Here is a 57,671-nt window from a genome sequence, read left to right as displayed (position 1 = left end):
TAACGACAATTATGTTTAAAATTTATCATTATATATTTTAAATTAAAGCACCATTAGTGGAACTCGATATGTATTATTTAACCCAGTTTGCAATATGATTCCTGAAGTATTTGCCGATTTTCTCAACTTCAGCCATTACATGACATATCCCTTCATCAGTTAAAAACCAGTTTTCCTTGGTTATTCCAGTCCTATCAATTACAGGTGAGATGAAGAACTCTGTTTCTTTTGGGAACACCGTTTGATAAGTTAATAAAGCTCGACGAGAGTGGACTGCCATGCAGACCATGATCACTTTTTTAGGTTGAATTCCTGTTTTATGTAAAACTTCCAATGAGAAACGTGCATTTTGAAAAGTATTTTGTGCCCTATTTTCCTTTAAAATTGCTTCTTTAGGCACTCCATTCTCGACACCAACATCTTTTAAGAAATCCCATTCAGTAGTTTCAACACGAGGGTTTGCTCCACCAGAAGGAAGGATGAATGGTGCTAAGCCTTGATGATACAAGAAGGTCGCTTGTTCCATTAGTTGAGGATGGCTCGAACCAGGAATTAGAATCACATCTGCTGGAACAATTTCAGTTTCAACGAAAATAAAATTGGTAAAGCACTCGAATGGATAAGACATAGTTTACTCCCTCCTTTTAAACTGATTCAGTCATTTCTGGAAGTCCAATAAAAGAAAGTTCAATAATTGTAGGTGGATTTTAGAAGGTTCTCCACCACTCACTAATACTTTTGATTTATAAAAATCTCCTTCTTTATCCTACCAAATTATTAGAAAATTTGCGATAATATGAAAGATTAGAATTATAGAGGGAGGAATGAAAGTGCTAGAAATGTTTTTATATAATTGGCAAATAAGAAATGAGTGGTTTGATTGGTGCCAGGAACTATCAATTGAAGAGCTTACAAAAAAACGTATTGGTGGAATGGGTAGTATATTGCATAATCTATTCCATGTAATAGATTGTGAACAGATATGGATTAATCAAATGAATGGAACATCTGTTGTCGAGCATGATATTAACTTAATTACAGATATTCGAGTTGTAATCAATTATTCGAATGAAACCAAAGAAAATACTTATAAATTTATACAAGCTTCGACTTCTAATCTGGAAAATAAAGTTTTAAAAATTACTAATAAAAAAGGTATTACTTATACATTTTCTTACGATAAAATTATTCGTCATATTATTTCACACGAAATTCATCATATAGGACAATTATCTGTTTGGTCTAGGGAAATGGGATTTAAGCCTGTATCTAGCGATATATTATTTAGAGAACCAAACTATTAATAAGGACCTCTTAATTGAAAGAGGTTTTACTCCCCTAAATTTTTCTATTTAGCTTCTGTAAAAATTCTGGCTTCGTTACATATTCCATATAGTTTGTTGTTCCATCAAACTCTAAATAAGCTTGATAACGTGTTCGGATCGCAGGAGCAGTTATTAAATCTAACACTTTGTTTTTTGCCACCCATCCACTTTCTGTAGTTTCATCAGAAGTACATAGTTCTCCACCTACAGCCTTGCATGTAAAATCAACTATCAGTTTAGTGGGAACGTCCGTTTCATTGTCATACCATTTATGAATACCAGTGTTTGAATAAACACCAATCATGTGAGAAACAACTATATCTATACCGCTTTCTTCTTTTATTTCTCGACATAATGCATCCATCAGGTTTTCCCCTATCTCCACTTGACCACCAGGAAAAACCCACCCTCCATGAAGTGTCTTCACTAAAAGAATGTCTCCCTTTTCATTCTCTACTATTCCCCCAACTGCTAATATATGCGTTGGCATCTTCATTATTTTTCCTCCTTCATATAATTTAGTTAAAAAACTGTAGACAATTTTGCCTACAGTTTCGATGTGTTTTCCTTCTCGTTTTTACGAATCAATTGCAGCTTTTCTTTCATCTTATATTGATTCCATTCAATTATATCCTCTGAAATAAATCCATCTTTCTTCCGTTTCGGAATTTTCACATGCCCACTCACTGCCCTTGTATAGCCCTCAATCATGGCAGCAACGGCTAAAATTACAAGTGCGAAACAGATTGCTGGGGCAAGAGGAAGCCATGGAACACCTTGTAAATATCGAAACGAAGAGCCAAAAAGTCCAGCCCATTCATAAGCTATCGATTTTGGTGGGTCACCAAACATGGGATCATAGCTGACATTCGTTCCCCCAATAAATAATTGAAGCAGACCAAGATGCGTAAAAACAACTAAGGTTTCAACCACTTGCTGACCATAAATGACAAATAACTTTTCCCTCATCATTGGAAAGAGATGTCTCAATATTATTCTACGACGACTTGCTCCAAGTGTTCTTGCAGCTAAAATGTATTCCTGCTGATAAAGTAAATTCGCTTCATTCCCAATTAAAGCGGACACAATAGGCACGGTTATAATAGCCATTAACACAACTTGAATCACAATACGTTCCCATACCGTAGTCGAGAACCCTTCCATAGGCTCCCATAATACGGGGAACAACATGAGATAGGAAAAAATGGTCATTGGCACATAATGTAGCGGATCAATAAAACTATTCAATAATGAACGTTTCTTTTGCCAATACGTTCCTATCACAAAACCTAGGGGCACTGCAATAAGCATACGGACAGCAGCAACACCCATTGCAGCAATAATTGTATATTTTGCACCAAGCATAATTTTTGCAAACATATCAAAACCAAACTGGTCTGTCCCAAAAGGATTAGCCCAGCTAGGTGAAAGTGGAGCAGCTTCAATCAATTTACCCTTCTCATAAATAAAAAATGTTTGCTTAGGATCCGGTCCATTAATCCATTCGAATACAAAACTTCCTATTAAAAAGAATGCAAGAATGATAAATCCAAAAACAAAATAAGGTTGCTTCCAAACAAACTTCATCCGATAGCACCTCCCCGATTCAAACGGCGTAAAAAGTACCACTCACCAAAGCTGTAAAGTATGAAAACAGGTAAAAAGAAACTGCAAACTGTAATTAAAAAAAGTTCGCCAGACATATTTTGGCTCAAGTGAAACATAATACCTGGCATATTGAACATTCGTTCTAATATAAATAGATTGGAAAGCATAAACCACATCGTCTTTTTAGACTGGAAAAATATACTAATAATTGCATTTCTAAATATATGTATGATCAAAATAATTAATTTACCATAGCCTAGTGAAATTGCAAGTTCAACATACAGCTTTCGTTCCTCTGCTTCAAAAGTTAGCATGCTTAAACGATACAACTGAACCATTGGTAAAATCATTAGACAAAATACGGGGAGAATATAAATCTTTTCTCCTCCCGTAGCTGCAATGGAAAGAAAAATTCCTGTGTTTTTATGAATCATAATAACAGCTAATTGAACTAATAATATAACTAAAATGTCTGGTATGGATTCCAAAAAGAAAAAGGTTGTCTTAATATGTTGTCTTGTTCTCTCTTTAAACAACATGGTAATTATCGTAAAAATGAGTGCTAAAAAAATTGCCACTAATAAAGCCAAAAATAAAATCTCTAAAGAATAGATAATATATTTCCCTAAATGTGGACTATAGTATTGGTGCATAAAATTGGAAACCGGAAATATTGCAAGTATATGTTGAGTATACTCTTTCCACCTGAATTCCCCTTCTTGAAAACCAGTGATCATTATAGGTAGTCCACTTATCAGTAAAATCCCGATAAAGGCAACTACCAGTTGTACCCCCCACTTTAATAACCCATTCACAAAAAATCCCCCTGCTGTCTGAAAACTAAGATAAAATTATCATAACATAATAGGTTATAAATAAATGACAGATTTAACTAATTTAATAGATTTATCCAATTAAGTATTTCTATTCGTTAAGGGAGGAACATCTGGCTTGAAACTATCCGATTAGTTAGGGTCATTATCCGATTATCACTAGTTATTATCCGATTATATTCATTTATTATCCGATTGTTACTTATTATCATCCGATTGTTAAAATGGAACGACCTAAGTAATTCTTTATCACAAAAAAAACAGGCTAATTTTAGCCTGTCTAATAGAGATTATTAAAATAAACGATTTAAGTTAGCCATTTCAATTGCGGATACTGCAGCATCATAGCCTTTGTTACCAGCTTTAGTACCAGAGCGTTCAATAGCTTGCTCAATTGTTTCTGTTGTCACAATGCCGAACATAACTGGAACTCCTGTTGTTAACCCTACACTTGCAATTCCTTTTGCTGTTTCGTTACATACATAATCGTAATGTGTAGTAGAGCCTCTAATAACAGTTCCCAAACCGATAATAGCATCGTATTTTTTTGTTTCGGCCATTCTTTTCGCTAAAAATGGTACTTCAAATGCTCCAGGTACCCATGCTACATCTACATTATCCAAAGAAACACCGTGACGTTTCAAGCCGTCCATTGCGCCATCTAATAATTTACCATTGATAAACTCATTAAATCTACCAACTACAATACCTATTTTCAAATCTGTTCCGATTAATTGTGCTTCAAATACTTGTCCCATTCTTTATCTCTCCTAAATTTTAAATTTATAAATTAGATAATCCTGTTAATTAAAGTTATTCACCCATCACTAATTTTTCATGTGCATTTCGATAATTTACTAATGCTTCAATAGTGACAAATTTCAATCCATGAAGATTTGCTATTTCTTTTAATTTTGGTACTCTAGCCATTTCACCATTCTCACTCATAATTTCGCAAATGACACCAGCTGGTTTAACTCCGCAAAGTTTTGCAAAATCAACAGCTGCTTCCGTATGACCTGGACGTTCAAGTACACCATTGTCTTTTGCTATTAGAGGGAACACATGACCAGGTCGACGGAAGTCAGAGCCTACCGACTCAGCATTCAAGAGTTGTAATATCGTTTCAGATCGCTCAAATGCACTAATTCCGGTTTCCGTTGTTTTATAATCTATACTAACTGTGAAGGCAGTTTGATGATTATCCGTATTATTTTCGACCATAGGAGATAAATTTAGAGAATCAGCTAAATTCTTCGTAATAGGTGTACATATTAATCCACGACCATACATTGCCATAAAGTTAATATTTTCGGGTGTAGCATAATCTGCCAATACTAGAAAGTCTCCTTCATTTTCTCGACTTTCGTCATCCACTACAATAATGATGTTACCGTTTTTCAAATCATCTATTGCTTCTTCAATTGTATGAAACATTTTAGTAAAAGCCCCCTTTTTTAAAATCCATTTTGTCTTAAGAAATCCATCGTTATTGTTGAGTTCGTTGATTTCTCTTGCTTCTGATTTAATTGTTTAATAACATATTTTCCTAATAGATCATTTTCAATATTTACAATGTCTTGCTCTCTTTTAATACCTAAGATTGTCTCGCTGAATGTAAGAGGAATAAGCGATACTGTTATTTGTGTGGGCTGCACTTCGAAAATAGTTAAACTAATTCCATCGATCGCTACCGAACCTTTTAGCATGCAATACTTACTTAGTTCTCTATCAATTCCGATATCAACGTACACCGCATTTTCCAGTTTTCTTTTTCTTAAGATGACACCCGTTCCATCCACATGACCCGAAACAAAATGTCCACCAAACCTACCATTTGCCGCCATCGCTCTTTCTAAATTGACTACATGGCCAATTTGCAGTGAACGGATATTTGTTGACTTAACGGTTTCTGGCATTATTTCTACAGTGAAATGATTATTAGAAAAAGCAGTAACTGTTAAACAAACACCATTAACAGCAATACTATCACCTAAATGAATGTCTTCAACTATTTTGGAAGATTCCAATGTTAACTGCATACTGTTCGCTCCACTTTTCACGGCCTTAACTTTACCTAAGTCTTCAATAATTCCAGTAAACAACATAAACACCTCTATTCAGAAATAATTTATTAAATTCAGAAAACCTCCTGTCTTGACAACACAATTCTCTGTAAACAAAAGAAAACCCCTTAACTAAACACTAAGGGGTTTTGGGATTATGTAATTAAAGCAATACTTAATAAGCCTATATAAATCAATACATTTATAAGGTTTCTTGCTCTTACATCCTTCTCCCATCCAGACTATACTGTCGGCTTTGGATTCGCACCAAATCCTGCCTTAAAAAAGGCTCACGGGCTTAGAATTACTTCATCACCGTCGATTGGGAATTTCACCCGACCCCGAAGGACTATAATATGAAGTTGTAGCTGGGTTTTCATTTTTTACAAAAAGAAAACCCCATAGAGAATCTCTAGGGGTCGTAGGAAATGTTATTTCATCAACAAATAAACCTATAGAAGAAAAATTTCTCCATAAGTAAAAAAAGTTGCTCAAACGTCCCTCTCCCATCCAGACTATACTGTCGGCTTTGGATTCGCACCAAATCCTGCCTTAAAAAGGCTCACGGGCTTAGAATTTCTTCATCACCGTCGATTGGGAATTTCACCCGACCCCGAAGGACTATTCATCTATGCAGTTATAATACCATGCAAAGAATAATTATACACGTAAATTGTCTTTCCTATATTTGTTAATATATCAGATTCTACAAACAGTCGAGTTATATCAACTTTAATACCAGTAGAGAATAACTCTATAAGTTGTGTTTTAAACAGTTTTTTATGGTCTGTTTAAAGAAGTGATATATTCTTTATTTAAAGAATAATATAGAAGGATTCTGTACTTTCACTTCCTCTTTACTTATTAGTATTAAAGAAATTAATAATAGCAACATTTTGTATCAGATCTTAGAAAGGAGATCTTATGAAAACGTATAAATCTATAAATTTAGAAAAAGTTTTTAATAAAACTATGGTTAATAAGCGCATTCATGATGGAATTGTTTATATGGAAGATACAACAGGTGAATTTTCTTGGAACAAAGGCTATGGCGGTAAGGAATTAGATTCACCAATGCTTATGGCAAGCATAACAAAGCTTTTGACCACTGCTTGTATTTTAATTTTGCAAGAACAAGGTAAGCTATCTTTGAGGAATAAAATATCTGAATTTCTTGACCAAGAACATTTAAGCGGACTGCATATATACAAGTCAAAGGAATATTCATTTGACTTACTTTTATCCGACTTGTTGTTTCAAATTAGCGGATTACCTGATAAATTTGAAGAGAAGAAAAGTTCGACTAAAAGAAAAGTTATTAATCAAGATTTCAGCTTTTCTATTCATGAACTTTTACATTGGGCAAAAGAACTAAAACCACATTTCATCCCCCGCACTAATGGAAAAGCCTATTATTCTGACCTCAACTTTGATTTACTTGGAGAAATTATTGAAAAGGTAAATGGAACGACACTGGCAGAGGCCTACCAGCAATTAATTTTTATCCCATTAGGGCTTAAGAATACTTACCTTCCACAAAGTGAAAATGATTTTATACCACATATTTACTACAAGGATAAAGTATTGAACCGCCCAATGTTTATTTGTAGCTGTCGTGCGAGTGGCGGTGCTGTTACTACTGCGAGAGAAATGATGATATTTATTAAAGCATTTTTTGGCGGTAAGTTGTTTAATAAAATTATATTTGACGAACTAGCTAATTATAACAAGCTTCAAATCACAATGGGACCGATTAGCTATGGGGGAGGATATATGAGAATTACACTTGGTGGATTATTAATGCCGTTTATGAAAAAGGGAGAATTGTTGGGTCACTCAGGCTCAACTGGTTCCTTTGCATTTTACTATCCCCAGAAGGACATTTTTTTTGTCGGGGATGTTAATCAATTTGCTAACCCTAGTCTGCCGATTCGTCTTTCTATAAAGTTAGCACTGGGAGTATAGTAAAATATATCACAAGCACTGTTATGCTTAAACACAAATAAACAGTAGAAACCACTCACAAGAATGTGAGTGGTTTCTACTGTTTTTATTATGCTAAACGCATTTTAGCCTCATTAATTTGTATTTTTACTTGTTCGAAACCTGTTCCACCTAAGGAATTTCTTCTTTTCACAGCAGCAAGAGGTGATAATACATCGTAAATATCAGACTCTATTAGATTGCTTGCTTCTTGTAAATCTTCTAGTGGAAGATCTAATAGGAAATAGCCTCGTTGGATACATAGAAAAACCAATTTCCCTGTCACTTCATGTGCTTCTCGGAATGGAAGCCCTTTTGAAGCAAGATAATCAGCAAGCTCTGTTGCGTTAGAAAAATCTTTATGAACGGTATCGTGAAGTCGGTCAGTATGGATCGTCATTGTACGAACCATACCTTCAAAAATTTTCAACGATCCAACTATTGTATGAACTGTATCGAACATACCTTCCTTGTCTTCTTGCATGTCTTTGTTATAAGCGAGTGGTAATCCTTTAATTACGGTCAGTAAGCCCATAAGATTTCCATATACACGACCTGTTTTTCCACGAATTAATTCGGCCATATCAGGGTTCTTCTTTTGAGGCATAATACTAGAACCGGTAGAGAACGAATCATCAAGTTCTATAAAATTGAATTCTGAACTAGACCAAAGAATAATTTCTTCAGCAAATCTTGAAAGGTGTCCCATCAGCATCGAGGAGTTACTAAGGAATTCCACGATAAAATCTCGGTCACTTACCGCATCCATGCTATTAGCATATACATTTGAAAAGCCTAAATAATCAGCGGCCAATTTTCTGTCGATTGGAAAGGTAGTACCTGCTAGTGCACCTGCCCCAAGCGGAGAGATGTCGATACGTTTAATCGAATCATGAAAACGATCTTTATCGCGTTCTAGCATCCAGAAATACGCCATTAAATGATGTGCAAAAGAAATTGGTTGCGCTCGTTGTAAATGGGTGTAACCTGGTGCAAGAGTCTCCACATGTTTTTCTGCTTGTTCCACAAGTGTTTTTTGAAAAATCTCAATTAACTCAATGATTTCACCTACTCTATTTTTCAAGAATAGATGCATATCAGTAGCTACTTGATCGTTACGGCTACGGCCAGTGTGTAGCTTACCACCAACGGGACCTATTAGATCAATTAACATTTTTTCTAAGTTTAAATGAATATCTTCATTTGCAACAGAAAACACTAAACTGTTTTCTGCTGCACGTATTTTTAACTGTTCAAGACCATCTATTATTTGAAGAACATCTTCAGAAGGCAAGATTTTGCAATCTCCAAGCATTTTCACATGCGCAATACTACCATCTAAGTCTTCCAATACTAGTGTTTGGTCAAAACCAATAGAAGCACCAAATTCATCTACCCATTGCTCGGCTGATTTTTGGAATCTTCCGCCCCACAATTTTGTCATGATTGCACCTTCTCTGCTCCCTTGTTCACTAATGCGTGAACTTTAGTTGGAAGGCCCCAAAGTTCGATAAACCCAACTGCAGAAGCATGGTTAAATTCGTCATCTTTTGTATATGTTGCAAGCTTTTCATTGTAAAGAGAGTTTGGAGACTTACGCCCTTCGACAATTGCATGGCCTTTGAAAAGTTTCACACGAACTGTACCATTTACATATACTTGTGTTTCTTTTAAGAATGCCTCTAAAGCAGTTCTTAGTGGAGAGAACCAAAGACCTTCATAAATAAGCTCTGTTAATTTTTTCTCCATTACTGGTTTGAAGTGTGCTAATTCTTTTACTAGAGTAATATCTTCTAACTCTTTATGAGCAAGTAATAGAGTATGAGCTCCTGGAATTTCATATACCTCACGTGATTTAATACCAACTAAACGGTTTTCAACATGATCAACACGTCCAACACCATGTTTACCAGCTAATTCGTTTAATTTTAGGATTAACTCATATAATTTATATTCCACACCATCAAGCGCAACCGGAACTCCATTTTTAAACTCTATTTCAATAATATCTGGAGTATCAGGTGCATCCTCTAATGCAACAGTTAGATCATATGCATCGACTGGTGGTGCTGCCCATGGATCTTCAAGAATTCCACATTCATTTGAACGGCCCCATAGGTTTTGGTCAATAGAAAATGGACTGTCTAAGTTAATAGGAATAGGAATATTTTTCTTCTTTGCATATTCAATTTCTTCCTCACGACTCCAGCTCCATTCACGAACTGGTGCAATTACCTCTAGATTTGGGTTCAATGCTTTAATCGAAACCTCGAAACGCACTTGGTCATTCCCTTTACCAGTACAGCCATGTGCTACTGCTATTGCTCCTGTTTGTTCTGCAATTTCCACTAATTTTTTTGAAATTAACGGACGAGATAAAGCTGAAACAAGTGGATATTTATTTTCATACCATGTATGAGCTTGAAGAGCTATCAGAGCGTATTCATTTGCAAATTCTTCTCTAGCATCGATCATATAGCTCTCGATTGCTCCAACTTGTAGTGCTTTGTTTTTAATAAATTCTAAGTCTTTTCCTTCCCCAACATCTAGACATACTGCAACAACATCGTATCCTTCATCCTTTAACCATGTAATTGCTACAGAAGTATCCAAACCGCCTGAATAAGCTAAAACGACTTTTTTATTCATTTTACATTCCTCCATTGTATGTTTATACGTAAATTTAGTATTAATATACATAATGTAACATGAGGATTGTATAATTACAACTAATATTTTATGATTATGAGGAATAAATTTCATATTATTATTCTTCTAATATATCCTCAATTATTGGTTCCTCTTATTTGTTCCTTATCATTCCTGAATTTATACTATAATAGTTGTTCTTTTATCAAGATATCTTTCTATTTTGTTAATTGTATTCTTTATAACTTCTACGAGTGCATACAATTTATCATCTCCATGTATAACAAACAATATTGTATTTAGCTTTGTATGCATTCTTTAAATTAGTTTAAATCTTAAAATCTAATGCAAATTTATTAACCATTAGAAAAATATAAGCACATGATTTGATTAGCATTGTATAAACACAGATAATAAATAATATAAAAGGAGTGTGAGGTATGAGTTATTTATTTTCACCTATTACAATTAAAGGATTAGAGATAAAAAATAGAATCGTAATGCCACCTATGTGTCAATATTCTGTTGAAGCTAAAGATGGAGTACCAAATGATTGGCATTACGTTCATTATGTTTCTCGTGCAATTGGAGGGACTGGCCTTATTATAGTAGAAATGACGGATGTGGAACCAGATGGAAGGATTACCGATAATGATTTAGGTTTGTGGTCTGATGAACAGATTCCGGCTTATGAGAGAATTGTTTCGGAAGTACATAAATATGGCTCGAAAATTGGTATCCAAATTGCTCATGCAGGCAGAAAAGCAACTGACGCGAAACAACCTGTTAGTTCATCCGATATTCCAGTAGATAGTAAGTGGAAAAAACCTCGTGCTCTTTCTACTGATGAAGTGAAAGAACTTGTCATTAAATTTAAAGATGCAGCAAAACGTGCAGTAGCAGCTGGTTTCGATACAATCGAGATCCACGGTGCACATGGCTACCTAATCCATCAATTCCATTCACCGGCTATTAACAATAGAACTGATGATTATGGAAAAGACCTATCCAAATTTGGAGTAGAAGTTATTCAAGCAGTTCGGAGTGTTATGCCAGATGGAATGCCGTTAATCATGCGGATATCAGCTATTGAATATATGGATAATGGATATGGCCTAAAGCATTCATTAGAAATTGCTAAAAAATATAAAGAAGCTGGCATTGACATTTTCCATGTTTCAAGTGGCGGAGAAGCACCTCCTGGAAAAGTAAAACCAGCTAACACACCAGGCTATCAAGTTCCATTTGCACGTGCATTCAAACAAGCGCTAGATGTACCAGTAATTGCAGTAGGTATACTTGAAGACGCTACTCTAGCAGAAAAAGTTATTGAAGAAGACGATGCAGAATTAGTAGCAATTGGCCGTGGAATGCTGAAAGATCCCTATTGGGCACTACACGCGGAAGAATCAATTACTGGCAAAGTTGTACCTCCTACACCTTATAAAAGAGGTTTTTGACTAGAATTTTTTATATACTAGTCTAGAACCTCCCCATATTGTTACACGAGGGCACTCAATGGTATCTATTAGCGAGTATGTGACGACATTTCGTTCACATACTCGTTTTTTGTCTGTGCACCGTTAATTTCCATTCATGGAGATTTAGAAATTGTGAAAAAATAAGGCAATTTCTGAAAAAAATAATTGGTCATTTAAAACGAAAGTTTTTCAGTACCACCTAGTTTGACAGGGAAAGTTCATTCAATTAAAATATTATTTTTTTCTCATTAAGTTGCTACCATTTACATCTGTTGAAAATCCCCACTTTTCATAATAAGGAACAAGTCGATCTGGACAATAAAGTTCAACTCTCTCAACGTCTTTGACAAGTGAATGAGTCAATATAGTATTCATTAAAATCTTACCAATTCCACGTTCTCTGTGTTCTTCTTTTGCAATTACATCAAATATAAAAGCACGATAAATTGTATCTGTAATAACTCTAGCAAAACCGACTAATTCATCCGTTTCTTCATTAATAAATCCAATAACTACATTACTATTTTCAACCATTTGTTTTATATCTGAGAGTTGACGATTTTGCGTCCACCATTCATTTTTAAACAAAGCGAGTAAATTATTTAGTTGGTTATCATTTAATTTCTCTATCACTTTATATTTCATCTTTAAGTTTCTCCTCTTTAAGCATTTGAGTCTATGAATAAAAGAATTCCATAGGTTCTTTACAAAGTTTAAATCCATTCTTTTGATAGTAATTTATGCTATCATCACTTGGCCAAACGATAATGAATTCATATTTGTTATTTATAACCCATTCATTTATAGTCCTAATCAATTTACTTCCGATACCTTTGTTTCTGTATTCCTTAATAGTATAGACATTAGTCATATACGCAAATGGATATGTGATTCTTCCAGGGCGAGGAACTTTTTGAATTAGTTCAATATAAATATGAGAAACGATTTTTTCCCCTTCCTCAGCAATCCATATAAACCAAGTGTCACTCCCTATCGCCTTCTCCAAAAAATTTTGACACTCCAATTTAAATGATTCAAACTCACTTTCATGGAATGTTCTGGTGTCGTTGTCTTCAATTGTAAAGTCAAATCTCATTTGAATTAATTGATTAATGTCTATTTTCTCAGCTAGTCTTATCTTCATTTACTCACCTTCCGTAATCTGAACTATTATGCATCTGTAACAATAAAATCGATCAACCATGTTTCATCCTGTCTGATAAATTCAAAATAAATCGTACTATGTCCTTCAAAAAAATATTCTGCGAAGCCGATTGTCATCTTATCTTCTTCTAATTCATAAAATCGATATTCTAAGTTTTCTAAACTATATTCTTTATTACTACTTATCTCGTGACTATTTTTTTGACGTTTAAAAAATAAAATGCTCTCTTTCTCATTCACTTGAACATTTGGGGATGATATGGAAGAGATATACTCAAAATCTTTCTTTTCTAGTGCTGTTAAAAGTTTAAACGTCAAATTCATTGTCGTCCTTAGATCTTCATTTTCTTCCTCTTTATCCTTCTTTAATTCAATTAGTTGGTTTGTTAATCGCTCGTTCTCGATTAAAAGCTGCTTCACCTGTCCTTCTTCACTTTTTGCTGAAGCCACTGGAGATTCATTTTGACACCCAGTTAGTAAGATTAATAAAGAGAGAGGGATAAATAATCTTTTTATCATTTAATATTTCCTCTTTTCTTGACTTCATAATAATGTTCTAGCTTTTCATGAAATTTTTGAAAAAATTCTATATATTGTATTCTACGGTATATGAATAAAACCCTTTTTAAGCAAACTAAAAAGCACTCCATACAAAAATGATAGCAATGATAAAACTTACATTTTAAACGGCATAATTGCTTTTAATACAAAAACAAGGCACTTCCTGTTCAACATTTTGAGCAGAAAATGCCTTATTTCTTTGTCTATTTCTTACTTTTTTCATTCAGTAGTTTCATTATCCTTTTGAGATTAACAGCGAATAGAGGCCATGCTTTTCGAACCGCTAAATATCCTGCTGTAAATACAAATGTTCCGCAGATGTCTTCCTCTTTTCGATTTCCTTCTGATATTGTTGAATTTAGTTTCGCCACAAGAGCAATTTCTTGTCTGGGGATTTCTTTATATTCCAACTAACATTGCCAATATTCCAACTAAACTTGTTTAATTTCCAACTAACCGACCTAAAATTCCAACTAAAGCAATCATTATTCCAACTAACCAATTAACTCCACTTTCTTCATCACTTCTTCAAGCGTTTCTTGCTTCATTGAATTTAAATGATAGTCATGATTTGTAAAAGGTAAATTACTTGTCACTTCATTTGGAACAATCACACATCTAATTCCTGCTTTTTTTGCTGCTGTTAAGCCATTTAATGAATCCTCAAAAGCAATAGCCTCTTTCGGTAATAACCCACAGTCTTTTAATGTTTTTAAATATAACTCAGGATCTGGTTTAACTTTAGTTACATCATCTCTTGTATTGATTACATCAAAATATTCTATAATATGTAGTTGTTCTAAATAGGCAGTAACCCACTCTTTAGATGAGCTAGACGCTAAGCCGATTATTAAGTTGTGGCTTTTTGCTTCCTCTAAATATTCTTTCACACCTTCTCTAAGAACCGGTACTTTCATTTTATCTTTATATTTAATATAAGCATCACGCTCTAATTGTTCGCAGTCTACTGATTGACCAGCCAGCTCACGAAAATATTTATATAAAACATCATTACCAGTCCCAATACAATTAGCGTAACCTGCTAGGCCAAGTTCTACAGCATGCCTATCAAACAAGGTTTCTTTAAATGCCACATACCAGACTGTTTCTGTATCTACAATTAACCCATCAAAATCAAATATAATTCCTTTAATCATTTATAACACCTCTCTTCATATTCCTAAACTGTTCTTTCATTCAAGATTGACTTATACATGTAGAAGGCACTCGCAGTAAAAAGTTGATTAATTTCACCGTTTGAAATCATAGCCTCTATCTGATTGATGTCTACTAATTGCACATCAATATACTCAGTGGTATCCAGTTCTTGTTCAAATGCTTTATATGAATCTTCTAATAAAAATGTTACTACTTTATTTGTTTGTGTAGCTGGATTCACATAAAACTCTCCTATTAAAATTGGCTTTTTCTCTGTAATATACCCTGTCTCTTCTCGGACTTCTCTTAAAATCGCTTTCTCGTATTTTTCATCACCTTCTGGTTTACCTGCGGGAATTTCTAAAAAGAAATCTTCAGCTGCATATCTATATTGTTTTACAAGCACTAGCTTATTCTCTTTTGTAATAACAATGGCATTAACCCAATCAGCATATTCATGGACATAATAATTATTTATTACTTGCCCATCTGGTAATTCGCATTGGTCGTTTCTTAAATTTCCAAATACCGTTTTATATACATAATTTGAAGTTAACTTTTTCCAACTTTTCATTCTGGTCACCTCTAAAGTCTATACGTTCACTTTTAAAAATTGTTTCAAATTAATGTGGAGGATTCCAAAATTTTCTGTTCTTCGACTTTTATTCATGTCAATTGTGACAAATTTATGAACATTCATTATTATTTCACAATACGACAAATTTTTTAAAATCGTTATTGTACAATTTACTAGTTGCTTCCCTACATACTAGAAATACTCGTCAAGAAATGAAGCGAAATATACATTATGGAGGAAGAATTGTGAAAAGTTTGTTGAAAGGTAATACATTATTAGTTCGCATTGAGATAAAAAGAAAAGCTATGTACAAAATGGCGAAGCAGTTCGGATATAGCCATCCACTTGTCGTCTCCTGTAGCCAAGAGCTAGATGTGTTACTTAATAAATATTATGATAAAGTGTCATAAAAACATATATAAAAATAAAGTTTTCATATCTTCCTATTGATAAATTAATAGATCTCAACAATTTTTGATCTTTTCCTTCATTATTTAGTTAATGAAAAAAAGCCTATCATCCCTTAAATAGACGATAGGCTTTCCCTAATTGCGTAACAACTCTTTTTAACTTAACTAAAAATCCATTACTTGCAAACGTAAGTCACAATGTAAGAAGGATTTCACTGGCATTTCTAACAATTTTACTTCATTATTTCTTTTAATTCTGACCACTGATATAAACGTGGTAGATTAACATGTTGATTATACGATTGATTCATAATATAAACTTTCGTCGTTACATCATTTAACGTTTCAAGAACTGCAGGTTTATCGTCAAAATAGTAGTCTAATTCTAAATCATTAATCGTTGCAATCTTTTCATCATCCTGCATCCCACAAAAAAAGTGTTCATCTTCCACTGGAAAACCTTGAGCTTTCATCCATTCACGTGTTTGCATGCAGTACTTTTTTGGGCGAGATGTAATATAAAAAATTTCATGTCCATCTATTTTTAGTTGTTGCAATGTTCGAATTGCTCCTTCAAATGCTGGACAATCAGTAAAATAAATCTCTTCCAATAAGCTAATCCACATAGCATTTCCAGCTTCTTTTTCCATCCCAAAGGCTTCATGGATTTCGACTGTTTTCAATTCATGAAAGACCTCTAAAGCTATATTTTGATTTAATTTTTTGTTGTATAAATGAAAGGCATGTTCCCTTAAATTAATTAAAGTATCGTCAATATCAAAACCAAATTTCACGATATTCCTCCTGTATGTTACGCAAAAACTACAAATTGAGATGCAAATGACTGCTCTTTTTCAATTTGAATCGCTTGAATCTTTTCTACTTCTTTTTTTCTTTGTGTCGCACAACTAATGAAATCGAGTTTGTATATATAATTTTCATCAATAAGAGATGCAAGTAAATCAGCATCTTTTAAAGCACTATTTAAACCAAAAGCCCCGGTAGGTGTCATCGTATGCACAGCGTCACCAATCAACACTACACCTTCTTTTCCCCAATTCTCACTCGTACTACTATACACATCTAATAAGACGAAGTCCTGCCAGGAACGAATGTGTTGACGAACAGTGTCTTTAAGCTGTGGAAATGCCTCAATCAATTGTTCAATAAAAGGTGTAAAAGGCTGCTTTCTAAGTGCAGGAAAGGAACCTTCTTCTATATTCCATCCAATTTGAATAAAGCCTTTTGTTTGTGTGAAGAGTGAGAGTTGTTTATCACCAATAAGTGCCATTTTAATAGATGGCTCCCAACCGTCTGGTGCGGGTATTTTTGCCCAAAGTAAGTCAAAGCCATGCTTTCGAATGGTTGCATCAATCTCTGCTTTTTTACGAACAGTTGAAAAGCGACCATCTGCACCGACAATAAGTTGACTTTCGATCACTATTTCTTCGCCATCGCTCACTGCTTTCAAACCACAAAAACTACCATCTTTATTTTTGAGTAATTCCACTACCTTAGTGTTTAACATACACGTAAAGGCAGGGTATTTCTCCGCAGCCTGCAACAAAACAGTTAACAGATGTGATTGAGGTACATGAATACCGAGGTGGCCTACTTGAGGATCTGGGAGTATCGTTTTAAAACACTTTCCATCTTGCCAATACTCCAGCTGTTCCATTCGAAGTAAGCCTATTTGTTCAATAGCATCAAATAGGCCATGTTCTTTTAAAATATCTTCGCCTTCTTCATTAAGATGCTCTCCTCGGAATGCTTTACCGATCTCTGGAGATCGTTCCAAAAGAATAACCGAAACATTTTTCTTTGCAAGCAAATACGCAAGTAATGCCCCTCCAGGTCCAGCCCCAACGATACAAACATCTACTTTTTTATTCACTTTTGATCACCTTGCTTTGGATACGCTGTAATCCGAATATCTTCACCGTACTTATCGATTTCTTCAAATGACACAAGCATGGCAGCGTCCATCGTATCTATATCTTTTCCTGTAAACGGTGTAATTGAATTTCTGCCACCTAATAATTTCGGTGCAATATAAATTAAGTATTTATCTATTAAATTTGCTCTCAAAAAAGATGCATTTACAGAGCCTCCACCTTCAACAAGTACATCTGTAATACCTAGTTTATAAAGCTTTACTAGCATTTCTTGTAAGTTCAATCCATTATCATCTTGTGACACATAAACGAACGAAACACCTTTTTCTTCATACATTTCGACAATTTCATGATCTGCATCATTTGAAGTGACAATAATAGTTTCCGCCTCAGTTGTTTGTAATACATTAGCATTTAGTGGTGTACGTAATTGACCATCCAATATTATTCGGATAGGATTTTTTCCTTGCCCATTCGGTAATCTAGTCGTTAAGGATGGATTGTCTGCCAATACAGTTCCAACCCCGACTAAAATTGCATCTACTTCATCCCGTAGCTTGTGGACATCCGCACGAGCGGCATCTCCTGTAATCCATTTAGAATGACCTGTATGAGTTGCGAGCTTGCCGTCTAACGTCATTGCAAATTTGGAAATCACAAATGGACGATTCGTAATCATATTATGAATAAAACGTTCATTGAGTCTTTTTGCTTCGTCTTCTAATACGCCGACTTCCACTTCAATTCCTGCGTATCGTAATAACTTGATCCCTCTACCAGCAACATCTGGGTTCGGATCCTGCATTGCTACGACAACACGGCTAACCTCTGATTCTTTAACAAGCTTTGCGCAAGGTGGCGTCTTGCCGTAATGGGAACATGGCTCTAAAGTGACATAGAGTGTTGCTCCTTTAGCATGTTCACCTGCCATATTAAAAGCGTGTACCTCTGCGTGAGGCTCACCAGCTTTACGATGCAATCCTGATCCAACAATGACGCCATTCTTAACAATAACAGCACCAACAATAGGATTAGGATTCGTTTTACCTTTTGCACTTGCAGCTAAATCAAGTGCTAGGCGCATATAATCTTGATCTGAATTCATCACCATGCACTCCTTAAACGTTTAAAGTAGGTTCATCTTTTAGAATATGTCCCGATTTTTGAACTTTTGTTTCCAAATAAAAACGGTTCGTATCCGTTAATCCGCCCCATAAAGGTACATGATGTTCTGCTAACAATCCATGGTCCTTCAATGCTGCAAGCTTCTTAGGATTGTTTGTAATAAGGGTAACTGGTTTTTCTCTTAGAGCTTCTAGCACTCGAATTGCTTCGTCATATGAACGTGTATCATCTTCAAAACCTAGAGCCTCATTTGCTTCCACAGTGTCTAACCCATTCTCTTGTAAAAGGTAAGCTAGCGATTTTGAAAATAGTCCAATTCCACGACCTTCGTGGTCTGCCAAATAAAAAATTGCTCCGCATCCATGATCCACAATCATTTTCATTGACTCGTGAAGCTGGTAGCCACAATCACAGCGTTGACTTCCAAATATATCCCCTGTATGACAAATGCTATGCATACGAATAAGTGCATCATCTGCATTTTCAAAGTCCCCAAATACTAGTACGGATGACTGCTGTCCAAAAGCTAAATTGGATTTCACTAATGAAGCAACAACCTCTTCTTTTGAAAACATAGCGTCGACTTTTTGCCAAGAATACCAATTGAACGTGGTTGAAAAATCACCTTGCTTAATCGGCAATTTTACGGGTCCGACTAAACATATATTCTCCTGTTCTGTTAGTTCAATCAATTCCATTTTATCTTGAATAACCTCTAAAGTTTCTTTTAATATCGTCATTTCATTCTCACCATTCTTTTAAATTAAACAGAAAACATTCTAAAAGTGAAGATCCAGAGTGTTGACAGCTGTCTACATTCAGAATACATTCCTCTGAGAATCATCTGCTTTATTATTGTTTTTAATACCTTTTATTCACCGGCACTTACCTATCGTAACCAAGTATATAATTACAAGTGAAAAGAGTCAAATATTAGATATCATATGCTAAATGCAAACAAAATTAAAGGCGTAACGAATAAAGGAATTCGATACGCCTTTGTTCTTCATTTCATTTTACATCATGTCTTGTACTATTTTAAATAAAATTGTCCTTTTGCCATTGTAATCTGTATAGCTAAGGGAAAGCACATCTTTCGATGAATAATCCAATACTAATGATTCATCAATCATTGTTGTCTTAAAAACTAATTTGTTCTTTTCTTGACTAATAGGGATAAGTCCGAATTTATATAATACCCCATAATCTTTTGGAACAGAAAGGAAATACCCATTTTCTTCTGTTATGCACAAAAATAATTGTCCATTTTCACTTTGATACTCACCACATAAGAAATCCATATTATATATGTTCATTTGGTTTAAGAATAGAGGAAGTTCAATCGGTTGTTCAAAAAAGATTTTAGCAATATCTCTTGTCAGCTTTTTAACAGGAACAACGTTCATATTACATAGAAAGATAATTGTGAGTTCTTCTTTAAAACACAGCATCTCATTGACATAACCACTTATATCACCAAAATGATGGTAGCATTCTCTTTCTAAAACTGGATTAACATACCAACCACAAGCATAGTAATCTTGATTTGCTTTAAGCATGATTTGTGTAGATTCTTCCGAAATCAATTTAAATGAACGTATTGCACTATCCCATATTAATAAGTCACCAGTAGTCGAATAAAGTCCATAGGCACCTAAAGGAAAAGAAAGATCAGCATATGGTGCATGAACTGGTTTACCATTATAAGAATACCCAGATGCAAGCTTAGTTATGATATCTTTACCGTTATCACAACCTGTATCATTCATACCGAGTGGAAGGAAAATATGTTCTTTTAAATATTCATCATACTTCATACCGGAAACTCTTTCTATTATCGCGGTTAAAAGTATGTATCCAGAATTGCTGTAGTCAAATTGTTTTCCCGGTTCAAATTCTAATGGCTCATTTTTAAAAGAATTAATTATATCTTCTAAGCTCGAAGGAAGTCGCATCGTAGTGCTCCAAAAATCAGGAAAGTTTGTGAAATTCGTTATTCCCGCAGTATGTGTCAAACATTGATAAACGGTAATCTGTTCTCCTTTTGGAAACTCAGGCAAGTACTCATTTATTGTATTATGTATATTAAGCATCTTTTGTTCATGTAATTGGAAAACAGCGAGTGCAGTAAAGCTTTTAGTAATAGACCCTATTCTAAATTTAGTTTCAGAAGTATTTTGTATACCATGCTCCCAACTAGCAAAACCATACCCATTATTTAATAGTATTTCACCTTTATAGGAGACTAATAAGGAACCATGAAGATAGTTATTCTGCATGTATGCTTGTTCCCATTCCTTTAAACTTTTCCGTAATCGAATCTTATTCATATCATCACCACAGTTCCTTTTGCTTCATATCAATTAATGATAAATAAATTTATTGAATCCTTGAAATAGAAGCACTTTTATTTCTTCTGCTCTTTTAATCCACTTATTAAGTGTTCCATGATTTCTAGGTTATTAAAATATAAAATTATGCTTGTGATCAACATAATAATTGTTATGATACACATAATTAGAAAAGTTTCTTTAGATTTCCTTACATAATTAATTGCTATAGATAATAGCAAAAGCGGAATTATGATTACTAACATCAAGCAAATTGTTTTAAATTCTTTTATAGCTGATTTTAATAAAGCGATTTTTAAAGCATTTGCTTCTGTAACCTCTACTTTAAAATCATTTCGCAAAATACCGTTTTCTGAAATTGAAGCCATTCCGTGTCCATCTTCTTGCAAAGTATAACCAAAAGGAAAAAACAAGAAAATCATGCCAATAATAATTACTCCTAAAGTAGCAGTAACAACAAACTTTCTAGGTAATCCATTTCGTTTGATCAAAGCCTCTCCCCTTTACTTTTTCCATATGAGTTCATACATCCAATCTATGAGATAAAAAGAAGTCTTATTAATTTCTTACAACTTAATTTTATTTGAATATTTACTTTTATTACAATTATATTAAATTACGCTTTTCTTACACAACCAGACAAATTTCGCATTTTATCTATCGTACAATTGGACAAGTTGCTTCTGTTACATCTTGTATTTCCCCTCATAGTCGAAGCTAAATATAATAAATGGAGGAAGAAATGTGATAAGTAATTTGGATAAGATGGCTTTAATGTTTCAAATAGATATCAAAAGAAAAGACATGTATAGAAAAGCAAAAAAATTTGGATTTACACATCCAATTGTTGTCTCAGTTAGCCAAGAGTTAGATCGACTACTCAATAGATATCAAGAAAAATATAATAATCAGAATATAAATTCTTTAAAAAACCGATTAGTCTCCTAAATATGGAACTAATCGGTTATCTATGTACTCATAAACTTATTGCCATTTGCTAAACAAGTACATATAATCATTCTTGAATTTCTTTTATGCTTCTCCCACCTAAATAAGCGTGTCCCATTTTAAGTTTACTCACAGTTTTAAATCCGAATTTTTGATACACTTTTTCGACTCTTTCGTTGATTGGAAAGACCCACAGGTTTTCATAACCTTTTTTCGCCACTTCAGTTTGTATAAAATGTATGAGTTCTCCAATCAAACCTCTACCTCTAAATTCTTCTAAAGTAGCTACACTCTCCATTCGAGCTTGATTATCACATATAAAAATACAAGCAGTTGCACAGGCCGTCCCATTAAATCTTAGTAAATAGTGTTCAAAACTTGGGTGATTAAATTCAACCTCAAATGCTTTTTCTCTCACTTCTTTACCACCAAACTCCTTTATACTACATTCAATATGGAGGGCTTCAGAATAATTGTGTTTACTGACACGCTCAATCAATAAATGTTCGTCTCTCTCTTTTTCTAAAAGCTTTTTATCCCATAATTGAACGGGACCCATCAACTCCTCATAACCGAAGCTATTCGCGATTAAAATAGAAATAAGCTCCTGTTGTAGGTCTAAATTATATAAATAAAATCTTGGTATAATATTTTTTGAATTATAAAATTTAACTACTTCTTCCATTATTAAAGAAGGGTTTACACTTAAGTCACTAATATGTGCATGATTTGCATCGTAATATGATGGCTGACTCTCATTATAAAATAATGATCCCCACTTTGTATCTTTACGTTTAGAAAAAGTATCTAAATAAGCAAAATCCAAACTAATAATATCTTGTAAATTCATCTCATTTTCCTCCAGGATTTTAAAACTACTTTTTATTAAAAAAACCCTTTCCTAGAGTTTCCACGCTTTTTGGAAAAACTGCATACAGCTTACTAGTCAGACTCATATACGAAGGTAAATCGACTTCTCGCACTGGGTGGTCTATTGTTCTAATAATAGAAGCCACTACTTTTTGTGGATGTAGAAGATGTTTACTAAGCTTTCCTCTGTACGTACCAGTCCGATCGGCTAAATCGAGGAATGGTGTATCGATTGGACCGGGATTAATCGTAGTTACTTGTATCCCGAATTCTCTAAGTTCCATACGAATGGCATTGGCAAAACCAAGTATGGCATGTTTTGACGCAGCATACACGGATGCTTTTGGAGTGGCAACTTTTCCAGCTTGAGAAGCGATAAAAATAAAATGCCCGCTTCCTCTTTTTTTCATTTTTTCTGCAAAGTGTTTAGTTAGTAACATTGGAGCCGTCACGTTTACATTCATCATTTGTATCATATCTTTCTCTTCTAGATCTGTTAAATATGCAAATGTCCCAACACCTGCACAATGTATTATTGTATCAGGTGTCCCCATTTCGTGAAAAAGTTTCGAATAAGATTGTTCTTCTGTTAAATCTGCTTGGATGGGATGAACTCCAAGTCGATTTAACTCATCAAGAACTTCCAAGTTTCGACCAGTAGCCCAAACTTCGTGACCATCCATATTTAGCCTTTTTGTAAGTATTAAACCTACTCCGCTAGTTGCTCCGGTTATGAAAATTTTTTTACGCATGGTCATATAACAAAATGCCTTTCTCATTTTTTTGTTCCCTGATATAGCCTTCTTCCATTAAATAATCAATTTGACCAATTGTCTCTGACAGAGTCAAACCTAATTCTTTTTCATATACATTTGGAAATAGCAGTTGTGTCAGTTCAAAAATTGTTTTTTCTTCCTCTTTCATCATGTCTAAGACTTTAAATGCTCTTTCTCTTTGTTTTTCTAGTCTACCTGTAATAAGTTCATGTACGTTATATACTTCGTTACCATGACCACTATAGATCTTTTCAACAGGTAAATCTTGAATTCGTTTTAACGAAGTGTTGTATTGGAGCATCGATTTTGAACGTTTCAAAACTCTATTAAGGGGTGGTTCAATTAACGGATTAGAAGAAATTTTCTCTAGTACTAAGTCTCCTCCGATTAAAACTCTATCTTTCTCAGACCAAAAAGAAAGATGACTTTGCGCATGTCCTAAAGTCTCTAAAATAGTGAAATCAGGATGCCCTGGAAGTGTATCTCCTTCTCTTAAAAACTTTTGTAGAGGGCGATTTCCTATAAAATGTGTTGGTCTTTTCATCTTTTCAACCCAACGGAAGTAACTTTCTGGAACGCCTTCTTCTTTAAGGCATTGCAGATAAAATTCATCGTGAAATTTAAAAAACTCCACATCTCTCGTTAACCAAGGTTGGTTATAAGCATGACCCAACAATGTAGCTTGTTCAAAAGCATATACCCATCCAGAATGATCTGGATGATGATGTGTTAGAAGTACTTGTTCTACATCCGAAAGCGAGTATCCCACTTCTTCAATTCCAGCTTTAAGGGCAACTAGTGCTTCTTCTGTTTTGGGACCTACGTCTATTAGTGTGAGTGCATCACCTTTTAATAAATATGCATTAACATCACCTACCGCGAATGGCGTAGGAATAATTATTTTATGTATAGTCATAATACTACTCCCTCTTTATGAATGGTTATTCATTCTATTGTACATTTTTTTAAAGAAGCCGTCACTAAATTGAAGTTGACTTTTATTTGGAAGAGCCATATAATTTCATTAATTCAGAAAATAAAAGCTAAGATGAAGACTAGTACATATATGATGGAGTAAAGAGAGTGAAATAACCTGCTGCAAGTTTCACCTCCCGCTCATATATCAAACCTACTTCTGAGCTACTATGCAAACATAGTCGTGACCTTCACGATATGAAGGAAAAGTTGTGCCGGTTGCGGCAAATTTAGGTGGTACCGCGGAGACATGCGTTTTCGTCCTTATTTATTAGGGACGGGAACGCATTTTTTTATTTTATAAGGAGGAATATTTAATGACGAAAATTGTATTTGTCGGTGCTGGGTCAATGGCGGAAGCTATCATTAATGGACTTACGAAAGAAGACAAAGTTTCTCCAGAGTTCATACATGTGACGAATAAATCGGATGTAGATCAGCTACAACTATTAAAAAAAGCTTACAATGTACAGATTGTCTGTGAAAAGAAAATAGCTTTAACAGAAGCAAATATTGTTTTCTTAGCTATGAAACCAAAAGATGCAAAAGAAGCATTAACTGGTATCGCTCCTTTTTTAAATAAAAACGCAACAATTATTTCAGTTATAGCTGGTGTAACCATACAAACGATAACAAATTATTTAGGAAGACGTCCGATTGCACGTGTTATGCCGAATACATCAGCGGCTGTTGGACTCAGTGCTTCCGCCATAAGTTGGAATGATCTTGTATCTGAGGAAGAAAAAAAATCAATTGTAAGTTTATTAGAATCAATAGGAACAGTCCAAGCTGTAGATGAAGAGGATTTACATGTTGTCACAGCGCTTTCAGGAAGCGGTCCTGCCTACTTCTATTACTTTGCAGAGCAATTTGAAGCTGCAGCTATGAAGCATGGCTTGAATAAATCAGACGCTCGTCATTTATTTGTTCAAACGATGGAAGGAGCGGCTCAGATGCTTAAAAAAGGTGATGTAGAACCTAATGAGTTACGAAGAAGAGTAACTAGCCCAGGTGGAACTACTGAAGCTGGTTTGGAACAATTGATACAGTACAATGTAAAAGATGCTATTTTTGCTTGTATCGATGCTGCTCAAAATAAATCCAGGGTCCTTGGTAAACAATATGAATAAATCCAATCGATGATAAAAAAATTCCGAGTGATAATTGTTATCGCTCGGAATTTTCCACTTTTTTTAATAAGCCATTTTGCCATTCAAATTCAGAAAAATCATCTGCCACAAAAATCGGAAATGGAAAATCCTCAACTTGCGCTAACATATCTTTTATATCAGATGGCATAAATCGTGCACTAATATGGTTGACAACTAAATGGCTCGCATTTGCTTCCTTACATACATTTGCTGCATCTATAATAGTAGAGTGCCCATATTGCCTAGCAAGTTCAGACGTTTCTTGATCAAACGTTCCTTCGTGAATAAGTACATCAGATCCAATACTTAACAAAATCGAATTATTACAAAACCTTGTATCACCTAAAACAGTTAACTGAAAACCTTTCTTTGGTTCCCCTGTCACTTCTGCACTTCTCACTATTCGACCATCTTCAAGTTCAATATCAAATCCTGCTTTTAATTGCTTCAATAATGGTCCTCTAGGTACACGCAGCGCATCTGTTTTACTGATTAGTAGTTCAGGCGGAAGTGGTTTTTGAGTTACTTTATATCCAAAGCATGGAATGACATGCTCTAGTAATTTTGCTTCCACTATAAATTGCTCGTCCTCAAATACAATTCCCTCCTCTATTTCTATTATCGAAAGTGGATATTTGATGTATGTATTAGAAGTGGCGAGTGTCAACTCAATCCATGCTTTTATACCAGTTGGCCCATAAATTGTAAGTTCTTCATCTCCACCGAGAAAAGAACGAGATCCAAGCAATCCAGGAAGTCCATAAATATGGTCACCATGTAAGTGAGTGATAAAGAGCTTCTCTAATTTTCGCGGTTTGAGAGAAGTCCGAAGAATTTGATGTTGTGTCGCTTCTCCACAATCAAACATCCAGAAAGTCCCTCGTTCATCTAACAATTTTAAAACAGTTGCTGTCGTATTGCGTTGTTTTGATGGCATTCCTGCCCCTGTTCCTAAAAATAATATTTTCATCTTTCTCCACCTCAACTTCTATTCCATTCATCATAAGGTTTGAACAAAATTACTGCAAACTTTTTCTAGCTATATTACGTTTTCGTTACATTAAGCTAACTGCATAACTTTTTAATCTTATTTCTGTATACTTATTAATATCCTTGTATAGATTATCCGAAAATTTGTACAAGAGATTTAAGGGAAATGAGAATAAACTACATAATTACTATTGTTAATGCATGTATTTTTTAATTCAGCTAACAATAAATAGACACCCAGAAGGAGCGAAATACCCTTATGAAATTAGATTTATTGTTACAGTCCTTAGATATTACAATGAAAGATAAGTATCAATCTCTTGTAATAAATGGTTTATCTTTTGATTCTTCCAAGGTAGATAAAAATTTCATATTTATTGCGATCGCTGGAACAAACACAGACGGTCACCTTTATATAAATGATGCTATAAAAAACGGCGCTGCTGCAATAATTGGGGAACACGACATAGAAGATTTAGAAGTACCATACTTTAAAGTTCCTAATTCAAGGAAAGCATTAGCCATATTAGCTCGTACTTTTCACCACAATCCAACTCAAAATAAAATCATGATCGGGATTACAGGTACTAATGGAAAGACAACGACATCTTATATGCTCAAACATATTTTGGAATCACAAGGAATCTCATGTGCGTTGTTTGGAAGTGTCTCAACTGTAATTAACGGAATTGAAAACTCTTCTTCACATACCACGTTAGATCCATTAACTTTTAACCAATTATTATCCTTTAGCCATGATAAAGTTGTGATCATGGAAGTTTCATCCCATGGCTTAACACAATACAGAGTGGAAGGTATTGAATTTGATTATTGTATATTTACTAACTTAGAACCTGAACACTTGGATTATCACCTCAACATGGAATCTTACTATTTAGCAAAACAAACATTGTTTGATCATTTAAAATCAGATGGTGTTGCAATCGTAAATTCTACTACTGAATGGGGTGAAAGGTTAAGTTCCTATGTTCTATCGAGAAACAATCATGTAATTCAAGTTAGTGGCAAAGAATCTGCATATTCTATTTCTGGAAATGAATTATTATCACCCTCTAATTCTGAGTCTTTCCTACTTACAACATGTATGAAAGGACAGCATAATATTGAAAATGCTGCCTTAGCTTTTTTAACTTCAATTTCATTAGGTATTGCTTCTACTTCAATTATAGAAGCACTTAGTAATTTTAATGGTGTACCTGGAAGGTTTCAGTTATTCTCTCATCCCTCAGGTGCTACATTTGTAATCGATTATGCTCATACAAGCAATGCTTTTTATCATATTTTGGAAACTGTTCATTCTTATAAACCTCGAAAAATTATTCATATCTTTGGATTCAGAGGAAATCGCGATCCTCAGAAAAGAAAAAATATGATAGATGTATCACTAAAAAATTGTGATGAGAGTATACTTACATTTGATGATTTAAATGGTGTATCAATTGATAACATGTTAAAAGAATTAACCGAACTTAATCTACAGGATAAATGCCTAGTAATCCCTGATCGTACGCAAGCTATTCAATATGCATGGAAACAAGCACAAGACCAGGATTGGATAGTTATTACTGGAAAAGGCATTGAAGATTATCGGCAACCTTTTTCTTTACCAACCACTTCCGATATGGAAACACTACACTACTTGAATCATACTTTGTCCTTCCAAAAGGAGCATTAATAGATTTTATATTAAATTCGGCAAGGACCTCCACTTCGCTTTCCGTGGGCTTGGCTTCAGCCTCCTCGGTACTTGCGTACCTGCGGGGTCTTCTGCTCAAGCTGTTCCCACAGGAGTCTTCGTGGTGGTCCTTGCCTTATAGACAATTGATTAAAGATATCTACTATCTTTACCTTTAATTGATAAAGCAACTACTTCCTAGCCGTTTATAAAAGTACTTTTGTCGTCAAGCTGGGAGCATTAATAGAATTATTCTATTAATGCTCCTTATTTATTTATGATCGTCTAAAAAGTCTTTACTAAAGCTTGTTTTCGATTCTAAGGAAGGATTCTTTTTTAATTTAATTCCTCTCTTTATCGCTTCTTTTCCGAATTTATCCTGTAGCTGTTCAACTAGCTTCAATATTGGTTCTTCTTTAGCATGTTCTTCAAAGTTAAAAATAGATAATTGCTCAACATAGTCACCTTTATCTTGCACATTATTTACTGTAACTCCTAAAAGCCTTATAGCCTCCCCATTCCAAGTACTATGAAATAAGTCTTTAGCAAGCTGATATATCTCACGTTCTTCGAATATACGGTTCTGTACGGTTTTGCTTCTCGTCTTATTTTTCCAATCTGCATCACGAATATGAATGTTAATAGACTGTCCAGCAAGGTTTTTAGCTTCCAACCTAGAAGCCACTTTTTTGGAAAGTTTCAAAATCACCTTATTTAGCTCGGTAGGATCGGTTTCATCATATGGCAGGGTTGTTGAATTGCCTACACTTTTTGTATCAAATACGGAGGTTGGATCTACTGGCCGATCATCTATTCCGTTTGCTCTTTCCGATAGACGCAAACCAATCTTTCCTAATCTTTCTTTTAAAACACCAGTTTGAATAGTCGCTAAATCTCCAATTGTTTTTATGCCTAATTCCGCAAGTTTGTTTGAGGTACTTTCGCCTACACCATGCATTTCAATAACAGGTAGATTCCATAACCTTTCTGGCAATTCTCGTTTTCGTAGCACAGTTATACCCATAGGCTTTTTCATATTCGAAGCGGTTTTTGCTAAAAACTTATTCGGGGCTATTCCAATAGAGCTTGGTAAATCCAATTCACGAATTAATCTATTTTGAATAGATTCTGCTAAATTAACTGCGTTTCCTGAAAGATTCATTTCACTTACATCCATATACCCTTCATCAATCGATACAGGTTCCACAAGAGGTGTATATGACCGTAATATATCAAACATAGCTTTAGAAGCGATACGATATCTTTCAAAATTGGGAGGAAGTAAAATTATCTCCGGGCATTTACGTTTCGCTTCCCAAACAGACATCGTTGTGTATACACCTTTAGCTCTTGCCTCATAAGAACAAGTTACAAGGATGCCTCTACGTTCCTTTGGGTTTCCAGCTATAGCAATCGCCTTTCCTTTTAATGAGGGATCATATGCCTGTTCGACAGAAGCATAGAAACTATTCATATCTATATGAAAAATTATTCTATTTTTTCTATTCAATCAAATCCCCCCCTTACGTAAAAAGGTAGCTATGATTAGCTACCTCATGTTGACGACAAAAGTATTTTTATAACCGGTTATGAATAATAATAAATCTTCCTAAAGAGGATTATTTATCCAATTAAAAATAAAGATAGTAAGTAACTATAAGGAATTGATTATAATTCAAGGACCTCCACGAAGACTCCTGTGGGAACAGCTTGAGCAGAAGACCCCGCAGTTGAGGGGAAGGCAATCTAAGTTCGCCGCATCCTGCGGCAACGATTGCATGACCAACATCCTGTTGGCCTAGGAGGCTGAAGCCAAGCCCACGGAAAGCGAAGTGGTGGTCCTTGCCGAATTTAATATACAAATCCATGCACCCATTGAGTTTGTCTGTTTACAGTCTGAGGTAACTTTAATTAGCTACCTACTTCCTCTTTTTTTGCTGATTCTAGATAGGACTGAATATCTTTAATCCCTTCCAATGAACGAACTAATATAGATGGATCGACAATCGTAATCATACGATTTTCTAAATTTGCAACTCCAGTAAAGTACTGTGTTTTTGTATAATTTACTAAGCCGATTTGCTTAATATCTTCGGTAGGAATGTCTAGTATTTCTTTTGCTTCTTTCACTAGAAGTCCAATGGACATATCTTGTGTATGCATCGTTATTACTCGAGATGTTTCAAAATCAGCGCCATTACGATTATATAAAATTTGTTCAAAATCAATAATTGGCACTAGCTCACCTCGGATTTTCATTAATCCAATTAAATAATTTGGTAAATGTGGTATAGGATTAATATGCTCTAATTTTTCAATTGAGATAACATGTTCAATTGGAACAGCATAATCTTCATTGCCACATTGAAAGACAACTACTTTCTCACTACTCAATAATAGACACCTCCTGTAAGAATTATTCTGCAGCTACTCTTACAATTTCGACAAGTAGATCTGCAAGCTTTTCAAGTTCTAGTACTGGCATACGTTCATTGGTTGTATGGATTTCTTCATAACCGACAGAGAGAATTACGGTTGGAATACCAAAGCCAGCAATTACATTCGCATCACTGCCTCCGCCACTTCTTTTAATATCGGCAGTTCTTCCAATTCTTTCAACCGCTCGTTTTGCTACTTGTACTACATGATGGTCTTCCTCAAAGTGGAATCCTGGGTACATTAACTCTGTTTCAGTCTCCGCCGAACCACCATTATTTGCTGCGGTCTCAGCAAATATTTGAACCATATGTGCTACTTGAGCATCAAGTTTTTCTTTATTGATTGAGCGTGCTTCCGATAAAATGTGTACTTCATCACATACAATATTAGTCGCTTGTCCACCTTCAAATCGTCCAATGTTCGCAGTTGTCTCTCCATCAATACGACCCAACTTCATTGCTGAAATAGCTTTGGAAGCTAGTGTGATTGCAGATATTCCTTTTTCTGGAGCTACTCCTGCATGTGCAGTTCTACCCTTTATAGTCGTCCAAAGTTTCGATTGAAAAGGAGCAGCTGTTACGATACCACCAACTGCACCATCACTATCAATTGCATAACCATATTTAGCTGTAATCAAGGCTGGGTCTAATTCTTTTGCTCCGACTAAACCACTTTCCTCTCCTGCAGTTATCACTACCTGAATATCCCCGTGTGCAATATTCTCTTCTTTTAAACGTTTGATTGCTTCAAACAGAGCAGCGATTCCCGCTTTGTCGTCTGCACCTAAAATTGTTGTCCCATCTGAATAGATATACCCATCCTCTTTTAAAACTGGTTGAATTCCTTTACCTGGTACAACGGTATCCATATGAACGGTGAAATAAATAGTGTCCGCTTCTGATTTTTGACCTTTTAAAGTTGCAATTATATTTCCTGCACCATGTCCATTTCTAGTGTGTGCATCGTCTTGAACAACAGAAAATCCAAGTTCCTCTAATTTAGAGATTAAAATTGGTGCAATAATTTCTTCATGCTTTGTCTCTGAGTCAATTTTAACTAGTTCAAAAAATTCTTCTATTAAACGATTCATCTTGTATAAAAACTCCTTTACAATGGAATATTTCCATGTTTTTTCTTTGGTCTCGATTCTTTTTTATTGCGCATCATATCTAATGCTTGTATAAGCTTAATGCGAGTCTCCCTAGGATCAATCACATCGTCCACCATTCCCATCGATGCTGCAACATACGGATTCGCAAATTTGGAACGATATTCCTCGATCTTTTCTGCACGAACTTGTTCTGGATCTTCGCTTTGAGCAATTTCTCGAGCAAAAATAATATTTGCAGCTCCTTGAGGTCCCATAACTGCAATTTCAGCATTTGGCCAAGCATACACTACATCTGCACCAATTGATTTGGAGTTTAATGCAACATAAGCGCCACCATAAGCTTTACGTAAAATAACTGTCATTTTCGGTACAGTTGCTTCTGAATAAGCAAATAGTATTTTAGCGCCGTGACGTATAATTCCACCATGCTCTTGCTTAATGCCTGGAAAAAAGCCTGTAACATCTTCAAAGGTAATAATCGGTATATTGAATGAATCGCAGAATCGAATAAAGCGTGCTGCTTTATCAGATGAATCTATATCCAGACCACCAGCCATTACTTTTGGTTGGTTACAAACAAGACCAACTACTTCCCCTTTAATACGTGCTAAACCGACTACGATATTTTTAGCAAATTCTTTTTGAACTTCTAAAAAAGAATCAGTATCTACTACTTGCTCAATTACTTTTCGTATATCATATGGACGAATTGCTTCGAAAGGAACGATATCCGCTAAATCAGGTCGATCATCATTTTCGGTTGGTACTTCAGTTATTGCTGGTTTCTCTTCAAAATTTTGAGGCAAATAACTTAGTAGCAAACGGACATTCTCTAATACCTCTTCTTCTGTTTTCCCTCGGAAATGTGCATTACCACTAATAGTATTATGTACTTTAGATCCACCCAGATTTTCAGCTGAAATCTTTTCACCCGTTACAGTTTCAATCACTTTTGGTCCTGTAATAAACATTTGACTTGTTTCATCTGTCATGAAAACAAAGTCTGTTATCGCTGGAGAGTAAACTGCTCCTCCAGCACAAGGACCTAGGATAACCGAAATTTGTGGAATTACCCCGGAATAAATAGCATTACGATAAAAAATCTGCCCATATCCATCTAAGGAAACAACGCCTTCTTGTATACGTGCGCCACCAGAGTCGTTCAGGCCAATAAAGGGTGCACCATTTTTTGCAGCTAAATCCATTACATTTGCAATTTTTAATGCATGCATTTCTCCAAGTGCCCCACCAAAAACGGTGAAATCTTGGGAGAATAAATAAACTGGTCGGCCATTTACTTTTCCATAACCAGTGACTACTCCATCACCTGGACCTTCCTGCTTGTCCATTCCAAAGTCTACTGTCCGGTGTTGTATAAAAGGGTTTAACTCCACAAAAGAATCTTTATCAACAAGTAAATCTATTCGTTCTCTGGCAGTGAGTTTTCCTTTTTCATGCTGCTTTTCAATTCGAGCGTCTCCGCCACCTAATTCAATTTTTCGTTTACGGTCATATAAATCATTTATTTTATCATAAATATCCATTTTTTTACTTCACTCCCCCTGTTTTATCACATAATTCATATAAAACGCCATTTGAAGCTTTTGGATGAATAAAAGCTACTTGTGCACCATGAGCCCCAATCTTAGGTGTTTCTTGAATGAGCCTTACCCCTTTTTCTTTTAGCTCATTTAGACGTTCTTGAATATTTGATACACCAAAAGCAATGTGATGAATTCCTTCTCCTTTTTTCTCAATAAAGGAATGAATTGTACTTGTTTGATCTAATGGTTGTAGTAATTCTAGGTTTACATTGCCACTATCTATAAAAGCAACACGAACCTTCTCAGAGGGAACTTCTTCGATATGTAATAGTTTTAACCCCAGTGTCTCTGTATAATATGGTAGTGTTGCCTCTATACTCTTCACAGCAATACCAATATGATCTACTTTTTCCATTGTCTCACACCCCAAATTTTGACTATATAATCTATTGTACATATTTCAATAACTAAAGTGCAAGAGTATATGCAGAGGAATATAGTTTGAGCTAGTATAGGAGCAAATATATATAATAGGTAGAAAGTTTAACCTACTTTTCGGTAAATTTATAGCTACCTCTTGTGATTTTTTTCGAATTTGTTAAAATATAAGTAATTGTAAAAGGAGAGAAGTTCATGCGTAATCAAAAATTCCGTAAATTCGTCATATATTTAATGATCTTTGCAATGGTCGCGTCATCACTACTTTTTGGATTAAGCTTTATCTTATAATGTTTATAAAAAAGAGCGGAGGCAATCATTTGCTCCGCTTTTTTCATTGTATTTATTAAATTTCTTCGCAGTGCTCTTCAAACAATGCTTGAATATGAGTGATAACTGACATTGGATCATGTCCTTCAATTTCATGGCGACCTACTTCAGCTACTGCCTCACCATCTTTTAATAGGACAAACGATGGAGAAGATGGTAAATGGTCTTCACCAAATAGATTACGTGCTTGTTGAGTTGCTAATTTATCTTGTCCTGCAAAAACTGTCACTAAATGATCAGGTCTTTTATCATAATGAATTGCGTTAGCCGCTGCTGGACGAGCTATGCCACCAGCACATCCACAAACGGAATTCACCATTACAAGTGTAGTTCCTTGGCGTGCAAAAGCAGATTCAACTTCCTCAGGTGTAGTTAATTGCTCATATCCGCTAGTTTCCATTTCTCCACGAGCCTGTTGAACCATATCATTCATTAATAAATTAAAATCCATCATATTCATACAAAACACTCCTTTTCAATTAATTTTATAATAGCAGATTATTGCTTAGAATTCGAGGAAAATAACTCTTCAACTGCTTGCGAAACTGTTACTTGTCCATCCCTTACTAAACCCTCTAGTTGAGCCATTTCTTGCTTTTTATCGGTAGAAGAAAAAAAGTCATCATATAATCGATCCACAATCATTGTTTTAAACCAAGCTACAGTTTGTTCTTTTCTACGATATTGCCAGACATTATTCAAAAGCATTTCTTTCTTAAATGTTTGGATCGTTTCCCATACTTTATCTAATCCAGTTTTGTATAAAGAAGAGACTGCTAAGGCTGGTGTAGTCCAATTAGGCGAAGATGGTGTTAAGAAATGCAGGATTTGTTTATATTCCGCAACCGTCTTTTTAGCTAGTTTTTCATTTGATCCATCTGCCTTATTTACTATAATAGCATCAGCCAGCTCCATTATTCCTTTTTTCATTCCTTGCAACTCATCACCAGCACCAGTTAATGCAAGCAGCAAAAAGAAATCTACCATCCCTCGAACGATTGTTTCACTTTGACCAACACCAACTGTTTCCACTAAAATGACATCGTATCCTGCTGCTTCACATATTAACATCGTTTCTCTAGATTTCTTATGAACCCCTCCCAATGTACCAGCAGATGGAGAAGGACGAATAAAAGCATTTGGATGTTTTGCAAGCTCTTCCATTCTAGTTTTATCGCCAAGTATACTCCCCCCTGTCAAAGAGGAACTTGGATCAATAGCTAGCACCGCGACTTTATAGCCTTGGTCACATAGCATTTTTCCAAATGCTTCGATAAATGTACTCTTCCCTGCACCAGGCACACCTGTAATACCAATACGAATAGTATTTCCCGTATACTGTAGTAATTCTTTTAAAAGCTGTTGTCCTATTGTTTGTTGGTCAGCTACCGTGCTCTCTATGAGAGTAATCGTTTTTGCTAAATGTAATCTGGAGCCATTTCTAACTTCTTGAACATATTCTGCTTGATCTATTACAAATGGTTTCTTTTTTGAAAACTTTTTTACAGAAGATTTTCCCACGCCATCGTGCTGTGACTTAATGCCACCCATTACATGCATTGCCGATTGGTTTGTTTTATCCGTTTCAGCCATTAGCCATCCACTTCCTCATAACCCAATCTTAAATAGATTTCTTCAATTACTTTTTGAGCAGCAACTGGAATTACAGTACCTGGTCCAAAAATAGCTGAAGCTCCGTTTTCACGTAAGAAAGCATAATCCTGTGCAGGGATAACTCCACCTACTACGATTAATATATCTTCCCTACCAAGTTTTGAAAGCTCCTCTCTCAAAGCAGGAACTAACGTCATATGACCAGCTGCCAATGAGCTTACGCCAACTACATGGACATCATTTTCAACAGCTTGTTGCGCAGTTTCAGCAGGAGTTTGAAATAACGGACTAATATCTACGTCAAATCCCAAATCTGCAAATGCAGTTGCGATGACTTTCGCACCTCGGTCATGTCCATCTTGACCCATTTTTGCAATTAGTATTCGAGGTCTTCTTCCTTCATTTTCTCTGAAATCCTCTGCCATTTGCTTCACAGCTTCAATTTCATCTGCATCATTAAAGTTTGCACTATAAACACCACTCACGGAACGAATCACCGCCTTATGTCTTCCTGCTACAACTTCAATGGCATCTGAGATTTCTCCAATTGTTGCACGTTTTCTTGCTGCAACCACTGCAGCTGCGAGCAAGTTTTCTTTTCCAGTTCGAGCAGCATCAGTTAATGCCAGAAGTGCTTCTTGTACAGCATTTTCATCACGATTTTCTTTTAATAGAGCTAGTCGCTCCATTTGTTTTTGGCGCACGATTGTATTATCTATGTTCAAAATATCGATAGCATCTTCTTGTTCTAATCTGTATTTGTTTACTCCTATAATTATTTCTTTGGAAGAATCGATTTGTGCTTGTTTTTTCGCTGCTGCTTCTTCGATTTTCATTTTAGGAAGGCCAGTTTCAATAGCTTTTGCCATTCCTCCAAGCTCTTCTATTTCTTCAATTAGTGCCCAAGCTTTTTCCATGAGCTCATTTGTCAAAGTTTCCACATAATATGAACCGCCCCAAGGATCAATAACTTTAGTCATATTCGTTTCTTCTTGCAAGAAAAGTTGTGTATTACGAGCAATTCGTGCGGAGAAATCTGTCGGAAGTGCAATCGCTTCGTCTAGAGCATTTGTGTGCAGAGACTGTGTATGTCCCATTGCAGCAGCATTTGCTTCCACTAGTGTTCTCGTTACATTATTAAATGGATCTTGTTCCGTTAAACTCCATCCCGATGTCTGAGAATGTGTACGTAATGCTAATGATTTTGGATTTTTCGGTTCAAAACTAGACATCATTTGTGCCCAAATTCTACGTGCAGCTCTCATTTTAGCGACTTCCATAAAATAATTCATGCCAATTGCCCAAAAGAATGAGAGTCTAGGTGCAAAAGCATCAATGTCTATCCCTGCATTCAGTCCCGTTCTTACATATTCCAACCCATCTGCTAAAGTGTATGCAAGTTCTATATCCGCAGTAGCTCCTGCCTCTTGCATATGATAACCAGAAATTGAAATAGAGTTGAATTTCGGCATATTTTTAGCAGTGTAAGAAAAGATATCTGCAATTATTTTCATCGACATCTCGGGTGTATAGATATAAGTGTTACGAACCATATATTCTTTTAAAATGTCATTTTGGATTGTCCCAGCAAGTTGCTCTGGTGTTACCCCTTGCTCCTCGGCCGTGACAATATAAAATGCTAATATTGGCAGAACTGCTCCATTCATTGTCATTGAAACAGACATCTGATCAAGTGGTATACCATTGAATAAGATCTTCATATCTTCTACTGAATCAATTGCAACGCCAGCTTTTCCTACGTCACCTGTCACTCGTTCATGGTCAGAATCATAGCCACGATGCGTTGCCAAATCAAACGCTACTGACAACCCTTTTTGACCCATAGCCAAATTACGTCTATAGAAAGCGTTACTTTCTTCGGCTGTAGAAAATCCTGCATATTGGCGGACTGTCCATGGCTTAGCAACATACATCGTAGGATAGGGTCCACGGGTATTTGGAGCTATTCCAGGAAAGTCTTGTAAGTGCATTATGTTTTCTATATCAGACTTAGAATAAGTTTGTTTTAATTCAATACCTTCATTTGTCATGAAGGATTTTGATTCATTCAAAGAGCGATTGGATGACTTATCAATAACCTTTTCGATTTTCACATCTGAGTAATTAGGCATTTTCAGGTGAAACCTCCTTTTTAGCAAGCATTAACAATTCCTTAGCTTTATCAAGAAGGGATTGTCCTGCATAAATTCTTCCGAAGAGTCCTGCATCTAGCCAATCTTCATATTCCTCAAATTTCCCTGCAACATCCATTGGAACAGATAACTTCTCTTTTAATAATGCTGGAACTAAGCCATTAGTCTGCTCATCGTTTCCTACAAATACAACATAGTCTATATGCTGTTCATCAATCCACTTTTGTAAATCGAATGGTTTTAGGTTTTCAGGTGCTATCAAAGGAGAAATACCAATTGCAATTAAAAATCCACTCACAAAATCCATTCGAGCTTTATATTCTTTTAAGATTCCATATGGGACAATTGCTGTCTTTAAATTGTTTTGATGGAAAGCTTTTCTCAATTGTTCGAAAGGCCCTGCTAGGCGTTTATAATCGGTAGGGTTAATTTGATATTCCAATGAATCGTCTGGGTTAGCATAGACGTTTGTGCCAATAAGAGATTTCTTGCGAGTAGACAGGCTCTCTAATTCCTCATCCCATTTAGCTTCCGCTCTTTCAATTAACTTTTGATTTCTTCCATCTAACGTATCTTCTTTCATTAGCTCTAAAAAGTATGACCAGCTTCTTTCTACTAGCTCATTCGTAAGCGTTTCTATATAGTAAGAGCCTCCTGAAGCATCAAATACTCGATTAATATGAGTCTCTTCTTTTAGAACTAATTGCATATTACGAGCTATACGTTTGGACGTTGAGTTTACTCCAATTAAAGAGTCATGTGGATAAGTAGTAATACTGTCTGAACCTCCAAGTACAGCAGACAATGCACTATTTCCAGCTCGAAGTATGTTCACATTAGAATCTAAAGCTGAAAATGAACGTAAGGAAGTTTCTGCATGAACAGGGATTGGAGCTATATCTTCAATTCCATGCGCTTCTCCAAAGGCTTTCCAAAGAATACGAAAAGCACGTAGTTTTGCAATCTCCATAAAGAAGTTTGTATCTATTGAAAACTGGACAAAAGCTCTTTCACTAAATTCACTAAAATCTCTGGTGTCTGAAAGTGCATCTGCTTGTACTAGAACACTCGTTAGCTCACTTACAGCATCTCCACCTACTTTGTGTATGAAAGAGGCATCTAGAAAATAAGTTCTAGCATTTGAAAAATGTAATTTTTCTCCATTTGCTCCTTTTACCAATCCATTTAAGTTATTAAAGTTATGTAAAAAAGATGGATCGATAGTAACATCGAGTAAAACCGTATGACCTTCAAGTAAACTTTTTAGTTCTTCCAGTTCTGGCCCCTTCCAATTATGTTGAGTATCTAACGTATAAAAAATTATTTCGTTACCCTTAGAGGCTGACTCTTTAAGGTCTTCCAAAATCTCCTTACTAGTATTACCTGTAACTGCTTGTGCAATCAGCCAGTCAGAGGAGCTCTTGGATTCTCTTACGATAGATGTAAGATTGGAAGGGATGTTATTTAAATCTTCCAAAGTATAAAGCGGTTTCAAAATAATATCTTCCAATGTTTTGGTTGATAAAGATTCAAATGATTTATTCTTTAATGTTTTAATAGCTGCTTGTTCCCAATCCGAAACATTGGCTGGATTAAAAGTCGTTTCTTTCATTTTTTGTATGGTCATACAATCGCTTACGCTTCCCCCTTTGTAAAACTAAACATGCTATATTTATTTTAACTGACTATTTAGGCTTTATAAAGGAGAACTTCCTTAATTAATATTAAAAACAGCTCTCCAATAAAGAAGAGCGGAAGTAAATCACTCGATTGTTCCTGTACTTTTTAATGTGACATCAAAAGGTAAAGTGGGATAAGCTTCTTCCCACTTTTTAAATGTTTTGGTGTAGCTGTATTGTTCGATACGTCAGGCCAAATCCAAAAGGATCTAACTTTTCTTTTTGAACTATAGCAAATAAGTTCTCCAGTTCCTCATGTCCCTTAGTTATTTCAATCATCAGTTCTTCACCTGATTTCATTTCAATTAAATCAGGTGAAGATCCAATATACGACTTATATTTTGCACATGATTTAATCTCAAAAAAAGGTTTAATTATTATCTCACGTAATTTAATACCATTTACTACTAACCTTTGTGAGTACACAAAAAACCCATTTCGAATAGAAAATGCATTTTTAATTCAAAGCTATTGATATTGAATGTTTGTTTTTTTCAAAAATAGTCCCGTGTAAACTAGCAACGTACCAATCATAATTAAAATGCCAATATATACAGACATCATCGTAGGAATTAAAAACGCCCCTATGATTATGGTTAAACGAGCAATCAGATCTGCCCCACTAAAAGAAAAGTTTGTGAAAGCAGAGTAAGAGCCTCTTTTGTCTGATGGAATCATATTCGCCTGTTCGGCGTTTCTTACAGGAGAATAGATTAGTTCTCCCATAGTTGCTATAAAATTAAACAAGATTAGCACATAAAAAGTATTCGCTGAAGTAACCGTTACATAACCGAAACCATATATTATCAAGCCTACTAATAAGACATTTTTATTACTAAACTTATCTGTTAGTTTATTGATCAGAAACGTAAAACATACGACAAGTAGCATATTCTCTATATTAAGTATACTTAACATTCGAACACCAGCAATCTCAAAATCTCCAATATGTACAGATTTAAACGTTTCTGCTAATCGAACACCTATATAACTGTTTAACGAAAACTCAGCTGCTAAAATGAACATGGATCCTATAACTACTTTCACAAATGGTCTATCTTGAAAAGCAACTTTATAGTTTTGAATTAAATCCATAAACACATTTTGATGCTGTTTTTCTCTTCTAATTGTATGTTCATCAATTAACCAAATGTGATAAGCAATTGGTAGAATCGTTGAAGTAATCGTCAGCAATGCAAATAATTCTATTTGATGATTCAAATATAGCAAACCACCTAACGCAGCCCCTATAGCCATCGATAAATTTACTAGCCAGTAATCGAGTGCATATACCTCTTTTCTATTTTCAGGAGTGGTTGAATCGATAATAATTGCGTGCATCGCTGGCCGTCCAAGGCTACTTGTAACTATGTATAATGTGTAAGCAAAAGCAAAAACCGAAATGATGTTGTCTTTAGGATATAAACTAATTGTCATCAACAAAAAAAGTAATGCACTAATAGATGAAGTTAGTACTAATACTCTTTTTCGTGGGAAACGATCCGAAATATAACCCCCAATGAGATTTACAAAAAAACCAATGATTACAGTAAAAACTAGAAAGAGTCCTGCCCATACCTTATTCATTTCTTGTGCAAAAAATAGTGCCATGAAAGGCATTACTGCGGAGGATACCGCGCGATTAAAAAATGAAGTAATGAGACGAACTTTAATATTTTGTGGATAGTTTTTCCACCCCATGTTGTTCCCCTCCTTTGTCTTTAGTATATTAAACTAGACGAAGAAAAATAAAAACGGACATTTTAATAATCTATGTCCACTTAGATAGGAGATAAAATGGATAAGTATTTATTAATGCTATGGAATTCAGTCTCTTCAGGACCAGTAAAACAAGAAGAATTAGCAGATGTCCTCCAATTAAGTACAAAGCAAACGACACGTAATTTACAGAAATGGTCTAAAGAAGGCTGGTTAACGTATACTTCCGGCCGTGGACGTGGCAAGGTATCAAACTTACATTGGTTAAAAGATGTGGGGAGTATTTTTGAAGAGCAAGCTATGCAGATTATTGATGAGGAAGCTGTTGATGTAAGTAGCAAATATTTGTTATTCGAATGGAATATGGAAAGTAAACTGCGTTTAATGAATAAATTTCGTTCAAAATTCGGTTATGTTCAAAACACAAATGACACCCTTGTCGTCCCAAGAAAGTATCCATTTTTAACAATGCATCCTCTAGAAGCTGCTGACGTAAATAGCGCAAATATAGTGGCAACTATCTTTAACCGATTAGTTTTTGTGGATAAAGAAGGTATTGTATACCCCGAACTTGCTCATAGCTGGGATACAGGCGATACTCAGCTTCGAATTTACTTGAAAAAAGATATTAAATTCCATGATGGTTCCATATTAACTGCAGAAGATGTTGTAGAATGTTTGGAAAGACTACGAAAGCATGATTGTTTTAAGGATTTGTGGGAGCCTGTACAAAAAATAGTTGTAGCTGCTCCATTAATAATAGATATACATTTCCCAAGAGGATGCAGCTATTGTTTACAAATGCTCGGAACTATGAATGCTAGTATATACATAGAAAACAAAGAAAATGTATATGGAACTGGTTGCTTTTATCTCGAGGAGAACAATGATCACAAAACAACATTAGTCGCTTTTAAAGATTATTATGGAGAAAGACCTTTATTAGACATAATAGAGTTTGTTCAAATACCAATTGGATTTGAAATAGTATATCGTTCTTCTACCGAAAATCAGTCTACATTTCAGGTGGAAAGTGATTCTGGCTTTGGTTTGGTTGTAATGAATGTAAATCGTAATTCTGCTATTCAGAGAAAAGAAGTACGTGATTATTTACATTTTATAATAGCAAAGTATAGACATAAAATTGGTGAAGTGGATCATAGAATTTTACCTAATCCTCATGGATGCCTTATTGGTCATAGTACGAAATATTATATACCAACAGTGGAACGTCCATCATTTTCAGAACCACTAATAATAAAGTTAGTAAATTACACGGAAAATACTACTAATTGGTTGAAAGATATATTTGAAAGAGAAGGAGTTCCAGTTAATATAAAATGGGTTTCTTTTAAAGATAATATAGCAAATAAAATGAAGAACGAAGAAGCAGATCTCTTTTTTCATGGAGAAGTGTTTGAAATGAATCAAAACTTTTCATTCTTTTATTTCTTAAGAAATGGTTTTTCTCCATTGGCAACTGTTTTGAAAGAAAATAAAAAATGGAGTAATTATTTAGAGGAATACGTAAACACTCCATTTGAAGATTGGACACCGTTAAACTTAAAGGTAGAGAATGCTTTGATTGACGAATCTATTTTTGTTCCACTTTATTATGCGAAACGTCAAATTCCTTTCTCAGTAGATTTAATGAATATTAATATAAAACACTTTGGGTATGTAGACTTTTCTAAACTTTGGGTTAGGCCAACTTGTGATTAAATAGATTAAGTAACCTACTATAGCACCGAATTATCGGTGCTATTTTCTGAGAGAATAAATAGAGCTTATTTTGGACTTCATATAGAGTAATTTGGGGTAGTTGATATGATAGGCAACTCTATTCTAAGGATTAGAATGAATTTAACTTCTTAACCCAATGCTTATAAGCTCCCTTAAATCATCAATGACTATATCCGCTTTTTCTAATTCAATCGATTGAGCAAAATCAAAATTCACTCCAATAGAAACCAACCCGTTGTCCTTGGCTGCGTTAATATCCGATAAACGGTCTCCAACAACTGCTCCATTTATAATATTATTTTCTTGTAATACCTTCTTTACTAATTCAGATTTGTGGCCTGAAGGTATTGACTGAATACTATATATCTTTTTTATATACTTATTCAATTCATATGTATTTATAATTGCTTTTAAGTATTCTTCCTGGCCATTACTAGCAATGTAGAGTTCATACTGACCGCTTAACATTTCTAAGACCATTTCTGTATACGGGTATAATGCTCCCTTTCCATTTTTAATTAATTCAATTAACTTTTCTTGAAAGAAGTCATTGCTTTTTTCTCTTATCTCAATAGAGTGATTTGGACATAATGTTTTCCAAACCTCTGATAGCGGCACACCCATAATTTCACGATACTTATTAATAGGTGTTTCTCCAATCCATAATTTGTCCTTTCTTAGCATATTAAACGTTTTTTCTAATGCAGGCTCTAAAATCAAATTAGTTCGAAATAATGTACCATCCATATCAAATATAATTGCTTGTTCCATACACACCCACCTTTTAATTATGAGTCGTATACCATAAGATTAAGTTCTTAGGAAAAAAATGAAAAAAGGACCAATAATGATCCTCTTTTTTCTTAACTCATCCATTCATTTATTACTTAATGATATGTTTAATAACTGCCATTTCTTTTCCAAATCTATCACCATTATCAATAAATCCCAAACTGGAGTACAAATAATGTGCTCCCAAATTTTCTGGGTGATAGCCTACTACGATTTTCTTTACATTTGGTAATTTAGCCATCTCATTAATCATTAGCTTAGTTGCAGCTTTACCTATTCCTTGTCCCTGGAATTGCTTATCCACCATTATTCTATATACCCAATGTCCATCAAGTTCTTCTAGAACTGAGTTATACATTAAAAAACCAACAATTTTTTCTTCTAAGTAAATACCATATAGCATTAAAGTAGGTTCGAACTTAGATTGAGCTATTGATATAGCATTTGGTTCAATATAATTGCTTTGTTCTTCTGAAATCTCTAAGAGACAGCATTCATACCAGTTTTCTGCATTTAATTCTACCAGTCTAACATTATTTGTTCTCATAAAACTTCCCCTTTTAATTTTTTTGGGGAAAAGCATTTATTTTTTAATTAAGCGTAATCCCCTTGATGTCATTTCCTTTATAAAGTCTCTTGTTTACCATAATGAACTCCTCCTCTACCGAGACTATTCACTTCAAGAATAGTAGTTATTTGATAACAGTTATATTATATAAATTCAGGACAAATTCGGTGTTTTGTAGCCTGTTCGAAAGCATATGCAAATTTAATTAATACACCTTCACTAAATGCGGTACCTGCAAAAGTTACACCAAATGGTCTTCCACTTTCCATATAACCAGCAGGAATTGCTATAGATGGATAGCCAGCTTTGGCACATATTGTTGACCCTATATAGGATGGAAACATAATTGCGTCTAGATTATACTTTTTTAAAGTATAGTCGATTCCCATATCCTGTGAAAAATACAAATCTTCTAATTTTGCATTCAAATATTCAGGGTTTCTTAATGTGTTTGGCAAGCTTTCTCTAAATTCCAACTTATTTTGCCCATACTTTAATGTTTTCTGCTCATTTTGTTTATTAAATTGAATTAATTCGGTATCTGAATGTACTGGTATGTAATGTGGAAGCTGTGACAAATAATTTCCTAAACTATGCTTCAGTTCATATATAGGAACTCCCCAACTCCACTCCCTATTAAAAGAAGGAATTTCGATATTCTCAACAATTTCTGCTCCTTCTTTGTTTAATGTTTGAATAACTTTTATAAACAGTTTTTCATCGTATTCCCCTGATGTATAAAAATCTTCAGATGCATTGTTAAATACTCCGATTCTAGCTCCTTTCAATCCTTTAGAATCTAGGAACCCAGTATAATCATGCTTTGAAATACCCTCACTTTTAAGAGTTGCTGCATCAAATTTATCGACTCCTGTCATGGCCCCCAATAAAATTGCGGCGTCCGTAACTGTTCTTGCAAAAGGACCTGCTGTATCTTGCGAATATGTAAATGGTATAATTCCTGTTCGACTGATTAATCCAACTGTGGGTTTAATTCCAACTACTGAATTTTGAATGGCAGGACTGAGTATAGAAGCATCCGTCTCAGTACCAACAGATACTACTGTGAAATTTGAAGCAACTGCTACAGCAGAACCTGAGCTTGAACCACCGACAAATAGATCACTCCCATATGGATTTAAGACTTGTCCACCTCTTGAACTATAGCCTGCCCACATAGTAGTTGACATTCCATTAGCTAGTTCGGTCATATTTGATTTACCTATAATAATTGCACCTGAAATGCGTAGTTTATTAACAAGAAATGCGTCATGCTTACTAAGATGATTTTCTAATGCAAGTGTACCAGCACTTGTATGCATAGAGTCATTTGTTTCAATATTGTCTTTAAGTAGAAGTGGAATTCCATGTAAAGGCCCTCTAGCTCCTTTTGTTTTTCTTTCATGATCTAGTGCTTCGGCTATAAAAATTGCATCCGGATTTATTTCAAGGACAGAATTTATCATAGGACCTTCCTGGTCAAACTTCGCTATTCTATCAAGGTAATACATAACTAACTCTTTTGAGGTTATTTCCCCTTCTTCTAAAGCATTCTGTATTTCATTAATAGTTAATTCTTCTTTAAAAAAATGTTTGAAATTGATATTCATTTAGTTCTCCTTAAATATTTCTATATTTTTCATGCTCTGAAATCTTAAAAAAGTTGCCACAACTATAAAGCATCATAAAATACGAATAGTGAGTTCAACAGGTTTAATAATTTTTAACGTACAGATTATTTATGTGCTTTTGAGACAGTCCATTTTATCCGTGCTGTAAAGAGGTAATATATAATTTTAAATACCGCTCATAGTCTGGATTACGAGCGGTATTTTTTGATTTTTATTGAACTAAACTGCTGCGTTAGTTCAATAACAAAAAGAGTTACCTATTTAACCCAAGATTTTTATAGTACTAACTCTTCTTTACCACTAAAAGCCCAAATAACATCATTTATTTGGATATCCATTCATATTGAATATCTGGTAAATTTTCTTCATTTTCATGTCCTCTATTTGTGATTTCAAACCCTTGGTTTTCATAAAACCGTTGTGCTTTTTCATTTACTTCGAATGTGTACAATGTTAGTTTCCCACTTGATTGAGCTTTCGCTTTATCAAGTAATGTCCGACCTATACCGATTCCTTGGTACTCTAGATGAATATATAGTTGGGTTATTTCCCTATCGTTATAGGCAATCATTCCAACAACAACTTCATCAATTAACGCTAAATCTATTTGAAACTGTTCAGGTAATATGTGATTTAAAAAATAGACGTGATTTTCAAAGTCATGAATTTCTTTTTGACCAATAGCCTGTTCCTTACTAGCTCGCCACATTTTCACTGTTTGTTCTGCGTATTTGGTGTTATAAGGAATAATACTGATTTTATGTTGCTTCATGTTATGCCACCTCAGAATTTTATTTAGAATGCCCTGTTTAACTAAAGCACCCGTTAGCCATCCATACAGCACAAAATAGTGCTGCACCAAAGAGAATGAAAATGGTTAGAGTAGTCAATACTAATAGTCTACCTAAAACCATAGACTTTTTTTTTAATAATTGAGCAGAGTCTTTTTAATTGTTGTCATTTTTATTTCTTGATGAAAATAATTTTCATGGTAGTTGAATAAGGGGTGGGGCGAACGAACTCTATTGTGTTTCATCTACTAATCATTTTTTTGAAGTAAATTGAAAAGTTCTTTAAAAATTCCTGGAGTAGAACAAATTATTTCTTCCCCAAACAAGTCATTAGGGATATTGTCTGGCACTTTTCCAGCGTGACCAATAGTGGCACCTGCTTCTCTTGCTATTAACCCCGCAGCAGCAACATCCCAATATTTAAGACTCTCTGTATGAGCATCAAGTAATCCAGAGGCTACATAGCATATATCAATGGTTGGTGCAGCAAAACGACGGATGTCTCGGCAACTGGTTGCAAGATTATTTATTCTGGTAAGTGCCGATTTTATTTGACTTTTGTCGTGGGGAAATCCAGTACCAACCACCGATTCTGATAATTTTGATATACTGCTAACCTGAAGTTTCTTACCATTAAAAAAAGAACCGTTTCCACGAATCCCAGTAAATGTAATACCCATTTCTGGTGCGTGAACAACCCCTACCCAAACAATCCCATCAACTGCAAAAGCTACTAAAACAGCAAAATGTGGAAGCCCCTTTGCAAAATTTACTGTACCATCTAATGGATCGACAATCCAAAGAGGTCCATCAAACCGCTCTTTGTTACCTTCACTAGTGAAGTTCTCTTCAGACAGAATTCGATGATCAGGATAATAATACAAAATTGCCTCACGAATGATTTGATCAGACGCAAAATCAGCAGATGTTACAAGTTCTCCAACATCCTTATAGGTAATATCTATATGAGATTCATTTCTCATTTTAACTATATGTTTACCTGATTTTCGTACAACATTTTCTGTAAAGTTTAACAGTTTTCCCAACGTTATAAGGTCCATCATATCCTCCTTTATAAAAAACTATCAAAATCTTAGAACAAATTAGGTAGTTAATTATACACAACTACATCGTCTATACTAACTTCTCCATTAAATAATCTTCTTCTTTCCTTGCCTGAGAATCTTAATACGATTAGATTTTATAAAATAAATATATAGTTTCACTAATCATTAAACCCACTTTACTTAACTAAAAAGGGCTCTCCCTTATCATCAAACGAATGCTTAAAATCAAATGCAAATGAAGTTGCTCCATTCTGAGTATAGTAGTTATATCTCATGAAAGCCTCCTTCCATGAGACATCCTTTAGTTTTTCTGTCCACCATATTACATATGAAAGGTGTTTCTCTTGATATGGCTCTATCCATTTATTTCTCTCTCGTAATGCTTGCCTATGAAGACCTGAATAGGTAAAAAGATATAAGGATTCGAGGTCTTTCCATACTGTTAATGTAAGAACAGGGAATCCTTTTCCTTTAATAGCTTCTTGAGGAAAAGGGACCCCGTCAGAGGAAAACGCCTGTACAAGATGTCCTGATTTTATCGCTTGCCCAAATACATTATTTCCCACTTCAAAAAATTCTCGAGAAGCAGGGTGTTCAATGGGATGATTTAGCCTACCAACAGTATAAATAGATACTAAAGACATAAACAGCACCTCAATTACAGTTTTTTACTATTTATATTCCAATAAAGGATAAGAACATGCAATTTATATATAATGAAATGTTCAGAATACAAGGTCGGTTTCAAAAGATAATAAAGAAGAAGTAAAAGGTTGTGAGTAATTTCGATAACAACTTACACTTGGTCCCTCCTAAAGCACTAAGGGAAGTTAGAAAAGAGTGTTAGAGAAAACTATGATGATGTTGTTTCTGAAGAGTTAATAAATCAGTGAATAATCCTCTATATGCTCTATGCAGTTACAATATCTTCATAAAACCACTCTGTTATATGTTTTGGATTTGCAATTACATTCCAAACTAACTCTTAGATTTCTTTTATGCCCGCCGCTTTACTATTTTTAAATCTTGGATTTGATTTCATTACTTTCTTCAACTCATCAAATCCTACTCCTAAAAAATATTGACAGTTAGGTTTATCAATCAGTCTGTTGTACACCTGTGTCCAGATATAAAGACATTTTACTTTCTAATCATTCTCAGGCTCTCTTATAAAAAGAAAAATCCTAATAATAAAACTTTTGTATCTTCGACACCTCGATAAACATTTAAGTCAAGTACAACCCGATTAGTTTTTAATTCTCATTAAGAAAGTAAAGTAATTGAACTACACCAGAAGATACCTTCTTGTTTCTACTAGTTTTAAATTCACCCTTTGCTTTATATCAATAAATAAGGGTTTCCCATCTCCCAATATTGGGTCGCTAATCATGCTCTACTCATTTATTTACTAACTTCCGGCTGCACTGACTGCACCTTATGCTTAAATAATGGCAGAATAAATAGAACTCCAATCAAGAACAAGATTCCAGATGTCAGGTAAACTCCAGATAAGGTAAGCGGTTCTTTCAACAATCCTGACATGGACATGCCGATGACCATCATTCCCATGAACATCGGGTTCAATACACCATTAACACGGCCTACAAAGGCTTCTTCCGTATTACTCAGGATTAAAGTATTAATGCCAATATGAATGCATGGAAAGAATAAACCGTTCATAAATTGAAGGGTAATGGTCATTGCAGGACTATGAGAAAAACCGATTCCTACAGTCCCAATGACACTTGCTATAATGCCTAATGCCAATAGCTTCTGAGGAGAAACTTTTTTGGAAAGAGCAAAAATAGCTCCTCCGCCAATTAGCATTCCTACCCCGCTCGCCATGAGCAGCCACTGGATGAATTCCTTTGTCATTCCCAAGTTCTCAATGGCAATGTAAATTGCTAACGGCTGAATTAACCCTACTGCCAAGCCACAAGCTGCAAAAATGGCACCCATTGACTTCAATACCCTATGATTAAGTACATAACGGAACCCGTCAGCCAACTCCCTTTTGAAGTCAGGTTTTACCTCAGTTTTCTCCTTTTCTATGTCTTTTGGCAAGAACATCAAGACTGCTGCAGAAAGAAGGAACATGACACCCATCACTCCAATAGACATATAGATGCCAAACTTCTGATAGACGAACGTACCGATAATCGGTCCGATGACCATAAAGATTGCCATTAACGATTGGAACATAGCCATGACAGATTGCAGCTGGTCCGCCGGTACATGCTGTTTGAACAAACGCATGGCGGAAGGCATCGAGAACTGTGATAATATTGCGGAAACTAAAGTAGCAAAGAATATGGCATACCACGAACCAAAAAATAATGTAATTAACACAACAAAAATTGAAACTGCAGACAATAAATCACACCAGACCATCGTCAATTTTGGTTTCCATCTATCAGCAAATGTTCCTCCGATAAAAGAAAAGACGAAAATCGGTGCGAACTCAGCTACTGAAATAAGCGAAACATATACCGGATCATTGTTTGTAATATCAGTGACATATAAAAGTATTGCAAAGTTACGTATCCAGATCCCAAGTTGCAGTAAAAAATTCGAACTCATAATCGATAAAACAATCCGATTTGAGAATATATTGCTTGAAGACCTCACCTGCAAGCCTTCACCTTTTGCCATCCCCATATAAACCCTGCCTCTCATTCCCCAAATTTCTATTTCTTTCAACATCGCAACCGAATTCTGAAGAGATACTTTAGAATTGCATCGGTGAGCCTCTTTTCCTTTTATCGTATAATTTAAAGTTTAAGCTTAAAGCCTTCATGAGTTGCAGTAAATCCTAATTGTTCATAAAAACGGATAGAATCGGGCCGCTTTTTGTCTGTGGTGAGTTGCACCAAATGACAGCCTCTTTCTTTTGCACGGTCAATGGCAAAACGGATCATTTTACTTCCGATTCCCTGTCCCCGCACTGATGCCGATGTCCGGACTCCTTCTATAGTCGCCCGCCATCCTCCCTGATGGGTAATGTAAGGAGTAAACGTAATTTGCAGAACCCCGATGACAGTTTCATCTATAGAAGCAACGATCAATTCATTATTTAGATCTGATTCAATTGCCCTAAAAGCTTTGAAGTAGCTTTCCGGCAATGGCTTTTCATATCGTTCCCTTTGGCTTCCAAGAGGATCATTAGCGAGCATCCCGACAATTATATCAAGATCTTCTTCAGTCGCTTCTCTAATTGTTACTTTACATTCCATCTGACACCACTCCTTACTATTAATACTCTCCCAAAGTCTTTGCTTTCGTGATTGTTAAATAAATACTAACAGCACCCAACAAGCAAAGTATAGAGTGAACAAGTCCTTGGTTGTATCCCAATATATATGTGAAGTTTTGAACTTGCATTAAAAAGATTGCTCAAATGACCGTGGATATGGTAGCCCTTTTGATTAATCCAAATTAAAATGGGGGAATTAGGCTAATTAGAACGGTACAGAGAGACCCGATGATCGCCTTAGTCAAATATGCTTTCAATTCCATCCAGCCAAATGTAACGGTAATCAAGTCCATGGATTGATCAACAATTACCGTTGACACACTTTATGTTGAGTATTGTAATCAGGAAGTTGAACTGGAAAATGAAAGTGAAGCAGATCATCGTTCAACAATTCATAACTGTAAGTACTAGTTCTCGCACTCCCACCATGCCCCCGTTAATCTAAAGCTAAAACGCGGTATTTTTCTCCTAATATGGCAGCCATTTGATCCCATGATTCTGCACTTTTTCCCAGTGTGTGAAGTGCAACAATCGGTGGTGCAAATGGTTCTCCACTCTCGCGATATTGAAAAGTGAGACACTGTATACTCAAAACTAAATCTCCCCAACACGACCTGCGTATCTAATGGAAAGGAATATGCTCAGTGCACCTAATATAGTCAGTACGGTTATGATAATATATGGTTCAAGATTAATGAATGATGAAAAATTGGGTAAATTCATTATCATAATCGCACAAATTATGGTTGGCACGATTGCTCTCCTCCAAATCCCAAAGAGAAAGAGTGGAACGAAGCTCATAATTGTAATGATCAACGAGACGATAATCGTACTACTGAAAAATTTAACAATATCCACACTCGTTGGCTGTCCTTTAATAATGGGGAATAATTGATCCAGCATATAAGTGATCACCCCTGAAAAGAGAAAGGAAATGACGGTAGCTAGAAAAATAAAAAGGAAAATAAACAACACTTTTGCTGTAAATAACTTTTTTCGACTGATCGGATATCCAAATGAAAGTGATATGGTTTTGCTTTTATATTCTTGAATGAAAACTTGGCTAATTAGAGATGCAGCTAATAAAATCATCCCTTTTTGTATAAACCAGTTCATTTCTATCGCCATGTCATAACTCTCACCGAATGCAGGCATTGCCACATTAATAAAAAATGTAGGGAAAAAGAAAAGAGTAAGCCAGTAAATGATTAATTCAATAATAACCTGTTGTTGGTTTAATTTTTTCCATTCGAGTTGAATTAACTTAGTCAATTTGTCCACCTCCATTAATTTGCTTATAAAAATAGTCTTCTAATGAACTGGTGTGTCTTTGAATTTCTTCTATGCCGATATCATGAAGGATTAACATTTTAGAAATGTCATTTTGTGAATGAGTCAAATCATATATTCGAATTCGATTCCCATTAATCATTTTCATATTTGATAAATGAAGTTTATTTTCGAGTATATAAACCGCCTTCTCCACATTTGTTGTCAATATCTCGATGTAATCTGTTTGTTGTTTTCGTATTTCGTCTAGTGTTACTTCCCTCAACAACCTTCCATTATCAATAACGCCAATCCTATTTACTACTTGTTCCATTTCTCCTAAAATATGACTAGAAAGAAGAATGGTTATCCCATATTCTTTATTTAAAATCAGGATTAAATCGCGAATATCTTTGATTCCAATTGGATCTAGTCCATTTATCGGTTCATCAAAAATAATTAGTTCTGGCTTTGTAACAATAGCCCTAGCTATACCAAGCCGTTGCTTCATTCCAAGGGAAAATTCCTTCACTTTTTTGTTCTCAATCCCTTTTAAATGAACCATATCCAACGCTTGCTTCATCCCTTTAACATCGTAATATCCTAAATATTCACAATGAATCTTCATATTTTCCATCGCTGTTAAATGCTCAAAAAAAACGGGATATTCAATGATACTGCCAACTCTTTTTAAAACAGTCTTGGAACGTTCCGTAAGCCTCTGTCCAAATAATTCAATTTCTCCATTGGTTGGATTTGTTATTCCAGTCAGCATTTTCATTATGGTGGTTTTACCAGCACCATTTTGCCCGAGAAAACCATAAATTTCGCCTTTACGAATATGAAGATTTATATTTGATACAAGATTCTTTCCTCTAAACTGTTTAGTGAGCCCGGTAGTTTTTATTACATAATCCATCGTCCCATCCTCCTTCATCTATTTCTATCATAGAGAGGAATGTTATCTTTTTTCTTTCTCATTCCTTACAAATTTCTTACGTTTACAGTTTGTAGCAAAAAAGAGGCAGTCCTGTAGAACACCTCTTTTGAAAAGCACTAATACGTCATTCGATTAAACATACAAGTAAAGACCGTTTTTTTATAAGGTTTGCTACTTAAGTGGATGGAACCCTTCATCGCTTCTGTTAAGCGTTTTGTAATACTTAATCCGAGCCCACTTCCTTGAAACTCTGGATTTCTGGCATCATTTAATGTATACAATCTTTCAAACACTCGTTCTTGATGAATCTCCGAAATTCCTTTACCTTTATCCCAAATATCGATTGCCATAAAATCTTCATCTTCTCGAACTGTTAATCCAAACACTCCTCCATCGCTACCATAACGGATGGCATTCGAGATCAGATTGTTTAATACACGATTTAACGCCTCTTCGTTTCCAAGTATATAAATATTTTGCTCAGGAATGTTGATTTCCACATGAAGATTTTTAGATTGAAGTAAATCATAGAAATCCAGCACATTTTTTCTGCAAACTTCATTGATACAAAGTCTGCCTAAAGGAATCGCATAATCACCAGACTCTAGTTTAACAAGGTCAAAGAATTGGTTAAGTAGTGCAATGACACTTGCCGTTTTTTGATGAAGTCGGATCGTAACCTCGTCCCGTTCCCCTTCACTCATGCTTTGATCCATCTTTAATTTTTCCACATAGCCCAAAATGACCGTTAATGGGGTTTTCAAATCGTGTGACATGTTGGACATCATTTTTCTTAAGCTTTCTTTCATTTTCGCGTAGTCTGCAATGACTTTTTGGTTGTAATCTAAAAGACGATTGATTTGAATGAGAAAAAGCTTAATCGTTATCTGATCCGTTTGCATCAACACTTTTTCGGCAGTTTCCTTATCGATAATATCCGATAACATATCTAACATTTTCGTCAGGTGTTTATTCATTTTTCTTCTTGAATAAAATTGGAAACCTATTATGGTAAGCAATATAACAATAATCATACTCAAAATAAAAACCATAGCCTACTCACCTAATTTATATCCGATCCCCCAAATTGTCCGAATGTTTTGCGGGTTTGAAGGATCAGCTTCTATTTTTTCACGCAGTCTTCGAATATGGACATTAATCACATTTTCATTTCCGAAATAGTCATCTTCCCAAATAAAATGATAAATTTGTTCCTTTGTAAATACTCTGTTTTGATTGGTCATGAACAGCTTTAAAATTTGAAATTCTTTTGACGTCAATTGTATGGTCTTATCTCTGACTTGCACAGAAAAGGTTGTTAGGTCTAGAGATAACTCTTTATATTGAAGCGTATTTGATGTAGGTACACTCTCTGAGGGGAGAGATTGCGTTGCCCTGCGTATGACAGCTTGTACTCTGGCTGTTAATTCAATCATGGAAAAGGGTTTGCTCATATAATCATCCGCACCAAAACCAAGACCCAATACTTTATCAATATCACTCCCTTTAGCGGAAATGATCAGTACGGGTATTACGCTCGTTGCTCTTATCCTTTTTAAAAGTTCCATCCCACTTATCTTTGGAAGCATTAAATCAAGCAAGATTATATCTACCTCATTTTTTTCAAGAAGAGTCAATGCCTCCTCACCATCAAATGCTCTATATACTATAAAGTTCTCCTGTTTCAAGTGACTCGTAACCAATTGACTAATTTCTCTGTCATCTTCAACTAGAAGAATAACATTTGACATGTTAACACTTCCATTCTTTTTTCAAATAGCCTACTATTCTTTATTTTTTTGAAGTGATAAAAATAATGGTCTTGCTTAACTAAAGCACCCGTTAGTTGGAGTAGAAAAAGTATTTTAGCTTACTTGAAGTATATTTAAATGGTTATTGCTTGATAGGTTTAATTTTCAATTACAATTTCTCCCTCACCTTTTGGTGCTTCGAAACCATTAAGGTAGGAAGTTAAAATTTCTTCTGAAATAGGAAACGCATTAGCATCAAAACGTTTGTTTCGTATTTTAAGCCGTTCACGCAAATCATCAGGGTGAACTTTTAAATAAATAAGTTGCCATTTACCGCCGGACTTTTCAATAAGTTGCTTATATTGGTTCCTTCTTACACGATCCCAAAAACTGAAGTCAATTACCACCTGTTTTTTATCGTGAATTAACTTTATTAAATGATTACGCAATTTTCTTTCTGCATCTATCTTGTATTCCTCAATCTTTTCAATTGGGAAATCAATCCCATAACGACCATTAGTAGACCAAATTTCTTCATCAATAGAAAGACGCACAAAGCCTTCTTTTTCTAATAGTTGTGAGAATGTAGTTTTCCCAGAACCGGCCACACCACACATCATTACTACAAGAGGGGTGAAATCATCTTGTTCACGATAAATTAAGTCAAAATTAAACTTCTCAAACATTTCGATACTACCCCCACCTTTTTGATATGAATTCAATCATAATCCTAAATAAGTTCTGAAAAGGCTTTTAATCTAAACTGCTTCGTTAGTTCAATAAGAAAAAAGAGTTGCCAAAGCAGCCCATGATCTTCAATTAAAGCACCCGTTAGCCCTCCATGCAGCACAAAATAGTTCTGCACCACAGAGAATGAAAAAGGTTAGTGGAGTCAATACTAATAGTCTACCGAAAACAATAGACTTTTTAATGTCCGCTCTCCTCTTTTTTTAACGATTAAGCAGGGGTCTATTTAAGTAATGTCATTTTTCTTTTCTTGAAGAAATTAATTTTCATGGTAGTTCAACAACTTTTTCGTTGAAAATTATATTTAAAAAGACATTAAGTAAGTAGAGGTTTTATGTTTGATAAACCCATATCAACTGATGTCTCTATCTAACCAACTATCTGATTAAACGTTAAACATTAAGTTTTTCATTTATAACTTCCTTATCATATTCCATATCGCCTAAAACGTAAGGAACGAATTTTTTAACTTCTTCAGACTTAACCTCTTCCAAATCTAAGATTGCAGGAAATTTATTAAGCGTTTTTCTCAATTCATGGGTAAAACCATAGTATTCTAATAATTTTCCATTTAATAATCGGAAATCATTATGTTATAAATTAAGTATTTCTTTATTTTCTTCCATCCTGTTTTTCAACCAAGGAAGATAAAAACCTTTTAGCCAAATATTATCAGCGATTAAATGTGTAAAATATCCTGAAATATAAAGATTTTCTACTTGCGAACTATATTTATGCAAAAATCCTTTATAATCAACTCTTCTTGAATAATCTTGTACCTCACCTTTAAAGAAATGTGATAAGTCTTTAGTGGAAACAGCATCTGCTGCAATGCCTCCAAGCAAAAATGAAGTTTTATTTTCTATTAATAGACTCTCTGCAATTCTATTAGCAATGACCAAGTGCATTATTCTTGAACCCAAAATTCACTCACCCTTTAAGTATTATTTGACCATTCTTTAATATAATCTTCTATAAATTTTGGAGAATTCCTTCTTAAACTAACCTGCTTCGTTAGTTTAAGTATAACAATTCACAATGGATTTCTGAGGTCTACTTGATGTTTCGAATAAAAAAATAGATCATCGAAAATGATGGTCTTGTTTAACTAAAGCCCGTTAATTCAAGAAAAAGTAAAACAAAATTGCTACAACAAAACTTGGAATTGGAATTTAACAACCAATTATCTTTGTACCACCTTGAATACCTTTGAAACGAATTGAGGTTCCATTTTCAAACAAATTCCCCATTTTCTTGTTGAACTAAACTGCTGCGTTCGTATTATAAGGTCAGCCAGAGAAAATCTGGTTGACTATTTTTTATTCAATTTATAGATTGATAGTACCGGGGTAGAACGGAACTGCTCGTGGGACTTGATCCCGACAACTAAACAGTTCGCCCTCTACTTGTTAACACATGATTAGGCTGGTTGGGACATGATGATCTCGTATAACAAGCGAAGATATGAATAACAAGGTAGATAGAGGTTACCGGTCAATC

59 protein-coding genes, 3 pseudogenes and 2 riboswitches are annotated in these 57,671 nt (G+C 34.9%); of the genes and pseudogenes, 9 read left to right on the top strand and 53 right to left on the bottom strand.

Annotation, left to right across the window (positions count from 1 at the left end; genetic code table 11):
* Positions 1-73: 73 nt before the first annotated feature.
* Positions 74-628: a YdcF family protein gene (locus tag WAX74_RS14695; RefSeq protein ID WP_336498414.1), complete on the bottom strand. Its 555-nt coding sequence runs from the start codon at positions 626-628 to the stop codon at positions 74-76.
* A gap of 196 nt (positions 629-824) precedes the next feature.
* On the opposite strand from WAX74_RS14695, the gene WAX74_RS14690 reads away from it, so the two are divergent.
* Complete coding sequence (locus WAX74_RS14690; protein ID WP_336498413.1) at positions 825-1,304, top strand: DinB family protein; 480 nt, start codon at positions 825-827, stop codon at positions 1,302-1,304.
* A gap of 34 nt (positions 1,305-1,338) precedes the next feature.
* Here WAX74_RS14690 and WAX74_RS14685 read toward each other — a convergent pair whose 3' ends face one another.
* From WAX74_RS14685 to ribE, 6 genes and pseudogenes are all read right to left on the bottom strand, one after another.
* A complete protein-coding gene (locus tag WAX74_RS14685) occupies positions 1,339-1,821 on the bottom strand; it encodes an NUDIX hydrolase (protein ID WP_336498412.1) in 483 nt (160 codons plus the stop codon).
* Positions 1,822-1,871: 50 nt separating this feature from the next.
* Entirely contained in the window at positions 1,872-2,912 is a 1,041-nt protein-coding gene (locus WAX74_RS14680; RefSeq protein ID WP_336498411.1) for an ABC transporter permease, read from the bottom strand.
* The gene (locus WAX74_RS14675; RefSeq protein WP_336498410.1) at positions 2,909-3,748 is read right to left on the bottom strand and encodes an ABC transporter permease family protein; all 840 of its coding nucleotides are present in this window, start codon (positions 3,746-3,748) and stop codon (positions 2,909-2,911) included. The genes WAX74_RS14680 and WAX74_RS14675 overlap by 4 nt, the downstream gene beginning before the upstream one ends.
* A 311-nt stretch (positions 3,749-4,059) precedes the next feature.
* Entirely contained in the window at positions 4,060-4,524 is a 465-nt protein-coding gene (gene ribH, locus WAX74_RS14670; RefSeq protein WP_336498409.1) for a 6,7-dimethyl-8-ribityllumazine synthase, read from the bottom strand.
* Between the two features lie 58 nt (positions 4,525-4,582).
* Positions 4,583-5,203: pseudogene (gene ribB, locus WAX74_RS14665) on the bottom strand (3,4-dihydroxy-2-butanone-4-phosphate synthase); the annotation flags it as partial.
* 20 nt (positions 5,204-5,223) lie between these two features.
* Positions 5,224-5,871, bottom strand: coding sequence for a riboflavin synthase (ribE, locus tag WAX74_RS14660; protein ID WP_336498450.1), 648 nt, complete (start codon positions 5,869-5,871; stop codon positions 5,224-5,226).
* 182 nt (positions 5,872-6,053) lie between these two features.
* A riboswitch (FMN riboswitch) is annotated at positions 6,054-6,185 on the bottom strand.
* A 141-nt stretch (positions 6,186-6,326) separates the two neighbouring features.
* A riboswitch (FMN riboswitch) is annotated at positions 6,327-6,457 on the bottom strand.
* Between the two features lie 299 nt (positions 6,458-6,756).
* On the opposite strand from ribE, the gene WAX74_RS14655 reads away from it, so the two are divergent.
* Entirely contained in the window at positions 6,757-7,797 is a 1,041-nt protein-coding gene (locus tag WAX74_RS14655; RefSeq protein WP_336498408.1) for a serine hydrolase domain-containing protein, read from the top strand.
* Between the two features lie 88 nt (positions 7,798-7,885).
* Here the strand turns inward: WAX74_RS14655 and argH are convergent, their stop codons facing one another.
* Together argH and WAX74_RS14645 are read right to left on the bottom strand one after the other, a co-directional pair.
* Positions 7,886-9,259 (bottom strand): argininosuccinate lyase, encoded by a 1,374-nt coding sequence (gene argH, locus WAX74_RS14650; RefSeq protein WP_336498407.1) that lies wholly within the window; start codon positions 9,257-9,259, stop codon positions 7,886-7,888.
* On the bottom strand, positions 9,256-10,464 hold the full coding sequence (locus WAX74_RS14645; protein WP_336498406.1) for an argininosuccinate synthase: 1,209 nt from the start codon (positions 10,462-10,464) through the stop codon (positions 9,256-9,258). Before WAX74_RS14645 ends, argH begins: the two co-directional genes overlap by 4 nt.
* A gap of 440 nt (positions 10,465-10,904) precedes the next feature.
* On the opposite strand from WAX74_RS14645, the gene WAX74_RS14640 reads away from it, so the two are divergent.
* Positions 10,905-11,924, top strand: a complete 1,020-nt coding sequence (locus WAX74_RS14640) for an NADH:flavin oxidoreductase/NADH oxidase (RefSeq protein WP_336498405.1) — start codon at positions 10,905-10,907, stop codon at positions 11,922-11,924.
* Between the two features lie 255 nt (positions 11,925-12,179).
* Here the strand turns inward: WAX74_RS14640 and WAX74_RS14635 are convergent, their stop codons facing one another.
* From WAX74_RS14635 to WAX74_RS14610, 6 genes are all read right to left on the bottom strand, one after another.
* Entirely contained in the window at positions 12,180-12,590 is a 411-nt protein-coding gene (locus WAX74_RS14635; RefSeq protein ID WP_336498404.1) for a GNAT family N-acetyltransferase, read from the bottom strand.
* Positions 12,591-12,621: 31 nt separating this feature from the next.
* Positions 12,622-13,089, bottom strand: coding sequence for a GNAT family N-acetyltransferase (locus WAX74_RS14630; RefSeq protein ID WP_336498403.1), 468 nt, complete (start codon positions 13,087-13,089; stop codon positions 12,622-12,624).
* A gap of 26 nt (positions 13,090-13,115) precedes the next feature.
* Entirely contained in the window at positions 13,116-13,628 is a 513-nt protein-coding gene (locus WAX74_RS14625) for a hypothetical protein (RefSeq protein WP_336498402.1), read from the bottom strand.
* A gap of 245 nt (positions 13,629-13,873) precedes the next feature.
* Entirely contained in the window at positions 13,874-14,080 is a 207-nt protein-coding gene (locus tag WAX74_RS14620; RefSeq protein ID WP_336498401.1) for a hypothetical protein, read from the bottom strand.
* Positions 14,081-14,164: 84 nt separating this feature from the next.
* Positions 14,165-14,827: an HAD family hydrolase gene (locus tag WAX74_RS14615; RefSeq protein WP_336498400.1), complete on the bottom strand. Its 663-nt coding sequence runs from the start codon at positions 14,825-14,827 to the stop codon at positions 14,165-14,167.
* 23 nt (positions 14,828-14,850) lie between these two features.
* Positions 14,851-15,402: an NUDIX hydrolase gene (locus WAX74_RS14610; RefSeq protein WP_336498399.1), complete on the bottom strand. Its 552-nt coding sequence runs from the start codon at positions 15,400-15,402 to the stop codon at positions 14,851-14,853.
* A gap of 248 nt (positions 15,403-15,650) precedes the next feature.
* Between WAX74_RS14610 and WAX74_RS14605 the strand changes: the two genes are divergently transcribed.
* Positions 15,651-15,815, top strand: coding sequence for an aspartyl-phosphate phosphatase Spo0E family protein (locus WAX74_RS14605; protein ID WP_336498398.1), 165 nt, complete (start codon positions 15,651-15,653; stop codon positions 15,813-15,815).
* Positions 15,816-16,048: 233 nt separating this feature from the next.
* On the opposite strand, the gene WAX74_RS14600 is transcribed toward WAX74_RS14605, so the two are convergent.
* The 6 genes from WAX74_RS14600 to WAX74_RS14575 form a co-directional block, all read right to left on the bottom strand.
* Positions 16,049-16,609, bottom strand: coding sequence for a 5' nucleotidase, NT5C type (locus tag WAX74_RS14600; protein ID WP_336498397.1), 561 nt, complete (start codon positions 16,607-16,609; stop codon positions 16,049-16,051).
* Positions 16,610-16,626: 17 nt separating this feature from the next.
* The gene (locus WAX74_RS14595) at positions 16,627-17,709 is read right to left on the bottom strand and encodes an FAD-dependent monooxygenase (RefSeq protein WP_336498396.1); all 1,083 of its coding nucleotides are present in this window, start codon (positions 17,707-17,709) and stop codon (positions 16,627-16,629) included.
* Positions 17,706-18,815, bottom strand: coding sequence for a bifunctional diaminohydroxyphosphoribosylaminopyrimidine deaminase/5-amino-6-(5-phosphoribosylamino)uracil reductase RibD (gene ribD, locus WAX74_RS14590; RefSeq protein WP_336498395.1), 1,110 nt, complete (start codon positions 18,813-18,815; stop codon positions 17,706-17,708). Before ribD ends, WAX74_RS14595 begins: the two co-directional genes overlap by 4 nt.
* Positions 18,816-18,828: 13 nt before the next feature.
* Positions 18,829-19,575, bottom strand: coding sequence for a GTP cyclohydrolase II (locus tag WAX74_RS14585; RefSeq protein ID WP_336498394.1), 747 nt, complete (start codon positions 19,573-19,575; stop codon positions 18,829-18,831).
* Positions 19,576-19,851: 276 nt separating this feature from the next.
* Positions 19,852-21,165 carry a serine hydrolase domain-containing protein gene (locus tag WAX74_RS14580; RefSeq protein ID WP_336498393.1) on the bottom strand — a complete coding sequence of 438 codons (1,314 nt, stop codon included), beginning with the start codon at positions 21,163-21,165 and terminating at the stop codon, positions 19,852-19,854.
* 77 nt (positions 21,166-21,242) lie between these two features.
* A complete protein-coding gene (locus WAX74_RS14575; RefSeq protein WP_336498392.1) occupies positions 21,243-21,677 on the bottom strand; it encodes a hypothetical protein in 435 nt (144 codons plus the stop codon).
* 274 nt (positions 21,678-21,951) lie between these two features.
* Here WAX74_RS14575 and WAX74_RS14570 point away from each other — a divergent pair, with 274 nt between their 5' ends.
* Positions 21,952-22,134 carry an aspartyl-phosphate phosphatase Spo0E family protein gene (locus WAX74_RS14570; RefSeq protein ID WP_336498449.1) on the top strand — a complete coding sequence of 61 codons (183 nt, stop codon included), beginning with the start codon at positions 21,952-21,954 and terminating at the stop codon, positions 22,132-22,134.
* Between the two features lie 67 nt (positions 22,135-22,201).
* On the opposite strand, the gene WAX74_RS14565 is transcribed toward WAX74_RS14570, so the two are convergent.
* Genes WAX74_RS14565 through WAX74_RS14555 form a run of 3 tightly spaced genes read right to left on the bottom strand, consistent with a single transcriptional unit; the run spans position 22,202 to position 24,696 of the window.
* Positions 22,202-22,984, bottom strand: a complete 783-nt coding sequence (locus WAX74_RS14565) for a GNAT family N-acetyltransferase (protein WP_336498391.1) — start codon at positions 22,982-22,984, stop codon at positions 22,202-22,204.
* Between the two features lie 25 nt (positions 22,985-23,009).
* The gene (locus WAX74_RS14560) at positions 23,010-23,756 is read right to left on the bottom strand and encodes an SDR family NAD(P)-dependent oxidoreductase (protein ID WP_336498390.1); all 747 of its coding nucleotides are present in this window, start codon (positions 23,754-23,756) and stop codon (positions 23,010-23,012) included.
* Positions 23,749-24,696, bottom strand: a complete 948-nt coding sequence (locus WAX74_RS14555; protein WP_336498389.1) for an MBL fold metallo-hydrolase — start codon at positions 24,694-24,696, stop codon at positions 23,749-23,751. The genes WAX74_RS14560 and WAX74_RS14555 overlap by 8 nt, the downstream gene beginning before the upstream one ends.
* A gap of 376 nt (positions 24,697-25,072) precedes the next feature.
* Between WAX74_RS14555 and proC the strand changes: the two genes are divergently transcribed.
* Positions 25,073-25,885 carry a pyrroline-5-carboxylate reductase gene (gene proC, locus WAX74_RS14550; protein ID WP_336498388.1) on the top strand — a complete coding sequence of 271 codons (813 nt, stop codon included), beginning with the start codon at positions 25,073-25,075 and terminating at the stop codon, positions 25,883-25,885.
* A gap of 37 nt (positions 25,886-25,922) precedes the next feature.
* On the opposite strand, the gene rnz is transcribed toward proC, so the two are convergent.
* Positions 25,923-26,876, bottom strand: a complete 954-nt coding sequence (gene rnz / locus WAX74_RS14545; protein WP_336498387.1) for a ribonuclease Z — start codon at positions 26,874-26,876, stop codon at positions 25,923-25,925.
* A gap of 279 nt (positions 26,877-27,155) precedes the next feature.
* On the opposite strand from rnz, the gene WAX74_RS14540 reads away from it, so the two are divergent.
* A complete protein-coding gene (locus WAX74_RS14540) occupies positions 27,156-28,592 on the top strand; it encodes a UDP-N-acetylmuramoyl-L-alanyl-D-glutamate--2,6-diaminopimelate ligase (RefSeq protein WP_336498386.1) in 1,437 nt (478 codons plus the stop codon).
* A gap of 271 nt (positions 28,593-28,863) precedes the next feature.
* On the opposite strand, the gene WAX74_RS14535 is transcribed toward WAX74_RS14540, so the two are convergent.
* The 5 genes from WAX74_RS14535 to mce all read right to left on the bottom strand — a co-directional run bounded on the left by WAX74_RS14535 (position 28,864) and on the right by mce (position 34,101).
* Entirely contained in the window at positions 28,864-30,102 is a 1,239-nt protein-coding gene (locus tag WAX74_RS14535) for a DNA polymerase IV (RefSeq protein WP_336498385.1), read from the bottom strand.
* 401 nt (positions 30,103-30,503) lie between these two features.
* The gene (locus tag WAX74_RS14530) at positions 30,504-30,986 is read right to left on the bottom strand and encodes a chemotaxis protein CheW (protein WP_336498384.1); all 483 of its coding nucleotides are present in this window, start codon (positions 30,984-30,986) and stop codon (positions 30,504-30,506) included.
* 22 nt (positions 30,987-31,008) lie between these two features.
* On the bottom strand, positions 31,009-32,121 hold the full coding sequence (locus tag WAX74_RS14525; RefSeq protein WP_336498383.1) for a M20/M25/M40 family metallo-hydrolase: 1,113 nt from the start codon (positions 32,119-32,121) through the stop codon (positions 31,009-31,011).
* Between the two features lie 17 nt (positions 32,122-32,138).
* A complete protein-coding gene (locus WAX74_RS14520; RefSeq protein WP_336498382.1) occupies positions 32,139-33,686 on the bottom strand; it encodes an acyl-CoA carboxylase subunit beta in 1,548 nt (515 codons plus the stop codon).
* 4 nt (positions 33,687-33,690) lie between these two features.
* The gene (gene mce, locus WAX74_RS14515) at positions 33,691-34,101 is read right to left on the bottom strand and encodes a methylmalonyl-CoA epimerase (RefSeq protein WP_336498381.1); all 411 of its coding nucleotides are present in this window, start codon (positions 34,099-34,101) and stop codon (positions 33,691-33,693) included.
* A gap of 218 nt (positions 34,102-34,319) precedes the next feature.
* Here mce and prli42 point away from each other — a divergent pair, with 218 nt between their 5' ends.
* On the top strand, positions 34,320-34,415 hold the full coding sequence (prli42, locus tag WAX74_RS14510; protein ID WP_336498380.1) for a stressosome-associated protein Prli42: 96 nt from the start codon (positions 34,320-34,322) through the stop codon (positions 34,413-34,415).
* A gap of 55 nt (positions 34,416-34,470) precedes the next feature.
* On the opposite strand, the gene WAX74_RS14505 is transcribed toward prli42, so the two are convergent.
* From WAX74_RS14505 to WAX74_RS14480, 6 genes are all read right to left on the bottom strand, one after another.
* The gene (locus WAX74_RS14505) at positions 34,471-34,914 is read right to left on the bottom strand and encodes a BrxA/BrxB family bacilliredoxin (protein WP_336498379.1); all 444 of its coding nucleotides are present in this window, start codon (positions 34,912-34,914) and stop codon (positions 34,471-34,473) included.
* A 38-nt stretch (positions 34,915-34,952) separates the two neighbouring features.
* Positions 34,953-36,047, bottom strand: a complete 1,095-nt coding sequence (gene meaB, locus WAX74_RS14500) for a methylmalonyl Co-A mutase-associated GTPase MeaB (RefSeq protein ID WP_336498378.1) — start codon at positions 36,045-36,047, stop codon at positions 34,953-34,955.
* Positions 36,047-38,200 (bottom strand): methylmalonyl-CoA mutase, encoded by a 2,154-nt coding sequence (gene scpA, locus WAX74_RS14495; RefSeq protein ID WP_413788976.1) that lies wholly within the window; start codon positions 38,198-38,200, stop codon positions 36,047-36,049. The genes meaB and scpA overlap by 1 nt, the downstream gene beginning before the upstream one ends.
* On the bottom strand, positions 38,193-39,833 hold the full coding sequence (locus tag WAX74_RS14490) for a methylmalonyl-CoA mutase family protein (protein ID WP_336498377.1): 1,641 nt from the start codon (positions 39,831-39,833) through the stop codon (positions 38,193-38,195). Before WAX74_RS14490 ends, scpA begins: the two co-directional genes overlap by 8 nt.
* 220 nt (positions 39,834-40,053) lie before the next feature.
* A complete protein-coding gene (locus WAX74_RS14485; RefSeq protein ID WP_336498376.1) occupies positions 40,054-40,326 on the bottom strand; it encodes a hypothetical protein in 273 nt (90 codons plus the stop codon).
* Positions 40,327-40,368: 42 nt separating this feature from the next.
* Positions 40,369-41,601: an MDR family MFS transporter gene (locus WAX74_RS14480; RefSeq protein ID WP_336498375.1), complete on the bottom strand. Its 1,233-nt coding sequence runs from the start codon at positions 41,599-41,601 to the stop codon at positions 40,369-40,371.
* Between the two features lie 96 nt (positions 41,602-41,697).
* Between WAX74_RS14480 and WAX74_RS14475 the strand changes: the two genes are divergently transcribed.
* Complete coding sequence (locus WAX74_RS14475; protein ID WP_336498374.1) at positions 41,698-43,341, top strand: ABC transporter substrate-binding protein; 1,644 nt, start codon at positions 41,698-41,700, stop codon at positions 43,339-43,341.
* A 141-nt stretch (positions 43,342-43,482) separates the two neighbouring features.
* Here WAX74_RS14475 and WAX74_RS14470 read toward each other — a convergent pair whose 3' ends face one another.
* The 17 genes and pseudogenes from WAX74_RS14470 to WAX74_RS14390 form a co-directional block, all read right to left on the bottom strand.
* Positions 43,483-44,133, bottom strand: coding sequence for an HAD hydrolase-like protein (locus tag WAX74_RS14470; protein ID WP_336498373.1), 651 nt, complete (start codon positions 44,131-44,133; stop codon positions 43,483-43,485).
* Positions 44,134-44,245: 112 nt separating this feature from the next.
* Positions 44,246-44,701 (bottom strand): GNAT family N-acetyltransferase, encoded by a 456-nt coding sequence (locus WAX74_RS14465; protein ID WP_336498372.1) that lies wholly within the window; start codon positions 44,699-44,701, stop codon positions 44,246-44,248.
* A 164-nt stretch (positions 44,702-44,865) separates the two neighbouring features.
* Positions 44,866-46,332, bottom strand: a complete 1,467-nt coding sequence (locus tag WAX74_RS14460) for an amidase family protein (protein ID WP_336498371.1) — start codon at positions 46,330-46,332, stop codon at positions 44,866-44,868.
* Between the two features lie 343 nt (positions 46,333-46,675).
* Entirely contained in the window at positions 46,676-47,125 is a 450-nt protein-coding gene (locus WAX74_RS14455; protein WP_336498370.1) for a GNAT family N-acetyltransferase, read from the bottom strand.
* A 267-nt stretch (positions 47,126-47,392) separates the two neighbouring features.
* Positions 47,393-48,190, bottom strand: coding sequence for an inositol monophosphatase family protein (locus WAX74_RS14450; RefSeq protein ID WP_336498369.1), 798 nt, complete (start codon positions 48,188-48,190; stop codon positions 47,393-47,395).
* A gap of 197 nt (positions 48,191-48,387) precedes the next feature.
* Positions 48,388-48,855 carry a DUF3291 domain-containing protein gene (locus WAX74_RS14445; protein ID WP_336498368.1) on the bottom strand — a complete coding sequence of 156 codons (468 nt, stop codon included), beginning with the start codon at positions 48,853-48,855 and terminating at the stop codon, positions 48,388-48,390.
* 341 nt (positions 48,856-49,196) lie between these two features.
* Positions 49,197-49,328 carry a hypothetical protein gene (locus WAX74_RS14440; RefSeq protein ID WP_336498367.1) on the bottom strand — a complete coding sequence of 44 codons (132 nt, stop codon included), beginning with the start codon at positions 49,326-49,328 and terminating at the stop codon, positions 49,197-49,199.
* 136 nt (positions 49,329-49,464) lie between these two features.
* Positions 49,465-49,586, bottom strand: a pseudogene (locus tag WAX74_RS14435) (dihydrofolate reductase family protein); the annotation flags it as partial.
* A 26-nt stretch (positions 49,587-49,612) separates the two neighbouring features.
* A complete protein-coding gene (locus tag WAX74_RS14430) occupies positions 49,613-50,863 on the bottom strand; it encodes an MFS transporter (protein WP_336498447.1) in 1,251 nt (416 codons plus the stop codon).
* 119 nt (positions 50,864-50,982) lie between these two features.
* Entirely contained in the window at positions 50,983-51,444 is a 462-nt protein-coding gene (locus tag WAX74_RS14425; protein WP_336498366.1) for a GNAT family N-acetyltransferase, read from the bottom strand.
* A gap of 456 nt (positions 51,445-51,900) precedes the next feature.
* Positions 51,901-52,056 (bottom strand): alpha/beta fold hydrolase, encoded by a 156-nt coding sequence (locus WAX74_RS14420; RefSeq protein ID WP_336498365.1) that lies wholly within the window; start codon positions 52,054-52,056, stop codon positions 51,901-51,903.
* Between the two features lie 2 nt (positions 52,057-52,058).
* Positions 52,059-52,745 (bottom strand): ABC transporter permease, encoded by a 687-nt coding sequence (locus tag WAX74_RS14415; RefSeq protein ID WP_336498364.1) that lies wholly within the window; start codon positions 52,743-52,745, stop codon positions 52,059-52,061.
* Positions 52,729-53,652 (bottom strand): ATP-binding cassette domain-containing protein, encoded by a 924-nt coding sequence (locus WAX74_RS14410; RefSeq protein WP_336498363.1) that lies wholly within the window; start codon positions 53,650-53,652, stop codon positions 52,729-52,731. The genes WAX74_RS14415 and WAX74_RS14410 overlap by 17 nt, the downstream gene beginning before the upstream one ends.
* A gap of 137 nt (positions 53,653-53,789) precedes the next feature.
* Entirely contained in the window at positions 53,790-54,725 is a 936-nt protein-coding gene (locus tag WAX74_RS14405) for a sensor histidine kinase (RefSeq protein ID WP_336498362.1), read from the bottom strand.
* A 3-nt stretch (positions 54,726-54,728) separates the two neighbouring features.
* On the bottom strand, positions 54,729-55,424 hold the full coding sequence (locus tag WAX74_RS14400; RefSeq protein WP_336498361.1) for a response regulator transcription factor: 696 nt from the start codon (positions 55,422-55,424) through the stop codon (positions 54,729-54,731).
* 158 nt (positions 55,425-55,582) lie between these two features.
* A complete protein-coding gene (locus tag WAX74_RS14395) occupies positions 55,583-56,110 on the bottom strand; it encodes a P-loop nucleotide/nucleoside kinase family protein (RefSeq protein WP_336498360.1) in 528 nt (175 codons plus the stop codon).
* A gap of 430 nt (positions 56,111-56,540) precedes the next feature.
* Positions 56,541-57,094: pseudogene (locus tag WAX74_RS14390) on the bottom strand (zinc dependent phospholipase C family protein).
* Positions 57,095-57,671: the final 577 nt, after the last annotated feature.

This window comes from Psychrobacillus mangrovi (assembly GCF_037104765.1).
GTDB lineage: Bacteria > Bacillota > Bacilli > Bacillales_A > Planococcaceae > Psychrobacillus > Psychrobacillus mangrovi.
The sequence above is the reverse complement of the archived record's forward strand: the minus strand, read 5'-3'. Positions and strand labels throughout refer to the sequence as shown.

Coding starts and splice junctions, on each gene's coding strand:
- WAX74_RS14580 (WP_336498393.1), bottom strand. CDS start 21,165: ATGAATAAGATTCGATTACGGAAAAGTTTAAAGGAATGGGAACAAGCA.
- WAX74_RS14655 (WP_336498408.1), top strand. CDS start 6,757: ATGAAAACGTATAAATCTATAAATTTAGAAAAAGTTTTTAATAAAACT.
- WAX74_RS14685 (WP_336498412.1), bottom strand. CDS start 1,821: ATGAAGATGCCAACGCATATATTAGCAGTTGGGGGAATAGTAGAGAAT.
- WAX74_RS14625 (WP_336498402.1), bottom strand. CDS start 13,628: ATGATAAAAAGATTATTTATCCCTCTCTCTTTATTAATCTTACTAACT.
- WAX74_RS14640 (WP_336498405.1), top strand. CDS start 10,905: ATGAGTTATTTATTTTCACCTATTACAATTAAAGGATTAGAGATAAAA.
- WAX74_RS14560 (WP_336498390.1), bottom strand. CDS start 23,756: ATGCGTAAAAAAATTTTCATAACCGGAGCAACTAGCGGAGTAGGTTTA.
- mce (WP_336498381.1), bottom strand. CDS start 34,101: ATGGAAAAAGTAGATCATATTGGTATTGCTGTGAAGAGTATAGAGGCA.
- ribH (WP_336498409.1), bottom strand. CDS start 4,524: ATGGGACAAGTATTTGAAGCACAATTAATCGGAACAGATTTGAAAATA.
- WAX74_RS14490 (WP_336498377.1), bottom strand. CDS start 39,833: ATGAAAGAAACGACTTTTAATCCAGCCAATGTTTCGGATTGGGAACAA.
- WAX74_RS14505 (WP_336498379.1), bottom strand. CDS start 34,914: ATGAATATGATGGATTTTAATTTATTAATGAATGATATGGTTCAACAG.
- WAX74_RS14585 (WP_336498394.1), bottom strand. CDS start 19,575: ATGACGATATTAAAAGAAACTTTAGAGGTTATTCAAGATAAAATGGAA.
- rnz (WP_336498387.1), bottom strand. CDS start 26,876: ATGAAAATATTATTTTTAGGAACAGGGGCAGGAATGCCATCAAAACAA.
- WAX74_RS14425 (WP_336498366.1), bottom strand. CDS start 51,444: ATGGAATGTAAAGTAACAATTAGAGAAGCGACTGAAGAAGATCTTGAT.
- WAX74_RS14400 (WP_336498361.1), bottom strand. CDS start 55,424: ATGTCAAATGTTATTCTTCTAGTTGAAGATGACAGAGAAATTAGTCAA.
- WAX74_RS14645 (WP_336498406.1), bottom strand. CDS start 10,464: ATGAATAAAAAAGTCGTTTTAGCTTATTCAGGCGGTTTGGATACTTCT.
- WAX74_RS14635 (WP_336498404.1), bottom strand. CDS start 12,590: ATGAAATATAAAGTGATAGAGAAATTAAATGATAACCAACTAAATAAT.
- argH (WP_336498407.1), bottom strand. CDS start 9,259: ATGACAAAATTGTGGGGCGGAAGATTCCAAAAATCAGCCGAGCAATGG.
- WAX74_RS14455 (WP_336498370.1), bottom strand. CDS start 47,125: ATGAAGCAACATAAAATCAGTATTATTCCTTATAACACCAAATACGCA.
- WAX74_RS14430 (WP_336498447.1), bottom strand. CDS start 50,863: ATGGCAAAAGGTGAAGGCTTGCAGGTGAGGTCTTCAAGCAATATATTC.
- WAX74_RS14475 (WP_336498374.1), top strand. CDS start 41,698: ATGGATAAGTATTTATTAATGCTATGGAATTCAGTCTCTTCAGGACCA.
- WAX74_RS14630 (WP_336498403.1), bottom strand. CDS start 13,089: ATGAAGATAAGACTAGCTGAGAAAATAGACATTAATCAATTAATTCAA.
- proC (WP_336498388.1), top strand. CDS start 25,073: ATGACGAAAATTGTATTTGTCGGTGCTGGGTCAATGGCGGAAGCTATC.
- WAX74_RS14520 (WP_336498382.1), bottom strand. CDS start 33,686: ATGGATATTTATGATAAAATAAATGATTTATATGACCGTAAACGAAAA.
- WAX74_RS14610 (WP_336498399.1), bottom strand. CDS start 15,402: ATGAAAAGTTGGAAAAAGTTAACTTCAAATTATGTATATAAAACGGTA.
- WAX74_RS14570 (WP_336498449.1), top strand. CDS start 21,952: ATGGCTTTAATGTTTCAAATAGATATCAAAAGAAAAGACATGTATAGA.
- WAX74_RS14460 (WP_336498371.1), bottom strand. CDS start 46,332: ATGAATATCAATTTCAAACATTTTTTTAAAGAAGAATTAACTATTAAT.
- WAX74_RS14695 (WP_336498414.1), bottom strand. CDS start 628: ATGTCTTATCCATTCGAGTGCTTTACCAATTTTATTTTCGTTGAAACT.
- WAX74_RS14555 (WP_336498389.1), bottom strand. CDS start 24,696: ATGACTATACATAAAATAATTATTCCTACGCCATTCGCGGTAGGTGAT.
- WAX74_RS14395 (WP_336498360.1), bottom strand. CDS start 56,110: ATGTTTGAGAAGTTTAATTTTGACTTAATTTATCGTGAACAAGATGAT.
- WAX74_RS14445 (WP_336498368.1), bottom strand. CDS start 48,855: ATGTCTTTAGTATCTATTTATACTGTTGGTAGGCTAAATCATCCCATT.
- WAX74_RS14465 (WP_336498372.1), bottom strand. CDS start 44,701: ATGAGAACAAATAATGTTAGACTGGTAGAATTAAATGCAGAAAACTGG.
- WAX74_RS14680 (WP_336498411.1), bottom strand. CDS start 2,912: ATGAAGTTTGTTTGGAAGCAACCTTATTTTGTTTTTGGATTTATCATT.
- prli42 (WP_336498380.1), top strand. CDS start 34,320: ATGCGTAATCAAAAATTCCGTAAATTCGTCATATATTTAATGATCTTT.
- WAX74_RS14470 (WP_336498373.1), bottom strand. CDS start 44,133: ATGGAACAAGCAATTATATTTGATATGGATGGTACATTATTTCGAACT.
- scpA (WP_413788976.1), bottom strand. CDS start 38,200: ATGCCTAATTACTCAGATGTGAAAATCGAAAAGGTTATTGATAAGTCA.
- WAX74_RS14410 (WP_336498363.1), bottom strand. CDS start 53,652: ATGGATTATGTAATAAAAACTACCGGGCTCACTAAACAGTTTAGAGGA.
- WAX74_RS14480 (WP_336498375.1), bottom strand. CDS start 41,601: ATGGGGTGGAAAAACTATCCACAAAATATTAAAGTTCGTCTCATTACT.
- WAX74_RS14405 (WP_336498362.1), bottom strand. CDS start 54,725: ATGGTTTTTATTTTGAGTATGATTATTGTTATATTGCTTACCATAATA.
- ribD (WP_336498395.1), bottom strand. CDS start 18,815: ATGAATTCAGATCAAGATTATATGCGCCTAGCACTTGATTTAGCTGCA.
- WAX74_RS14565 (WP_336498391.1), bottom strand. CDS start 22,984: ATGAATTTACAAGATATTATTAGTTTGGATTTTGCTTATTTAGATACT.
- meaB (WP_336498378.1), bottom strand. CDS start 36,047: ATGGCTGAAACGGATAAAACAAACCAATCGGCAATGCATGTAATGGGT.
- WAX74_RS14540 (WP_336498386.1), top strand. CDS start 27,156: ATGAAATTAGATTTATTGTTACAGTCCTTAGATATTACAATGAAAGAT.
- WAX74_RS14690 (WP_336498413.1), top strand. CDS start 825: ATGAAAGTGCTAGAAATGTTTTTATATAATTGGCAAATAAGAAATGAG.
- WAX74_RS14525 (WP_336498383.1), bottom strand. CDS start 32,121: ATGAATCGTTTAATAGAAGAATTTTTTGAACTAGTTAAAATTGACTCA.
- WAX74_RS14615 (WP_336498400.1), bottom strand. CDS start 14,827: ATGATTAAAGGAATTATATTTGATTTTGATGGGTTAATTGTAGATACA.